51 protein-coding genes, 1 pseudogene and 1 riboswitch (1 of these 53 running past the window's edge) are annotated in these 57,671 nt (G+C 39.2%); of the genes and pseudogenes, 39 read left to right on the top strand and 13 right to left on the bottom strand.

Annotated features, from left to right (window positions below; all coding sequences use genetic code 11):
- From IPU53_RS01620 to IPU53_RS01590, 7 genes are all read left to right on the top strand, one after another.
- Positions 1 to 386: the 3' portion of an ABC transporter permease gene (locus tag IPU53_RS01620; RefSeq protein ID WP_374706778.1), read on the top strand. 574 nt of this gene lie to the left of the window's left edge; only the last 386 of its 960 coding nucleotides appear in the window; its start codon lies off the left edge, out of view; it ends in the stop codon at positions 384 to 386.
- Positions 387 to 401: 15 nt separating this feature from the next.
- Positions 402 to 1,286, top strand: a complete 885-nt coding sequence (locus tag IPU53_RS01615) for a carbohydrate ABC transporter permease (protein ID WP_207446770.1) — start codon at positions 402 to 404, stop codon at positions 1,284 to 1,286.
- Between the two features lie 37 nt (positions 1,287 to 1,323).
- Positions 1,324 to 2,937: an extracellular solute-binding protein gene (locus IPU53_RS01610; RefSeq protein WP_242697986.1), complete on the top strand. Its 1,614-nt coding sequence runs from the start codon at positions 1,324 to 1,326 to the stop codon at positions 2,935 to 2,937.
- Between the two features lie 203 nt (positions 2,938 to 3,140).
- Complete coding sequence (locus tag IPU53_RS01605) at positions 3,141 to 4,763, top strand: extracellular solute-binding protein (RefSeq protein ID WP_207446768.1); 1,623 nt, start codon at positions 3,141 to 3,143, stop codon at positions 4,761 to 4,763.
- A gap of 145 nt (positions 4,764 to 4,908) precedes the next feature.
- Positions 4,909 to 5,685 (top strand): endonuclease/exonuclease/phosphatase family protein, encoded by a 777-nt coding sequence (locus IPU53_RS01600; RefSeq protein WP_207446766.1) that lies wholly within the window; start codon positions 4,909 to 4,911, stop codon positions 5,683 to 5,685.
- Positions 5,686 to 5,819: 134 nt separating this feature from the next.
- Entirely contained in the window at positions 5,820 to 6,602 is a 783-nt protein-coding gene (locus tag IPU53_RS01595; RefSeq protein ID WP_207446764.1) for an HAD family hydrolase, read from the top strand.
- Between the two features lie 36 nt (positions 6,603 to 6,638).
- On the top strand, positions 6,639 to 9,134 hold the full coding sequence (locus IPU53_RS01590) for a phosphodiester glycosidase family protein (protein ID WP_207446762.1): 2,496 nt from the start codon (positions 6,639 to 6,641) through the stop codon (positions 9,132 to 9,134).
- Positions 9,135 to 9,266: 132 nt separating this feature from the next.
- Here IPU53_RS01590 and IPU53_RS01585 read toward each other — a convergent pair whose 3' ends face one another.
- Positions 9,267 to 9,893: a phosphatase PAP2 family protein gene (locus IPU53_RS01585; RefSeq protein WP_207446760.1), complete on the bottom strand. Its 627-nt coding sequence runs from the start codon at positions 9,891 to 9,893 to the stop codon at positions 9,267 to 9,269.
- 11 nt (positions 9,894 to 9,904) lie between these two features.
- The gene (locus IPU53_RS01580; RefSeq protein ID WP_207446757.1) at positions 9,905 to 10,924 is read right to left on the bottom strand and encodes an LLM class flavin-dependent oxidoreductase; all 1,020 of its coding nucleotides are present in this window, start codon (positions 10,922 to 10,924) and stop codon (positions 9,905 to 9,907) included.
- A gap of 202 nt (positions 10,925 to 11,126) precedes the next feature.
- On the opposite strand from IPU53_RS01580, the gene IPU53_RS01575 reads away from it, so the two are divergent.
- Both IPU53_RS01575 and IPU53_RS01570 read left to right on the top strand, forming a co-directional pair.
- A complete protein-coding gene (locus IPU53_RS01575; RefSeq protein ID WP_207446756.1) occupies positions 11,127 to 12,752 on the top strand; it encodes a Na/Pi cotransporter family protein in 1,626 nt (541 codons plus the stop codon).
- 433 nt (positions 12,753 to 13,185) lie between these two features.
- Entirely contained in the window at positions 13,186 to 13,500 is a 315-nt protein-coding gene (locus IPU53_RS01570; protein ID WP_207446755.1) for a hypothetical protein, read from the top strand.
- 39 nt (positions 13,501 to 13,539) lie between these two features.
- Here IPU53_RS01570 and IPU53_RS01565 read toward each other — a convergent pair whose 3' ends face one another.
- Both IPU53_RS01565 and IPU53_RS01560 read right to left on the bottom strand, forming a co-directional pair.
- Positions 13,540 to 14,196 carry a FadR/GntR family transcriptional regulator gene (locus IPU53_RS01565; RefSeq protein ID WP_207446754.1) on the bottom strand — a complete coding sequence of 219 codons (657 nt, stop codon included), beginning with the start codon at positions 14,194 to 14,196 and terminating at the stop codon, positions 13,540 to 13,542.
- Positions 14,197 to 14,362: 166 nt separating this feature from the next.
- Positions 14,363 to 15,037, bottom strand: coding sequence for a FadR/GntR family transcriptional regulator (locus IPU53_RS01560; RefSeq protein WP_207446751.1), 675 nt, complete (start codon positions 15,035 to 15,037; stop codon positions 14,363 to 14,365).
- A 253-nt stretch (positions 15,038 to 15,290) separates the two neighbouring features.
- Here IPU53_RS01560 and IPU53_RS01555 point away from each other — a divergent pair, with 253 nt between their 5' ends.
- The 7 genes from IPU53_RS01555 (at position 15,291) to IPU53_RS01525 (ending at position 23,556) form a co-directional block, all read left to right on the top strand.
- On the top strand, positions 15,291 to 16,229 hold the full coding sequence (locus IPU53_RS01555; RefSeq protein ID WP_207446749.1) for a dihydrodipicolinate synthase family protein: 939 nt from the start codon (positions 15,291 to 15,293) through the stop codon (positions 16,227 to 16,229).
- 3 nt (positions 16,230 to 16,232) lie between these two features.
- Positions 16,233 to 17,573: a sialidase family protein gene (locus tag IPU53_RS01550; RefSeq protein WP_207446747.1), complete on the top strand. Its 1,341-nt coding sequence runs from the start codon at positions 16,233 to 16,235 to the stop codon at positions 17,571 to 17,573.
- 345 nt (positions 17,574 to 17,918) lie between these two features.
- Entirely contained in the window at positions 17,919 to 18,869 is a 951-nt protein-coding gene (locus IPU53_RS01545; RefSeq protein ID WP_242697984.1) for an ABC transporter permease, read from the top strand.
- Between the two features lie 18 nt (positions 18,870 to 18,887).
- Positions 18,888 to 19,778 carry a carbohydrate ABC transporter permease gene (locus IPU53_RS01540; RefSeq protein ID WP_207446745.1) on the top strand — a complete coding sequence of 297 codons (891 nt, stop codon included), beginning with the start codon at positions 18,888 to 18,890 and terminating at the stop codon, positions 19,776 to 19,778.
- A 21-nt stretch (positions 19,779 to 19,799) separates the two neighbouring features.
- Complete coding sequence (locus IPU53_RS01535; protein WP_207446743.1) at positions 19,800 to 21,500, top strand: ABC transporter substrate-binding protein; 1,701 nt, start codon at positions 19,800 to 19,802, stop codon at positions 21,498 to 21,500.
- Positions 21,501 to 21,594: 94 nt separating this feature from the next.
- Positions 21,595 to 22,737, top strand: coding sequence for a sialidase family protein (locus IPU53_RS01530; RefSeq protein WP_207446741.1), 1,143 nt, complete (start codon positions 21,595 to 21,597; stop codon positions 22,735 to 22,737).
- 111 nt (positions 22,738 to 22,848) lie between these two features.
- Entirely contained in the window at positions 22,849 to 23,556 is a 708-nt protein-coding gene (locus IPU53_RS01525; protein WP_207446739.1) for an N-acetylmannosamine-6-phosphate 2-epimerase, read from the top strand.
- Between the two features lie 164 nt (positions 23,557 to 23,720).
- On the opposite strand, the gene IPU53_RS01520 is transcribed toward IPU53_RS01525, so the two are convergent.
- Positions 23,721 to 24,806: a LacI family DNA-binding transcriptional regulator gene (locus IPU53_RS01520; RefSeq protein WP_278253220.1), complete on the bottom strand. Its 1,086-nt coding sequence runs from the start codon at positions 24,804 to 24,806 to the stop codon at positions 23,721 to 23,723.
- Positions 24,807 to 24,990: 184 nt separating this feature from the next.
- On the opposite strand from IPU53_RS01520, the gene IPU53_RS01515 reads away from it, so the two are divergent.
- From IPU53_RS01515 to queE, 10 genes are all read left to right on the top strand, one after another.
- Positions 24,991 to 26,013, top strand: coding sequence for a Gfo/Idh/MocA family protein (locus IPU53_RS01515; protein WP_207446735.1), 1,023 nt, complete (start codon positions 24,991 to 24,993; stop codon positions 26,011 to 26,013).
- 136 nt (positions 26,014 to 26,149) lie between these two features.
- Positions 26,150 to 27,118: a sugar phosphate isomerase/epimerase family protein gene (locus IPU53_RS01510; RefSeq protein WP_207446733.1), complete on the top strand. Its 969-nt coding sequence runs from the start codon at positions 26,150 to 26,152 to the stop codon at positions 27,116 to 27,118.
- Between the two features lie 191 nt (positions 27,119 to 27,309).
- Positions 27,310 to 28,425: an NAD(P)/FAD-dependent oxidoreductase gene (locus IPU53_RS01505; RefSeq protein WP_207446731.1), complete on the top strand. Its 1,116-nt coding sequence runs from the start codon at positions 27,310 to 27,312 to the stop codon at positions 28,423 to 28,425.
- 174 nt (positions 28,426 to 28,599) lie between these two features.
- Positions 28,600 to 29,448, top strand: coding sequence for a glycerophosphodiester phosphodiesterase (locus IPU53_RS01500; protein ID WP_242698002.1), 849 nt, complete (start codon positions 28,600 to 28,602; stop codon positions 29,446 to 29,448).
- Positions 29,449 to 29,666: 218 nt separating this feature from the next.
- Complete coding sequence (katA, locus tag IPU53_RS01495) at positions 29,667 to 31,133, top strand: catalase KatA (protein WP_207446727.1); 1,467 nt, start codon at positions 29,667 to 29,669, stop codon at positions 31,131 to 31,133.
- A gap of 124 nt (positions 31,134 to 31,257) precedes the next feature.
- Positions 31,258 to 32,481, top strand: coding sequence for a dicarboxylate/amino acid:cation symporter (locus IPU53_RS01490; RefSeq protein WP_207446718.1), 1,224 nt, complete (start codon positions 31,258 to 31,260; stop codon positions 32,479 to 32,481).
- A 216-nt stretch (positions 32,482 to 32,697) separates the two neighbouring features.
- Positions 32,698 to 34,113 (top strand): NADP-dependent phosphogluconate dehydrogenase, encoded by a 1,416-nt coding sequence (gndA, locus tag IPU53_RS01485; RefSeq protein WP_207446716.1) that lies wholly within the window; start codon positions 32,698 to 32,700, stop codon positions 34,111 to 34,113.
- A 149-nt stretch (positions 34,114 to 34,262) separates the two neighbouring features.
- A riboswitch (PreQ1 riboswitch) is annotated at positions 34,263 to 34,309 on the top strand.
- A gap of 79 nt (positions 34,310 to 34,388) precedes the next feature.
- Positions 34,389 to 35,054, top strand: a complete 666-nt coding sequence (gene queC, locus IPU53_RS01480; protein WP_207446714.1) for a 7-cyano-7-deazaguanine synthase QueC — start codon at positions 34,389 to 34,391, stop codon at positions 35,052 to 35,054.
- Positions 35,051 to 35,485 (top strand): 6-carboxytetrahydropterin synthase QueD, encoded by a 435-nt coding sequence (queD, locus tag IPU53_RS01475; protein ID WP_207446706.1) that lies wholly within the window; start codon positions 35,051 to 35,053, stop codon positions 35,483 to 35,485. Before queC ends, queD begins: the two co-directional genes overlap by 4 nt.
- On the top strand, positions 35,485 to 36,207 hold the full coding sequence (gene queE / locus IPU53_RS01470; protein ID WP_207446704.1) for a 7-carboxy-7-deazaguanine synthase QueE: 723 nt from the start codon (positions 35,485 to 35,487) through the stop codon (positions 36,205 to 36,207). The genes queD and queE overlap by 1 nt, the downstream gene beginning before the upstream one ends.
- Positions 36,208 to 36,568: 361 nt before the next feature.
- Here queE and uraA read toward each other — a convergent pair whose 3' ends face one another.
- From uraA to IPU53_RS01455, 3 genes are all read right to left on the bottom strand, one after another.
- The gene (uraA, locus tag IPU53_RS01465) at positions 36,569 to 37,837 is read right to left on the bottom strand and encodes a uracil permease (protein ID WP_207446702.1); all 1,269 of its coding nucleotides are present in this window, start codon (positions 37,835 to 37,837) and stop codon (positions 36,569 to 36,571) included.
- A 419-nt stretch (positions 37,838 to 38,256) separates the two neighbouring features.
- Positions 38,257 to 39,486, bottom strand: a complete 1,230-nt coding sequence (pepT, locus tag IPU53_RS01460) for a peptidase T (protein ID WP_207446700.1) — start codon at positions 39,484 to 39,486, stop codon at positions 38,257 to 38,259.
- A 148-nt stretch (positions 39,487 to 39,634) separates the two neighbouring features.
- Positions 39,635 to 39,961: a winged helix-turn-helix transcriptional regulator gene (locus tag IPU53_RS01455; RefSeq protein WP_207446698.1), complete on the bottom strand. Its 327-nt coding sequence runs from the start codon at positions 39,959 to 39,961 to the stop codon at positions 39,635 to 39,637.
- A gap of 410 nt (positions 39,962 to 40,371) precedes the next feature.
- On the opposite strand from IPU53_RS01455, the gene IPU53_RS01450 reads away from it, so the two are divergent.
- From IPU53_RS01450 to IPU53_RS01425, 6 genes and pseudogenes are all read left to right on the top strand, one after another.
- The gene (locus tag IPU53_RS01450) at positions 40,372 to 40,980 is read left to right on the top strand and encodes a nitroreductase family protein (RefSeq protein WP_207446696.1); all 609 of its coding nucleotides are present in this window, start codon (positions 40,372 to 40,374) and stop codon (positions 40,978 to 40,980) included.
- A gap of 587 nt (positions 40,981 to 41,567) precedes the next feature.
- On the top strand, positions 41,568 to 42,392 hold the full coding sequence (locus IPU53_RS01445; RefSeq protein WP_242698001.1) for an ROK family transcriptional regulator: 825 nt from the start codon (positions 41,568 to 41,570) through the stop codon (positions 42,390 to 42,392).
- Positions 42,382 to 42,902: pseudogene (locus tag IPU53_RS01440) on the top strand (carbohydrate ABC transporter permease); the annotation flags it as partial. The gene IPU53_RS01445 and the pseudogene IPU53_RS01440, both read left to right, overlap by 11 nt.
- 72 nt (positions 42,903 to 42,974) lie before the next feature.
- Positions 42,975 to 43,808, top strand: a complete 834-nt coding sequence (locus IPU53_RS01435; protein WP_207446692.1) for a sugar phosphate isomerase/epimerase family protein — start codon at positions 42,975 to 42,977, stop codon at positions 43,806 to 43,808.
- An 80-nt stretch (positions 43,809 to 43,888) separates the two neighbouring features.
- Complete coding sequence (locus IPU53_RS01430) at positions 43,889 to 44,884, top strand: Gfo/Idh/MocA family protein (RefSeq protein ID WP_207446690.1); 996 nt, start codon at positions 43,889 to 43,891, stop codon at positions 44,882 to 44,884.
- A gap of 123 nt (positions 44,885 to 45,007) precedes the next feature.
- The gene (locus tag IPU53_RS01425) at positions 45,008 to 46,045 is read left to right on the top strand and encodes a lactonase family protein (RefSeq protein WP_207446688.1); all 1,038 of its coding nucleotides are present in this window, start codon (positions 45,008 to 45,010) and stop codon (positions 46,043 to 46,045) included.
- 247 nt (positions 46,046 to 46,292) lie between these two features.
- Here IPU53_RS01425 and IPU53_RS01420 read toward each other — a convergent pair whose 3' ends face one another.
- Genes IPU53_RS01420 through IPU53_RS01410 form a run of 3 tightly spaced genes read right to left on the bottom strand, consistent with a single transcriptional unit; the run spans position 46,293 to position 48,037 of the window.
- Positions 46,293 to 47,009 (bottom strand): YfjL-like protein, encoded by a 717-nt coding sequence (locus IPU53_RS01420; RefSeq protein WP_207446687.1) that lies wholly within the window; start codon positions 47,007 to 47,009, stop codon positions 46,293 to 46,295.
- Entirely contained in the window at positions 46,978 to 47,547 is a 570-nt protein-coding gene (locus IPU53_RS01415) for a zf-HC2 domain-containing protein (RefSeq protein WP_207446685.1), read from the bottom strand. Before IPU53_RS01415 ends, IPU53_RS01420 begins: the two co-directional genes overlap by 32 nt.
- Positions 47,540 to 48,037, bottom strand: a complete 498-nt coding sequence (locus IPU53_RS01410; protein WP_207446683.1) for an RNA polymerase sigma factor — start codon at positions 48,035 to 48,037, stop codon at positions 47,540 to 47,542. Before IPU53_RS01410 ends, IPU53_RS01415 begins: the two co-directional genes overlap by 8 nt.
- A 154-nt stretch (positions 48,038 to 48,191) precedes the next feature.
- Here IPU53_RS01410 and IPU53_RS01405 point away from each other — a divergent pair, with 154 nt between their 5' ends.
- Complete coding sequence (locus tag IPU53_RS01405; RefSeq protein WP_396019878.1) at positions 48,192 to 48,779, top strand: biotin transporter BioY; 588 nt, start codon at positions 48,192 to 48,194, stop codon at positions 48,777 to 48,779.
- A gap of 11 nt (positions 48,780 to 48,790) precedes the next feature.
- Entirely contained in the window at positions 48,791 to 49,783 is a 993-nt protein-coding gene (gene bioB / locus IPU53_RS01400; RefSeq protein ID WP_207446681.1) for a biotin synthase BioB, read from the top strand.
- Positions 49,784 to 49,859: 76 nt separating this feature from the next.
- On the opposite strand, the gene IPU53_RS01395 is transcribed toward bioB, so the two are convergent.
- Complete coding sequence (locus IPU53_RS01395) at positions 49,860 to 50,447, bottom strand: nitroreductase family protein (RefSeq protein ID WP_207446679.1); 588 nt, start codon at positions 50,445 to 50,447, stop codon at positions 49,860 to 49,862.
- Between the two features lie 759 nt (positions 50,448 to 51,206).
- Between IPU53_RS01395 and IPU53_RS01390 the strand changes: the two genes are divergently transcribed.
- Positions 51,207 to 51,758, top strand: coding sequence for a sugar O-acetyltransferase (locus IPU53_RS01390; RefSeq protein ID WP_207446677.1), 552 nt, complete (start codon positions 51,207 to 51,209; stop codon positions 51,756 to 51,758).
- A 269-nt stretch (positions 51,759 to 52,027) separates the two neighbouring features.
- Here the strand turns inward: IPU53_RS01390 and gdhA are convergent, their stop codons facing one another.
- Positions 52,028 to 53,398, bottom strand: coding sequence for an NADP-specific glutamate dehydrogenase (gdhA, locus tag IPU53_RS01385; protein WP_396019877.1), 1,371 nt, complete (start codon positions 53,396 to 53,398; stop codon positions 52,028 to 52,030).
- A 395-nt stretch (positions 53,399 to 53,793) separates the two neighbouring features.
- On the opposite strand from gdhA, the gene IPU53_RS01380 reads away from it, so the two are divergent.
- The 4 genes from IPU53_RS01380 (at position 53,794) to IPU53_RS01365 (ending at position 57,576) form a co-directional block, all read left to right on the top strand.
- The gene (locus IPU53_RS01380; RefSeq protein ID WP_207446675.1) at positions 53,794 to 54,696 is read left to right on the top strand and encodes a LysR family transcriptional regulator; all 903 of its coding nucleotides are present in this window, start codon (positions 53,794 to 53,796) and stop codon (positions 54,694 to 54,696) included.
- A 136-nt stretch (positions 54,697 to 54,832) separates the two neighbouring features.
- Positions 54,833 to 55,516, top strand: a complete 684-nt coding sequence (locus IPU53_RS01375) for a phosphoribosylaminoimidazolesuccinocarboxamide synthase (RefSeq protein ID WP_207446673.1) — start codon at positions 54,833 to 54,835, stop codon at positions 55,514 to 55,516.
- Between the two features lie 55 nt (positions 55,517 to 55,571).
- Entirely contained in the window at positions 55,572 to 56,609 is a 1,038-nt protein-coding gene (locus IPU53_RS01370) for a SepM family pheromone-processing serine protease (RefSeq protein ID WP_207446671.1), read from the top strand.
- A 55-nt stretch (positions 56,610 to 56,664) separates the two neighbouring features.
- Positions 56,665 to 57,576, top strand: a complete 912-nt coding sequence (locus IPU53_RS01365; protein ID WP_207446669.1) for a DUF1002 domain-containing protein — start codon at positions 56,665 to 56,667, stop codon at positions 57,574 to 57,576.
- Positions 57,577 to 57,671: the final 95 nt, after the last annotated feature.

Below are 57,671 nucleotides of genomic sequence, written 5' to 3'. Positions count from 1 at the left end.
TGGGATGGAGTTCAATCATTTATTTAGCAGCATTGGCGGGTGTACCTCCAGAATTACATGAAGCAGCAAGAATGGATGGAGCCAGTCGGCTTCAGCGAATTAGACATGTTAATATTCCGGCCATTGTTCCAGTCATTATCATACTTCTTATCCTAAATGTCGGAAATATTATTAGCGTAGGGTTTGAGAAGGTGTTCCTCATGCAAAACGCATTAAATGTAGAGGCTTCCGATGTTATTGCTACACATGTTTATAAAACGGGGATTATGGGTGCGCAGTATAGTTATTCGACTGCGGTTGGCTTGTTTAATTCAATCATTAGTTTTATTTTACTTGTTGTTGTAAATCAAATATCGCGTAAAGTCAGCGAAACAAGTCTGTGGTAAGGGGGGAATGAGAGAATGGAAAAACAATCAATTGGAGACCGCACCTTTGGGATTGTGAATTTTTTATTACTTTGTCTTATCTTAGTAATTGTCATTTATCCGTTAATTTTTGTCCTTAGCGCCTCCATTAGTAACCCAGAATTATTGCTTAAAGGGGAGATTCGCTTATTACCTAAGGAAATTACTTTTGACGGTTATGCCAAAGTGTTCAAAAACAATGATGTAATGCGTGGATACTTAAATACGTTTATTTATACAGGGGTAGGGACGGTTATCAATTTGATGATGACAACCGCCGGAGCATATGCTCTGTCAAGGAAAAACTTATTTGGACGGAATGTGATAACAGCCTTGCTGATCTTCACGATGTTTTTCAGCGGTGGGATGATCCCTACTTATTTAGTCATAAAAGATCTTCATATGTTAAATACAATTTGGGCTATGGTCATTCCTGGTGCTATCTCAGTATATAACTTGATTATTATGAGAACCTTTTTTCAGACAAGCATTCCCAATGAAATTGAAGAAGCCGCTCATATTGATGGGTGTTCGAATCTACAGACGCTGTTTAGAATTGTCTTGCCACTTTCGACCCCGATTATCGCCGTTATGACGTTGTTTTATGCAGTTACTCATTGGAATTCATTCTTTGATGGTTTGATCTACTTAACAGATCGCAGCAAATTCCCCTTGCAACTAATTTTACGGGAAATTTTGATTCAAGAGGATGTAGCAGATATGGATGCCACAATGGTAGAGTCGGTAGTTCAACAAGCGATGTCTGTAGAGGGAATGAAATATGCACTTGTTGTCGTAGCTAATATTCCCGTCTTGATTATGTATCCATTTGTTCAAAAGTACTTCGTTAAAGGGGTTATGATTGGTTCGCTTAAGGGCTAATCACCTTTATATAAAAATTTTTAGGAGGAGTTAAGTCTTGAAGATTAAAAAGGTTTCGCCCTTTGTGCTTGGATTGTTAATGATCTTTACCTTGTTAGCGGCTTGTAGTAATGACTCTGCAGGAAAGGAAGGAGAAAAGGAGAAAGATGAGAAAGCAAAGGCGAATTTTAATGAAGAGGACTTTCCGATTGTAAATGATCCAATTAAGCTGACGTTTGTTGCACCTTCATCGGATTCCCCTGATTGGAATGATATCCTGATATACAACAAATATGAAGAAATGACCAACGTAGATATCGAATGGGAAATGATTTCAAAAGAAGGCTTGAAAGAAAAAACCAATTTAATGCTTGCTGGTGGAGATTACCCTGATGCTTTTCATAGTGTTGGTTTGTCTACACAGGATTTAATCACCTATGGTGGGCAAGGGGTCCTGCTTCCACTCAATGATTTAATTGATAAGTATGCCCCTAATTTTAAGAAAATCTTGGATGAGAACCCGGATGTGAAGCGTGGAATCACGATGCCAGATGGAAATATCTACTCGTTTCCCAGACTTTATGACCCCGATTTTCACTCGGTTTTGGCTAACTGGAAACTTTGGATTAATGAAGATTTCCTAAAAGCATTGGATATGGAAGAGCCGACGACCTTAGACGAATTCTATGAATATCTTAAAGCAGCAAAAGAAGAGGATCCTAATGGGAACGGAGAGGCTGACGAAATTGGCATAAGCGCAAGTGGTGATGGCAACCTTATCAATATATTTAAAGGGTCATTTGGATTAGGTAACAAAGGAATAGCACATGAATATGTCGATATCGATCCTGAAACCAATGAGCTGAGATTTATTCCTATCGATGATCGGTATAAAGAAACGCTTCAATATTTAAATAAATTATATTCAGAAGGACTGATTATTGAAGATTTATATACGGTCAAATCAGAGGAAACTCATGCAAGGGGAGCAGATGGGTTGTTTGCGGCGACCATCACGACAAACCCTGGAACGGGATATGGCCGTGATGAATACATCGGTGCTCTGACGTTGGAAGGTCCCTATGGTGATAAGATCCATTCAAATTATGGCTCGCCACTTAACAATTTAGGCGGCTTTGTAATAACAGATAAAAATCAATATCCTGAAGAAACGGTGCGTTGGATCGATTATTTCTATAGTGATGAAGGAAGTAAGCTCTTTTTCATGGGGATTGAAGGAGAAACCTATGAAGAAAATGAAGACGGAATAGTTGAGTACACAGATATTATTGAGAAAAATCCCGATGGACTCACTCGAACTGAAGCGATATCTCAGTATTTGACTTGGCGAGCAGGTCCATATCCAGCATTTGTAAAGCAAGATTATTTTGGAGTAGAGACTTCCAACGAGGCAGCTGAAAAGTTTAAAGAAAATCAACCAGAAGAAATTTGGCCACCATTTAACTATACGAATGAAGAAAGTGAAATCATGTCTTCTGTTGGAACGGATATCGAAGATTATGTGACTGAATCCCAAGCTAAATTTATAACAGGGAAAGCTTCATTTGATGAATGGGATAAGTATGTAGAGACAGTGAAAAAGATTGGCTTGGAGCAATATATGGACATTTATCAGGAAGCCTATAATCGCTATCAAGAACAAGCTGAATAATTTTCTAAGAATATTTCGTTGGAGGGGTTATGGGGCTGAGACAAAATAGTTTTCACCAAAGAACGAACTACCATGGTGCATATAACGCACTTGGGAAATAGACTTCGCTAAGGTAATGCATTGTTCGGCTTTGGAGTTCAGCATTTTAGTTATGGCTCAGTCTCACCTTTATATAAATAATTAGCACTAGGAGGGGTTTTATCTTGAAGCTTAAAAAGTTTTCGATCTTTGCGGTTGGATTATTGTTGATCTTTACCTTGTTAGCAGCTTGTAGTAGCGACTCTGCAGGAGGAGAAAAAGAGAAAGATGATGAAGCAAAAGCTGATAATTTTAACGAAGAGGGCTTTCCGATCGTGAATGATACGATCGAGCTTACATTTGTTGCGCCAGCAGACGCAGCACCAGACTGGAATGATATCCTTGTGTATAACAAATATGAAGAAATGACGAACATGGATATTAAATGGGAAATGATCTCCAAAGATGGGTTGAAAGAAAAGACCAACTTAATGCTTGCGGGTGGAGACTATCCAGATGCTTTTCATAGTGTTGGTTTGTCTACACAAGATTTAATTACGTACGGAGGACAAGGAGTTCTGATTCCGTTAAATGATTTAATTGACAAGTATGCCCCAAATTTAACGAAAATCTTGGATGAAAACCCTGATATTAAACAAGGAATTACGATGCCGGACGGAAATATTTACTCATTTCCTCGGATATTTGACCCAGAGTTTACCTCTGTTATGGCGGGTTGGAAACTATGGATTAACGAAGATTTTCTAAAAGCATTGGATATGGAAGAGCCAGAGACCCTAGATGAATTCTATGAATATCTTAAAGCAGCAAAAGAACAGGACCCTAATGGTAACGGTGAGTCCGATGAAATTGGTTTAAGTGCAAGTGGGGATTCAAATCTAATTAATCACTTTAAAGGTTCATTTGGATTAGGAAATAGAGGAGTAGCGCATCAATATGTCGATGTCGATCCTGAGACCAATGAGTTAAGATTTATCCCAATTGATGACGGTTATAAAGAAATGCTCCAATATTTGAATAAACTTTATTCAGAAGGCTTAATTATTGAAGATTTATACACAGTTAAATCGGAACAAACGAATGCTCGTGGAACAGATGGTTTATTTGCGGCAACATTGACGACAAATCCGGAATCTGGATATGGCCGTGAAGAATATATTGGTGCGAATACTTTAGAAGGGCCGCACGGCGATAAGCTATATTCGAACTATCGTGCTCCGCTTGTTCATTCTGGTGCCTTCTCGATCACAGATAAAAATCAGTATCCAGAAGAAACAGTGCGTTGGTTAGATTATTTTTATGGAGATGAAGGGAGTAAATTCTATTTCATGGGTATCGAAGGTGAAACCTATGTTGAAAATGAAGATGGTTCTGTAGAATATTCAGATCTTATTAATGAAAACCCGGATGGTCTATCTTATGTAGAAGCGATCTCCAAGTATTTGACTTGGCGTGGTGTTACGTATCCGGGCATTGTAAAGGAAGCTTATTTTAAAGGATCAGAAGGTTTGGAATCCTCTAAAGCTGCCGCTGAGAAGTTTGTCGATGATCAGCCTGAGGAAATTTGGCCTCCATTTAACTATACTAATGAAGAAAGTGAGATCATGTCTTCTGTTGGAACAGATATTGAAGATTTTGTGATTGAAGCTCAAGCCAAATTTATTACCGGAAAAACATCATTTGATGAGTGGGATAAGTATGTTGAAACAGTGAAAAAGGTTGGATTGGAGCAATATATGGACATTTATCAACAAGCATATGATCGTTACCAAGAACAAGCTGAGTAATGTAAGGGAAGGGGGATGGGAGGCAGCTTCCATCCCTGGTTCTGTTATTGAAAGTTAATAGTTTTGAAGATGCACAGGAATGCTTTCGCGAATGCGTAAAACGGTAAAAATTTAGATTGTATAGAGATGGAAGGGGATGTGGATAGTGAAAATCGTACAATACAATGTCTTGGATGGTTGTCGAACAGATGAACGTTATGCCATGCTTTTTAACTGGTTGAAGCAGCAAGATTACGATATTGCTGGCTTCAATGAAATGAATGATTGGACAGAAGAGGAATTCCAGAAGGAAATGGAGAAACTAGGACTGCCTTACACACTACTTTATCGAATGGAATCCAGTCGTTTCTCCATCGGTATAGCTTCTAAATGGCCAATTGAAAACATATATATGACCGATGAAGCTCCGTTTCACCATGGACTTTTACATGTGAAAATCCAGGAGATTCATTTTCTCGTTACCCATCTTTCACCATTTGAATCTACGATTAGAGAGAAGGAAGCAACAGAAATTGCCGATTATATTCAATCCATTCATGAGCCTCTTATGCTGATGGGAGATTTAAATACATTATCACCACTTGATCAGGATTACTATATAAACAATCGTAGTAAAGAAAAGATGCTGCAAAGGAAATTCTCAAAACGCCAACATATCCTAGATGGAGAGATTAATTATCAACCGATGCAAACTTTACTGGATGCAGGATTACATGACATTGGGAAAGGTGAATCTTTGGACTACTCCTTGCCAACGAAAATCAAAGGAGAGTTACAAGATCCCATTTATGTAAGGATTGACTATATGCTGGCCAATCAGGCGATGTTAAAACTGAATCCGTCATCGATAGTAATCCGGGATGATCAGGGAGATAGGATTTCTGATCATTATCCTGTACAAGGCCAATTTGAGAATAAATAGATTTCAGATATTCGGATGATTGTTGGGGAATATAACATGACCGCTCATCTGCGCCATGGAAAAATGGTAGCTCGTACCAAACTGTACTTCGATTATCATAGATTTTAAAAGTGAATGGAAAGAAGGAAAAATCGATGAATAAATACATTACGTTCGATCTCGATGAAACACTTCTGCAAAATCCATTTAGTAAATGGGTTTTCCCTGAGATTGAAAGTTTAGTAGCCTCTCATCTCACACTAGAAGCTGGCATATTCCCAGAAATTAGAAAAGAGCATAAAAAACGATTAGCAGAGAAGAGGGCTGCGGCTGCCTATAACTGGGATGATATTTTAGAACAGATTCTCGTTGAGCAAAATATTCCACTAAAAATCAATATCGCTGAATTAGTGGAAAAGCATGCGGAGGATCCCAAGGTGTATTTACTAGAGAGTAATGCCTTAACGGTATTGGCTGCATTAAAGAAAAAGGGCTATTCACTGGGAGTGGTCACAAATGGCTATTACAAATACCAGTATCCGGTTATGAAAGCCATTCAGTTGGCTGAACATATCGATAGAGTTATCACACCTTGTAAGGTGGGATGCTCCAAGCCGGCAATAAGTATGGCAGATCCGTTATTAGCAGATGGAGAATTAATTGCCCATGTTGGTGATCGCTTAGACCATGATGTTTATTTTGCGAATCAGCTAGGCGCATTATCCATCTTAATCGACCATCGGATGCCAGATGCGTTGAAGCCACTTACTCCAGAGCAAAGAGCGCAACAACAAGACTATTTAACAGGAATTTTTCAGAGAAAGATTTATGAGGAGCTTATTCCGAGGGAGCATTATCAGCCTAAATTGATTATTCATTCCATTCAGGAATTGCTTGAAATAGAGTTGGAAAGACCAAATCTAACCACAAAGTTGTAATATTTTTTGTACCAATAATTCTAAAAGGGTGATCACATGCGAAAAGGATTGAAGCTATTTATAAGTATGTTGCTTTTAACTTCTATCATGATTGGACATCATGCTGTAACGATACACGCAGAAGAAGATACTGAAATTATCACGAAAGCAGAGTACCAAGTTTCCCCTGGTGTGTATCACGAAAGTGTTGAGTTGAAAGAAGGAGATTCCGTCAATTCTCTCCATATGATGGAAGTGGATCCGCAAGATTCATTTGTTCATTTCACACCGTACTCATCCAATGGAAACGTCTATGGTTTAGAAACAGTAGGCAATACGATTGATGAAATGCTAGAGCAAGGTGAGCAGGTTGTTGCGGGTGTAAATGGTGATTTCTTTAGCTCTGTTGGGATTCCATCAGGATTACAAATTGTAGACGGGGAAATTTATACATCCCCTCGTAGTATAAAAGCGCTTGTTGCTACTTTTCCCGATCATTCTATTAAAATGGAGCATTCTGTTGAAATGACTGCGGAATTGAGGGCAACGAACGGAGAGGTATTGGAGCTGGATATGCTCAATCGTTCTCGAGTGGCCACACATAATGATCGCGCCTTTTTATTCAATGATCGTTTTGGTGAATCTGTGAAAACTCCAGAAGGCGGAGTAGAAGTAGTGGTGGATACGGGAAAAGGGAATGATCGTTTTGTAGCAGGAAAAACGCTACAAGGGATTGTGTCGTCTATTGCAGAAACAGCGGATACACAATTAGAGGAAGGAAAGATTGTTGTATCAGCGGTAGGAGCAAAGGCAGATTGGATCACAAGTCATGTAGCCGTAGGTGATGAGATTCGTATCGATGTAAACTTCACAAAAAATATCAATCAAGCACAAGATGTTGTCTCAGGTAATTCCACTTTAGGGACGGTTTTATTAGAGGATGGAGAGATTTGGGAAGAATTATTGGAGGATGATAAAAAGAATACAGACAAGCATCCACGTACGATGCTTGCTATCAAAGCTGGAAAGTTATATCTACTCGCAGTTGATGGCAGACAGGAAGGACATTCGGATGGTATGACATTACCAGGCGCTGCCGCGTATTTACAATCACTAGGAATGGAAGATGCGATTAATATTGATGGAGGTGGATCTACCACCTATTATGTGAGACAGCCTGGTGATGAAAAGCCGACATTACAAAATCGCCCATCCGATGGGCCTGAAAGACCTGTTGGTAGTTCCTTATTAGTCATCTCTAAGGCACCACAACGATCAAAATTGGCAGGTATTCGTTTATCCCCTGCTGCTGATCTCAAAATCGTTTCAGGAAGCAAAGTGAGGATAGAAGCGAAAGGGTACGACGAATATAGTAATCCGCTAGCTGTAGAGCCTAAATCATTACAGTGGTCTGTTGATAGAGACATCGGAGAAATTGACCGTTCCGGTTTGTTTGTAGCAGGAGAAGGAAAGAAACAAGGACAAATCATTGTGAGTAAAGATGACGTTTCCGCCACGAAAGATGTGACGATCACGGATGAGGTTGCAGAGTTAAGGCTTTCACCGCCTTCTTTTGTCATAGAGTCCGGAAAGTCACAGTCGTTCTCTGTAAAAGCGTATGATGAAGCTGGTGAAAAAATAATGATTTCTCCAGATGTACTTGAATGGTCTGTAGAAGGAGACATTGGAGAGATCACGGAAGAGGGAGTATTGCTAACCGGCAACAATGTAACAACTGGGAAAGTTGTGGCAACATATCAAGATATCCGTGTTGAGACGGCTGTTGAAGTAGGACCGTCCCCGATCATAGAGGATTTTGAAGATGAATCTCATATTCGTTCGAATGAAGTACGGACCGTCCCTGGTTCAGTCAAGATGACGCTTGTCTCAGATCCTGAATATGTATTGTATGGAGAGAAAGCAGCACAATTAACCTATGATTATACAGGAACGGAAGGCACATCAGCCGCATATATTCAATTTTTAGATGATGAAGGCGAACTTGGACAAGAGGTGAGGGGAGAGCCGACACGATTTGGAGTTTGGGTCTATGGAGATCAACAATATCATCATCTGCGATTGGGAATTACAGATGGAAATGGTCAGGATGCCTTGTGGAATATGACAACTGTTGGCGGAGTGAACTGGACAGGTTGGAAATATGTCCAGGCAACTGTTCCAGAGGGGACCGTATTCCCACTGAAAGTACGCTACTTTGCTTTAGAAGAAAAGAATCAAAATAACAAAACAGCAGGACTGCTCTACTTCGATCAATTTGAAGCGATTTATGCGGATTCTGAGCAAAAGCCTAATATCGAGTTATTATTGCAAGATATGATGCAATCGGGTGATATTCAACACCCACTGGGGAAACAATTGACCAATAAATTAAGACAAACCACTCATCATTTAAATAACGGTTCACAGAAGCAAGCACAAAAGTTCATCGATGATTTTCTAGAACGTGTGAATGACCCTAAGAATAAGCAAATGATTACTAAAGAAGCAAAAAGAGATTTAAACCGAAAGACAGTGGAAGCATTCAACGGCTAATTGAAAGATGTTAATAGCTAATAAATGCGTGCAACGATTAATAGCAGGATGTTAATGGCTAATAGGTACTTGCAAAAGCTAATGAACACTTCCAATGGCTAATAGAAATTTTAAAGAAAGCTAGCGGACTCGCTAACGGCGGTCTGCTAGCCATTTTTTGCGTACGCTAGGGAAAAAATGGAGAAAAAATACGAGTAACAAATAACCTATGCATAATCCCGCAACGACATCTGTAAGATAATGCACTCCGAGATAAAGTCTACTGAGTACAATAAGCAAAATAATGATCCCGGTTATTAAAAACCAACTGCTTCGCCACGTCTTATTAATTACGAAATTGGTTGTCAGTAAATAACAAAGAAAGCCAATCACCACGATTGCATTCATAGAATGGCCACTCGGAAAACTATACTCTCCTATTTCGATTAATGGATGAAAAGCAGGGCGTTCCCGCTCAATCCATTTCTTCAGAATAAAATTGAGACCTCTTGAACTCCAGAACAAAATCCACAGACAGATGACTTCAGCATAGTACTTTTTGAAAACTAAATAAATGGACACACAGATACACAAAGGAAAGAGAACTTTAATCGAGCCAATTGTCGTTATTATCGTAAATAACCCATTAAGAAAGGGTGTACGCATGTCTTCAAAAAATAGTAGAATTTTTACATCAAAATAGGCTAGAAAAGGGGATTGATAAGTAAATACTAGGCCTAAGAAAATGACAAGACATAAGAAAACGAAAGTCCGTTTCATGATCAAGATTCCTATTCATCCATCATCCCGGCGATAATTTCATACGAACGGAGCCGCGCTGTCTGGTCAAAAATTTGTGAGTTAATAATGATCTCATCAGCTTTTGTTTCATCTATAAACACTTTGAGCTTTCGTTGCACCGTTTCTGGACTTCCGACAATCGTCGACCGGGAATCAAGTGTTTTTTCGATATGAGCCCTTTCAAGTGGTGACCAAATGTCTTCCATATTCTCAATAGGTGGCTTCAATTGTGTCGGTTCATTTCGAGATAAGCTTAAAAATTGCTGCTGCTGAGATGTTGATAACAATTGTGCTTGTTCATCTGTTTCAGCTGCAATAATATTCACGCCAAGCATAGCATAGGGTTTGTCCAATGCCTCTGAGGGTTGAAAGTTTTCTCTGTAGATTTGTAAAGCTGGCAAAGTATAGTCTGGAGAAAAATGGCTGGCAAAGGAAAAAGGTAATCCTTTTTGAGCGGCAAGTCGAGCACTAAAGCCGCTTGAACCAAGTAACCAAATGGGAATAGTCAATCCCTCTCCAGGAATAGCTCGAACTCGGGCATAAGGGCTACCCGAAAAATAGTCCTCCAACTCTTCTACTTGCATTGGAAACTCTTCCGCCCCACTTTGTAGTGTTCTTCTTAGAGCGTAGGCTGTTGCTTGATCACTTCCAGGGGCACGCCCAAGTCCTAGATCAATCCGCCCAGGGTATAAAGATTCCAAAGTACCAAATTGTTCGGCAATGACCAGAGTCGCGTGGTTTGGCAACATAATTCCACCAGCACCTACACGTATTTGCTTCGTTGCTCCAGCGATATGACCAATTAAGACAGATGTAGCGGAACTTGCAATCCCTGGCATATTATGATGCTCAGCCAACCAATACCGATGAAAACCAAGTCCTTCTGTAAGCTGAGCTAGCTGAACACTATTTTTGAAAGATTGCGTTGCATTGCTTCCTTCAGTAATAGGGGCAAGATCTAAAACAGATAAAGGAACACCTTGAAAATATTTTATGTAACCCATATGCATCCTCCTAATAAGAGATTAAATAAAGCATAAGGTGAATGGAAAAGTTCGTCCAATGATTGAACTTATATTCAATTGCTAAGCGTTTCCAAAAATATCTTTACAAAATCTTTACATTCCTTCATATTTACTTTTCCAAGGTTCTTCATTAAGATGAGGAAGGAATGAGCAAGCTCGAAAACACTACATAAATAGGAGAGAAGACATGGACTTGCAAACAGTGCTTTTTACGTTCTTTGGGGGACTAGGGATCTTCTTGTATGGAATCAAAACCATGGGAGATGGTCTCCAAAAGGCTGCAGGCGATGGATTAAGAGACCTACTGGATCGGTTTACGACAAAGCCGATTATGGGTGTTTTAACTGGGATCGTTGTGACAGTTTTAATCCAATCTAGCTCAGGTACCACTGTACTTACAGTAGGACTTGTAACAGCAGGTTTTATGACCTTAAGACAGGCGATTGGTGTCATAATGGGAGCCAATATTGGAACAACTGTAACAGCCTTTATTATTGGCATAGATATTGGAGCCTATGCGTTACCTATTCTTGCCTTGGGTGCATTTTTAATTTTCTTCTTTAAAAATCATAAAGTCAATAACTTCGGTCAAGTATTTTTTGGGTTTGGTGCCTTGTTTTTTGGACTTAATTTAATGGGAGATGCGATGAAACCATTACGAGAAGCGCAGACTTTCATTGATCTGATGGTAAATTTAGGCCATAATCCAATTCTAGGTGTTGGGGTGGGAGCTCTCTTTACTGTACTTGTTCAAAGCTCCTCAGCCTCTGTTGCGCTTTTACAGGCATTGTATGATCAAGGCGTGATTCAATTACAAACAGCCTTACCCATTCTTTTTGGAGAGAATATTGGAACGACCATTACGGCGATTTTGGCTGCTATTGGCGCTTCAGTCTCAGCAAGAAGAGCGGCATATACTCATGTCCTTTTTAACTTAATAGGAACGATTTTAGTGCTTATTTTCATGGGTCCGTTTACTCATTTAATTGAGTTTTTCCAGGGATCGTTAGATTTAAATAATAAAATGACGATCGCTTTTGCTCATGGAACATTTAACGTTACAAATACCATTATTCAGTTTCCATTCATCGCAGGGCTTGCTTGGATTGTAACTAAGCTTGTGCCGGGTGAAGATAAATCCATTGAACATAAAGCAATTCATTTAGGTGAGCAATTTATTCGTCAATCCCCATCGGTTGCATTGGGGCAAGGGAAAAAAGAAGTGTTACGAATGGCAGAATTAGCTGAAAAAGGGATGGTAGAAGTAGGGCACTACTTCAGAAAGCATGAAAAAAAGAAACGAGAGTTACTTCCACAAATTGAGGATGCTTTGAACAATTTGGACAAGACAATCACGGAGTATTTAATGCAAATATCCTATCATTCTTTATCAGATCAAAACTTAAAAACGCATCATGTTTTAATGGATACTGTCATCAATCTTGAACGAATTGGAGATCATATTGAAAATATTATGGAATTAGTGGACAACCAAATTCATAATAAGGTGAAATTTTCTGAATCAGCATTAAAGGATTTGGAGGAAATGTTTGAGCTGACGATCTCCACATTAAGACAAGCCATTCATGCATTGGAACATGATGATGTTGAGCAAGCAAGAGCTGTGCTAGAGAAAGAAATTCAAATTGATCAAATGGAAAGAGACCTGCGGAAACAACATATTCGTCGTCTAAACGAAAATCAATGTACCGGAACAGCCGGAATTGTGTATGTAGATATTGTCAGTAACCTAGAAAGAATCGGCGACCATGCCGTGAATATCGCGGATGGGGTCATTGGAGAAGAGGAATAAATAGATGAAATGGAGAGCTCCCTTTTGCAAGGGGGCTTTTTAAAAAATAAAAATGAGAAATTAGAGTAGTGTAACATTCAGATGTTATAATATAACGCCTATCCTCCCGATGTTAAGGAACGAATTTACCTTGATTATTTTTCCCGATTATCTTATTTGCCAACTGTAACTGCGAAAAAGATAACAGCAATAAGATTAAAAGGTTATTGGACAAGGCTTGACCTTTAAGTGATCCTAGTGTTCGAAGTAAATGAAGAAGAATCAGTTGTTTGGATTGATGGTATTAAGCATAAAAGGGAGAATGTTTATTGGAAGCGAAAGTAATTAAAAAAATTATAAAAATGAACGGCTCTCTTTTGAAAAGAGGGCTTTTATTATGAATATGGTTCTGTTATGGTAAATCTGAGGATCTACTGCTTGGGGGGGCTTAGAAGTGAATAAGAACAAGTGGATGGTTAGTTTCCTTACATTGTTTATTTTCTTTCTAAATATCCTAGTTCCACGGACACCAATAAGCCAACCTAATTCATCTTTTGATGTAAGTGAGTTTGGCCTTTTTGGTTCTGTTCTCACTTTGTATACAAAGGAACGAAGGGCTAATCTCTTTACTGCGATCAGTGAAGCAAATAATTATTTTGTTCCATTAGGAACGTTACTCATTTCACTTTTGTTATGCTTTTTAATCGCAACTTTAATCGTAAAAAAACTTATAGTACGTGTTCAAAAAGAGGGTCCTAGCGGGAAATGAATTTATATTTCCCACTAGGGCTGTTTACTTTCTTGGCCGCTACAAATGTTCCTCCAATGTGGTCAATGCCTGATCAAGCTTTCCTGTTTTTAAAGCTTGAAGGATTATGGCGTGTTCCTTTACAGTTACATTCTTTTCTTCTTGGGTAAAGGGGATAGCAGGAGCTTCTGCAAAATATTGCACAATGGTATCTGCTAATTGAATGAACAAACTGTTTTGAGTTGCCTCAATTAATCCAGTATGAAAGGCTGCATCGTATTGTTGAAATTCATCTGGATCATCGGTTTGCTCCATTTTTTGCATGAGCCTTTCTAATTGCTCGAATTGCTCAGCATTGGGATGCTGACAAATCTGTTCAATGGCTGCCTTTTCTAATAGAAAGCGAAGCTCAAGCAATTCATCTGTCTTTTCACTGTTCATTTTCCAAAAATGAAAGAGGTTTTGGAAAATAACCTGAGGATCGTCCGTATTAACAAAGGCTCCTTCACCTTGTTTAATTGTGACCAGACCAGTTGCTTCCAATGATCGTAATGCCTCACGTATAATGACACGGCTTACATCCATATTCGCTGCAAGCTCCCGCTCCGAAGGAAGGCGGTCTCCTGTAGTGAGCTTATTTTGAATGATATAGTCTTTAAGATCGTCGCTAATAATTTTGCTTAAAGTAAATCGTTCAGTATCTTGGATTGGTTTCATCTTTATCCTCGCTTACTTGAAAATGATATGACATAATGCTTTATGGTAATACCATATGATCTTTTAAAATATTATATCATATAGATGGAAAAGATAAAATCATAAAAAGGAAAGCGTCTTCTTTACCTTTATGGGTAGTGTCCCACTTGTCATAGGAGTATTTTGCTCATTGCAACAGATTATAAAGATGACTCAAATGGTTTCTCATCTCCTGTTGAGCTGTTTCTTTATCCTTTTGTCGAATCCCATTGATCACCTGTTTATGTTCTTCGTAGGAATGTTTGTATTCCTCCAAGTCAACAACTTCTTCTAATTGGTTGGCTTGGAAATATTCGTTGATAATGTAAGAAAGTTGAATATAGGTCTCATTGCCCGTGGCATTAAATAGTGTTTTATGAAATAGGCGATCCTCTTCTTTTGGCTTTTCTCCCTTTTTGGCTTTTTCTAAAATCAAGTTATTCCATTTCTCCATTTGATTGATCTCATCGATATGGTAATGGTTTATCGCGAGTTCGACAGCTCCCAATTCGAGGATAATTCGTGCATCAATCAGTTCTTTGAATTTGGTTTGATCAAAAGCTAAAAATGGAGAGATATTTTTTAAATAACTTTGCAGGTGGACTTTTGTGACAAAAATACCGACACCAGGTTTGATCTCGATGATTCCTTGCGATTGAAGTGATTTTAAAGCTTCTCTAACAGCCGTTCTACTCACGCCTAACATTTGAATGATTTCCTTCTCAGATGGTAGCTGGTCACCTGATTGGTATTGATGTTCCGCAATATGAGTTTTTATTCGTTCAATAACAATTTCTGATAACGTTTGTTTTCGTTGCGCCATGTTTTTCTTCCTCACTAAAAATATATTTATAATCGTAGTCTTGTCACCAGTATATAACTAAAAGGAATGTTTTTTCTATTTAAAAGACAATTAATACAATAACCAAATCATTCGGTCTGAAAAGATAAAGAAACAAAAAATGGAAGAATGCTAAAAACAGCTTGACATTTGATTTGAAAGCGTTTAGTTTTGAAGGAGAGTAAATGGTATGACCATATTATAACATCATAGATAAAGAAATGGGATGAAAAATATGACTTGGGATCTTGATCAATTTAAAGGTGTTTTTGTAGCCATGTATTCTGCTTATGATGCGGCAGGAGAAGTGGATAAAGAAAGAGTTAAGAAATTAGCTAACTATTATGCTGACTCAGGGATTAAAGGCCTGTATGTTGGCGGAAGTTCAGGAGAAGGAATTCTGCAAACAGTGGAGGAACGTAAAGAAGTTTTGGAGGCGGTGGTGAGCGCAGTTGGAGAGAAGCTAACGATCATTGCTCACATCGGCGCAAACTCAACAAGGGAAAGTGTTGAATTGGCTCGACATGCTGAAAAATGTAATGTAGCGGCAATTTCATCTGTTCCGGCTATTTATTACCGTTTACCAGAGGAATCAGTTGAAAGGCATTGGAAGGAAATGATTGAGGCCGCCTCTTTGCCATTTATCATTTACCATATTCCACAAACGACAGGATTTAATCTCACATCAGCACTTTATAAAAAAATGGTTGCTGAACAAAAGGTTATTGGCATTAAGATGTCAGCTGAAAGTGTATATGAACTCCAGCAATTAAAAGCCAACGCTGATAAAGAATTTTTGGTGCTGAATGGCCCGGATGAGCAATATATAGGTGGGCGAATTATGGGGGCAGATGGAGGCATCGGCGGAACCTATGGGGTCATGCCACAACTATATTGTGAATTGGAAACGAGTTTTTCGGAAGGGAAAATTAAAAAAGCTCAGTTTATCCAAACAGAAATCAACCGATTTATCTCTAAATTACTAACGTTTCCCTCTTTATACGGTGCTTGTAAAGCAATCCTGAGCTTAAGAGGAATAGAAACAGGGCAACCTCGTTTGCCACTTTTACCGATCGAAAAAAACGAGGATTGGCTTGAACTGGAGGCCCTTAATCGAGAAATCGAAGAAACGATTGAACTTGTAACGAAAAAGAAAGATGAGCTGGAGGTATAAAAATTGGCAAATATTGATACACAAGTAGTGTTTTATCCAGACTTGGCTGGTTCAAAGGCTTATCGAATCCCGTCTATGATTACAACGAAAAAAGGGACTGTCATTGCAGGGATTGATGCAAGAATTGCCGACCATACAGATAACCCAAATCAAATTGATGCGAGTATTAGACGGAGTGAAGACCATGGTAAGACTTGGGGACCGGTTCAAAAGTTAGTCAGTTTTGCAGGGGAAGGTTTAGACGGTGCAGCAGCAATTGACACCGCTTTACTAGAAGACGAAGAAACTGGCTCTATCTTTATGATCTATTGTCATACACCTGGTGGTATTGGATTGCGAAATAGTGTTCCTGGCATTGGATTTGATACAGAGGGACGAAGAAAACTATATGACTGTGATGGGAATCTATTTTTGCTTGAAACAGATGGGAAAGTTGTAAATGAAAAAGGGCAAGAAACAGATTATTCCGTTGATGAAGAAGGATATGTGTTCAAGGGGCAAGAGGCGATGGGCAATATGTATTTCAAACAGGGAATTGACCCAAATGAAAGTTTATTAGAAGCAAGAACATCCTTTTTACACATTATTCAAAGTGATGATGATGGTTTAACATGGTCGAAACCAAGAGAGTTAAATCTTAGTGTAAAGGAAGAATGGATGCGTTTTATCGGCTCAGGCCCAGGTTGTGGTATTCAGTTAAAGCATGGCACAAAGAAAGGTCGCTTGGTGTTTCCCATTTATTTTTCCAATGAAGCAGGCTGTTTGTCCTGTGCTTGTATTTATAGTGATGATCATGGCGCTACCTGGAAAAGGGGCGAATCTCCAAATGATGGAAGAGTATTAGATGGAGAGGAATTAACAGCAAAAACAATTTCGCATGAGAAACAATATTTAACAGAATCACAGGTGATTCAATTACCGACAGGCGAATTAAGATATTATTTACGGAATCATTATGGAAAGCAAAGAACGGCTGTCACGACAAGTACAGACGGGGGAGAAACTTGGGGAGAAGTCCAATTTGATAAGACATTACTTGATCCAATTTGTCAATCAAGTGTGACTCTTTACCCTGATCTCGGGGATGGCAAAGTTCGTGTTCTATTTTCAAATCCTGCTGATGAAGAGAAAAGGATTACAGGAACAGTTCGTTTAAGCGAAGACGGCGGAAAAACATGGCCCTACAGCAAGGTGATTGAAGAAGGGTACTTTGGGTATTCTTGTTTAACTGTTATGAAAAATGGAGAAATCGGCATATTATATGAGCGTCACTATGATTATCATGATTGGAATAAGATGGATATCCCGTTTGCTTCCTTTTCATTAGAGTGGTTAAAGGCATAACAGGGACTACCATAGGAGTAGCGTAGTGTGTTCTTATCTCATTTAATAAAGCAAGTGGTTAGACAATTGGCTCTAAACCGATGTCTAACCACAACCATCTCGAGGTCTCTACCTATAGTTCTTCTATAAGATTCGCGAATTTTGTAAAAATATGTTGACAGATGATGTGAAAGCGATTAATCTCTTGATAAGAGAATATGGTACTACCATACTACGGTATTGAATTCGATTTACTCTCATTGCAGATAATTAAAATGGTACTACCATAATATATTAGAAATAAATTGATTAATCTTCTGGTTTATACCAGAAAAAGATTATCTTAGCGGAAGGGAGTGGTTTAGTATGGCAAAGGTCGAAACAGCCAAAACATCTTTACAATTTAATAAAAAAGCCTCCACATGGACACAAATGAAAAAGATGAAGTTACTATATGCCATGCTATTATTTCCAGTAGTAATGTTGTTCATCTTTAATTATCTTCCGATGTATGGAGTCATCATTTCGTTTAAGGATTTTTCACCAGGTCTTGGAATTTGGGACAGTCCTTGGAACAATTTCGACCATTTTAAACGTTTATTTACAGATTTTATGTTTATAAGAGCATTAAAAAATACGATTATCATTAGTCTGCTAAAGATTCTTATTTCATTCCCGGCACCAATTATTTTTGCATTACTGTTAAATGAAATTCGCAATCAAAAGTTCTTAAAAGTGACACAATCAATCTCGTATTTACCACATTTTATGTCTTGGGTTATCTTATCAGCCATGATCATTGAAGTCTTTTCTCCACAGCGGGGAATAATTAATTATGTCATCACGATGTTTGGTGGCGATCCAATAAACTTCTTGTCTAGTAAGGTTTTCTTTGTGCCAGTTCTTCTTATCACGGATATTTGGAAAGAAATCGGATATGGAGCAATCATCTATATCGCTTCTATAGCCTCAATTGATCCGGCATTATATGAAGCGGCTGAAATGGATGGAGCTGGAAGATTCAAGAAAATGATTCATGTCACATTACCCTCTATTATGCCAATGGTAATTATTATGTTTATTCTTCGTTTAGGTGGGATTTTGAATGCAGGGTTTGACCAAATCTTGAATTTGTATAATCCACTCGTTTATGAAGTGGCAGATATTATTGATACATATGTTTACAGAAGTGGTTTAGAGCAATTTCAATTCGATTATGCTACTGCGGTGGGGTTATTCAAAAATGTGATAGGGGTTCTCTTTATTTTGGGAGCAAATGCTATTATCCGCAGAAAAAGTGAACATGGAATTTGGTAAAAAGGGAGTTGTGCACTTATGGGTATCAAAAAAAGGAAATTTTCCTTGTTCGAAATTTGTTTAGTCATTGGATTTTGCTTTTTTTCTTTTCTTGTTTTATATCCGTTCTGGCAAACATTTGTTTTATCCTTTTCAGATCCTAATCAAGCTTCAAGCTTGGGCGCAAATTTATGGCCAGAAAAATGGATTTCTGATGCTTACCAGTTCGTGTTTGGATATGGCCATATTATGAAAGCGTATATGAATACGATAGTTCGAACCGTAGCTGGTACTTTTTTAATCGTTGCTTTCACAACATTAGCGGCCTACCCACTTTCTAAAAGGGAATTACCATTTCGGAATACAATTACAATTTTTTTTCTAATTGCAATGTTTTTTTCCGGCGGGATTATTCCTGACTACTTACTAGTGAAAAACTTGGGCCTAATAGATACTAGATGGGCTTTGATCTTACCAACCGCTGTCAATGTTTTCTACATCATTATTATGAGAAATTACTTCATGACCATTGATAAAGGTATTGAAGAATCTGCAATGATGGATGGAGCAAGTTATTTTACGATTTTAACCAAAATTATCCTACCGCTTTCCAAGCCAGTTATAGCAACGATTGCTTTATGGGCGGCTGTCTTTCATTGGAATGAATGGTTCCATGCCTTGGTTTATATTCAAGATGATGCAAAATCAGTTTTACAAATTATTGTAAGAGATATGCTTACGGCGATGGATTTATCGCAATCTACTGATGCCGCAGCTCTTGGAGGAGGTGGGGGATCCAGCAGAAACCTTCTGTTAAGTAATGTCAGGGCTGCGACCGTTATCATTTCTATTGGACCAATTGTTTTAGTTTATCCATTTGTACAAAAATACTTCATTAAAGGTATTATGATTGGATCATTAAAAGGTTGATAGATACAAGGGGGAGAAACGATGAAAAGTTTAAAAGGCATATTTTTTGTTGTATTTTTGATTATGGTTCTTATCATATCTGGTTGTAGCTCAAATGTGAGTAAAGAAGCTGAGAAAGAAGTCGATATCTCGTCTCTACCTGAACCGGGGGATTTCAATGATGAGTTAACACTAGAGTTATCTGGTTCTATTACGAGAGGAAAAGTAGAAGAAGGAAACTATGTCCAAAAACGTTTAGAAGAGATGTTTAATATCAAGATTAAAAATGTGAAAATTGATACTTGGAACGAAGACCAAGTGAATCTATTAGTAGCATCGGGTGACTTGCCTGATACCTTTTCTTTTACGGCGGGAGGACAAACTCCACAGGAAATGTATGATTCTGGTCTAACGAGAACAATTCCGAAAGAAATGCTAGAAAAATATGCTCCACGATATATGAAGATGCTAGAGGAACATCAACCTGGACCGATTATGAATTTAAAAGATGGAACTGATAATGAATATTTATCCTTAATTGGCCAATATGCTCATGTAGAAGGTCTAGCTTGGGGGCCAACTCTTCGCTTGGACTGGTTAGAAAAGCTAGGATTTGAACCGCCAGGAGATTTAAAGCCTGTAGGCCCAGGTAAACGGGAAAACATCCTATATACAGAAGAAGCTTATACGATTAAGGAATTAGAGGAAATTTTACTAGCCTTCGTGAACGATGATCCTGATGGAAATGGGAAGAAAGATACGTACGGGATTTTACCTGCTAATAATAATCTGAATTGGGCGACCACTTTAATGGGGGCATTTGGAGTAGCAAACGGATATAATTTAATGGAAGATGGGGAATTAGTCGTAACAGAAATTTCTAACCAATATAAAGAGTGGTTGAAGCTCATGGCTAAGTGGTATGATATGGGAATCATTGATCCTGAGTTTACAACTTTAGATGAGCAAAAAGGGTGGGAAAAATATAAGCAAGGAAAGGTTGGTTATTATATTGCGCAACCTGCTTATCTTGCTATGGATGACTGGGCAAGGGGACGCGCCCCACAAAATGTTGTCGAAGATCCAGATTCCACTGCAAAAGTGTTAGCCCTTGCTCCTGAAATTGGACCAGATGGGTATCAAGGGGAAGGAGCTTATCTACCAGTTGTTGACCTAGCAGATAATTTTTATGTATCTAAAGATGTTACAGATGAAGAACTGGCTAGGATTTTACAAATTTTTGATTATATTAATCTGGATGATGATGCGAGATGGACTTTATATGGTGAAGTGGACGTGCACTCCGAATGGGAGGGAGAACCTGAAAAGTCGGCCTTGAAGGTAAAGCCAGAATGGGATTTGGAAGAAGGTAATTCTGGATTTTGGGCTTATAATTTTAGAACATATACTAAAGAGAGAGTAACTTGGTTTACTTCAGAGTATACATTAAAGTTAAAAGAAGATTTTTATGCTCGAGATGATATTCAGGAAAAAATGTTAATACGACCGTATAAATATGATCTTTTAAATGAAACAAATGGAAGAGAAATTGATAAACGCTATGGTGCTCAATTAACGACAATCGTTGATGAATTTAGAATGAAGTCGATCGTTGGAGAGGTCGATATTGATAAAGAGTGGGATAATTATGTGCAAAATTGGATGAACAACGGCGGGAAAGAGAAACTTGAGGAACTAGAAAAGGCGGCAACTGTGGATGACCTTCTTAATCCAGAAGATTAATAAGTAGAACAATGGTCCCGAGGTTATAAACTAAGGGGCTTTTTCTAGTAATAAGCATTGCGTATGATGAGTCGGTTAAAGGAGGAAGCGATCGATGTCTATTCAAAATACACTACCTATTCATAAAATAGATCCCCAACAACAAATTATTATTGATCGTGAACCAGGCCAATATTTAGGTCAACCGGATTCGATTTTACTTAATGATGAACAGACGATCTTTACTGTCTATCCGAAAGGACATGGAATCGGAGAGGCACTGCTCAATAAAAGTGTGGATGGTGGATTAACTTGGCAAGGGAGAATCGTTCCAAATGAAACATGGAGGGATTCCCGCGAAACGCCGACAATTTATCAACTCGATTGTAATCATGGTCAACAAAAGCTCATTTCTATTTCAGGTGGACCTGGTTGGGGAGAGGATCAATTTAAAGGATGGAAAACATCGATCTCGACCGATTTAGGGAAAACTTGGAGTGACTATAAGGAATGGTTTATAGGACACCAAACAATTGTGGCGATGTCTAGTCTCGTTCGTTTGAAGGGTGAAAAGGGTCAATGGTTGGATCGATGGATGGGGGTCTATCATGATTCCAAATTTATCAATTATAAAACGTACTTAACTTTTTCAGAGAATGGGGAAGAGCGGTGGAGTAAGCCTGAACCTTATTTACAGCCCTATCGCGAAATAGAACAGACTGTTCAATTATGTGAAGCGTGTATTTTTCGTTCCCCAGATGGTCATCAACTTGCCTTATTAGCGAGAAGCCAATCACATATGCATACATCAACGATTTCTTTTTCAAATGACGAAGGAGAGCACTGGACAACCCCCAGAGAAGTTCCGGGTTCTATAAATGGGGAACGACATAAAGCCGCCTATGATCCAATTAGTGGTCGACTTGTTATATCTTTTCGGGAAATTATATTGGATTATAATAATGATGGAGTGATTGAAGAGGATGATTGGATGGCAGGAGATTGGGTAGCTTGGGTTGGGACTTATGATGATTTAATAAATGGAGAAGAAGGGGAGTATCGTATTCTTTTAGGCCGAGACTTCACTCCATCGAAAAAATCGGGTGATTGTGGTTATGCTGGAAATGTTGTAATGAGAGACGGTACTTTTTTTCTGAACTCTTATGGGTATTTTGATAAAGAAGAAGTTATACAAAAGGGGAAGGAAGCTAGACCGTATGTCATAGGTGTCCGTTTTAAGTTAACTGATTTTTCCTAAGGTTATCAGTTAGAAAGCTTGTCGGTATATAAGGATAATACCTCCATAGATATAAGTTATCCAAAAGTACTGTTGTTTCAAGATAGATATCGAAGAAAATAAAAACAAGGAATGATAATATTGCGAAATAAAGAATTCTTTCAAACTATTCATAAAAATTTAATTGTCTCTTGTCAGGCATTGGAAGATGAGCCGTTACATGGTTCAGAATTGATGGCCAAAATGGCAATGGCTGTTAAACAAGGTGGAGCTGTTGCCATTCGGAGCAATTCAGCTATTGATGTGGAAGCGATCAAGAAGGCGACGAATCTCCCTGTTATTGGCTTAGTGAAACGAAATTATCCTGACAGTGAAGTATTTATTACAGCCACTTTAAAAGAGGTTAAGGAATTATTGGAGGTAAAACCAGATGTAATCGCCTTGGATGCGACTATTCGCCAACGGCCAAATGGAGTGAAATTGGTAGAGTTGGTTCAGTTTATTCATGATCATAGTGATACTTTGGTTATGGCCGATATTGCGACGATTGAGGATGCTACTTATGCAAGTGAATGTGGGGTGGATATGCTTTCAACCACCCTGTCTGGTTATACGGAAGATAGCCCAAAACAGAAAGGGCCTGACTTCGAACTTGTTCAGCAATTATGTGAACGAATGTCCATACCAGTAGTGGCTGAGGGAAGAATTCAAACTCCTGAGCAAGCGAAAAAAATGCAGGAACTTGGTGCGTGGTCAGTCGTGGTTGGCAGTGCTATTACGAGACCGCAATTGATTACGAAGGCTTTTGCTGAATGTCTAGGGGAAACCCTTAAGGTTTAAAGCGGATGAATAAGAGGCTGAGACATAACTAAAGTGCTAAGCTCCAATGATGAACAATGCATCACCTTAGAGAAGCATATTTCCAGGAGCATAGGATATATACCATAGTAGTTCGGTTTTTTATTTGGTGAAGACACTTTTGTCCCAGCCTCTGTATAAGATTTCTATTTGTTTGTTCTAACAGATTCTCGTTCTAATAAACAAACAGGTATGGTATGTGGCTGCGTTGTTTTTCCATTTAATAATTGAATTAATTGCTCTGCTGCCATCGATCCCCACTCATCTTTAGAATAATTAATCGTTGTAAGAGGGGGCTGGAGATATTGAGCAACCTCTGTATTATCAAAACCAATAATTTGTATATCTTGGCCGATTTTATACGAGGTTTTTTTAAATCCTTGATAGAGACCAACTGCCATCGTATCATTGAAAGAAAAGATGGCCGTTGGTGTCATCGATTTCTCGACAATCTCATTCACAATGTCTTTTCCAAATGATTGGCTAAAATCCCCAGAGTAGATTGTATAGTTGATCGAAGGGTGTTTTTGTAAAATAGCTACGGCGGCTTGAAGTCTTTGCTGTGAGTCGAAATTTCCACCAGGTCCTGTAAGTAGAATAAGATTTTGTTGTTTGTTCTCGATTAAGTAGTTTATTGCTAATTCAGTTCCGGTTTGATTGTCAAGGAGGACAAGTTCGATATTGGAATGATGTAACTCCCGGTCAAGTACGACAATTTTATTTCCTAATTCTGCATAGCGTAAAATTTCTTCATCTGGAAAATTCCAATCTAATATAACGGCTCCATCAATAATCCCTTCAGGAAGGAAACGATGAGATTCCTTTCCTGTACAGGCAATGAGATCGTAGCCATGTTGATTAAATGTTTTTCGCATACCTCTTAGTAAATCTCCGAAAAAAGGGCCACCATAATCAGGCATAAATGCGCCGATAATGTTGGATGCGCGGTTTTTTAAAGTTCGAGCAGCAGCATTAGGAACATAATTTAGTTCTTTGGCAATCTCAAGTATTTTTTTACTTGTCTTTTCTGTTACCTTCGGACTTCCATTTAAAGCATAGGAGACCGTTGAAATAGATACGCCAGCCTTTTTAGCGATATCTTTAATACTTACCATACCGTTTTTCCTCCAACTCCAATGTATTCCTTGATTATACTCTATAATTTGTTTGAATATTTTACAAGTAATTTTTCGAAACGTTTCTATTCCGAAATGGGAAAGGATATGGTACAATCCTATTAAAAGGTATAAATTATCCCGAATTAAATGATAGTAAGATGTAAGGGGATTCTTAGAGTTGGAGGAAAACGCTCTCTCGATTTCTTATTGCTAGTTAACTAGATTTAAATGCATGGGTTTTTACATGCGAAGACCTGTTCAAAGTGAATTTTATATTTCATAGAAAAGGAGAATATATATGAGTAAATTAAAAGTTGGAGTAGTGGGGTGTGGAAGTATCGCGAAATTCCGTCATCTACCAGAATACGCAATGAATGATCAAGTTGAGATTGTCGCTGTCTGTGATATCGTAGAAGAAAGAGCTAATAAGATGGCAGGGGAATATGGTGGTCAAGCTTTCACCAATTATGAGGAGATGCTTAGTGAGGTTGAACTAGATATTGTCTCTGTTTGTACGCCAAATTATTTGCATGCACCAATTAGTATTGCGGCATTAGAAGCAGGAAACCACGTCCTATGCGAAAAACCAATGGCTACTTCTGAGAAGGAAGCTTTAGATATGATTCAAGCAGCAGAAAAGAATGGCAAGAAGTTAATGATTGGTCATAATCAACGTTTTGTTGCTTCCCACGAAAAGGCGAGAGAACTCATAGCCAATGGTGAGGTAGGGAAAATTTATAGCTTCCGTACAGCTTTTGGCCATCCTGGACCAGAAGGATGGGGGATTGATGGAAAAGATAGTTGGTTTTTTAGAAAAGAAGAGGCCTTTATTGGCGCAATGGGAGATCTCGGTGTCCATAAAACAGACCTTATGCGTTATTTATTAGGAGAAGAGTTTGTAGAAGTAGGTTCTTTTGTGGAGTCAGGTGCGAAAGAAAATAGTACTGTTGATGATAATGCTGTTTGTATTTTAAAATCAGAGACCGGTATTATCGGGACGTTAGCCGCAAGCTGGGCTTACGGGAAAGAAGATAATGCGACGATTATTTATGGAGAAAAGGCCGTATTACGATTAGAGGATGATCCTGAACATTCGCTGATTGTTCATCATGTTGGTGGAGAAACAGAGAACTTTGATCTTGGAAAAATCCAATCCAATGAAGATGGTGGGCAATCCAGTACAAAGGTTATTGATCATTTTGTTGATAGTATTGTGAAGGATACGGAACCACCGATTAATGGAGAAGAAGGCATGAAATCCTTAAAGGTTGTATTAGCAGCATTAGAATCTAGTGAAACAAAGAAAATTGTGCAAATATAGAGAAGAAGCGTTAAAATGAGACTGTGTTCAAACAATTAATAAAGTGTTGTTCAAAGAAGAGGATAAAAAGGACCGAATGGCATTTTTACCGACCTTTTGAACAGCCTAATAACAGAAGGGATAGGTGACTGTAGGTATGAAACTTGGAGTGTTTACAGTACTTTTTGCAGAAAAATCTTTCGAAGAAATGCTTGATCATGTCAAGGCATCTGGTCTAGATGCGGTGGAAATTGGGACAGGTGGGTATCCTGGAAATGCACACTGTGACATGGATGCCTTACTTGAAAGTGAGGAAAAACGGAAAGATTACTTGCATCAGGTGGAATCACGTGGTTTAACGATCAGTGCGTTCAGCTGCCATAATAACCCAATTCATCCGGATAAAGAAGTTGCAAAAAAAGCAGATGAAACGTTGAGAAAAACGATTAAATTGGCATCATTAATGAATGTACCTGTTGTGAATACTTTTTCAGGAACAGCTGGTGATCATGAAGGGGCAAAACAACCGAATTGGCCTACAGTTGCATGGCCACCAGAACATTTGGATGTCTATAACTGGCAGTGGGAAGAAAAGCTTATTCCATATTGGAAAGAAATTGGTACTTATGCGGAAGAACATAACGTGAAAATCGGTATAGAGCTTCATGGCGGTTTCCTTGTTCACTCCCCATATACCTTATTGAAATTGAGAGAAAATACTTCCGACGCAATTGGCGCAAACCTTGACCCAAGTCATATGTGGTGGCAAGGGATTGATTCAGTGGCTGCCATCAAAATTCTTGGCGAGAAAAACGCCATTCATCATTTCCATGCAAAAGATACTTACATTGATCCAGATAATCTGAACATGCATGGTTATTTAGATATGCAACCCTATGACAAACTGCAAACAAGAGCATGGACATTCCGCTCGGTTGGCTGTGGTCATGATGTGAAAGAATGGTCTGACATGATGAGTGCTCTCCGTTTATATGGTTATGACTATGTTGTTTCAATTGAACACGAAGATCCACTTATGTCTATTGAAGAGGGATTCCAACGCGCAGTTAGCAATCTGCAATCCGTCTTAATTAGAGAACAACCTGCTGAGATGTGGTGGGCGTAATAGTAGTATAGAAAAGGGCGAGTAATCCCTTCTTAAAATGAAAAGCGGGCCAGACTCTTAATAAGAAAAGAGTCCGGCCCATTTTTTCGTTCGACAGTACCTGACAAAATTCGGGGTGTGCCAGGCACCTGTTATTATTGGTATTTCATTCAAAAATAACTTAAAATAAATCCGACAAAGGGGATGTTTTTATGGCAAGGTATATGGTCATCGGTGCTGGAATTCTGGGGGCCTCTACAGCGTACCATTTAGCTAAATCGGGAGCCGATGTAACAGTCATTGATCGGAACGACAAGGGACAAGCGACACAGGCAGCAGCTGGAATTGTATGCCCATGGTTATCTCAGCGTCGGAATCAAGCATGGTATCAGTTGGCTAAGTCTGGAGCGGCTTATTATCCTAAGCTAATGGCAGAACTCGAAAATGCTGGAGAAACGAATACGGGTTATGCTCGGGTTGGCGCTCTTAGTATACATAGAGATCAAAAAAAATTACAGGCAATGGAAATAAGGGCCATTGAGCGACGAAAGGATGCGCCAGAAATCGGAGATGTACAGCTCTTAACATCGGAAGACGCAAAAAAAATCTTTCCCCCGCTTGCTGATGGATATGGAGCTGTATATGTAAGTGGAGCAGCACGAGTCGATGGTGGGGCTATTCGCGATGCGTTATTGCGGGCGGCAGAGAGAAATGGCGCTACGATTGTACAAGGAGATGCCTGTTTACAGGTGAGTGGAAAAAAAGTAGTTGGTGTTCGTGTAGATGAAAGGGAATTTTCGTGTGATACAGCGTTGGTGACAAATGGTGCTTGGGCAAAGGAGTTATTTGAACCGCTAAACATTCGAATGAATGTTTACTTTCAAAAAGGCCAAATTATACATATGCAGGTAAAGGATCAAAGCACAAGGGATTGGCCTGTGATTATGCCTCCGGGCGTTCATTATATTGTTCCTTTCGCTGATGGTAGAATCGCTGTAGGGGTTACGCATGAAAACAATACAGGTTTTGATGTAGCTCCTACTGTATCGGGAATGTATGAAATTTTTGAAAAGGCTATGGACGTAGCGCCTGGTCTGTCTAAAACTGACTTTCTTGATGTGAAGGTTGGATTTCGCCCTTTCACGCCCGGATTTTTACCTATCATCGGAGCGCTTCCTGATTATGAAGGGATTTACCTTGCAAACGGTCTTGGCTCAAGCGGTTTAACAGTGGGACCATATCTTGGTGCTCAGCTAGCAAAACTGGTACTAAACGAAGAGATAGATATTTCATTAGAACATTATTCTGTGGTAAATGCACTAAACTAAGCGGGTCTTCCTTAGGCCCTTTTAAGACTAGCTCCAAGATATTGTCATAGAAAAATAGGCATTGTTTGTAAGGGAATTTATTGAAGAAGTGGAGCATTTTGGCGAAAAATGTGTTACAATATAATTAGTAAACGCTTACAATGAAGATGCAGAACAGGGGGAGTTTTATTGAGAATGACACCAAGAGCACTTAAGGCATATATGCTTGCAATCATCGGAATTGCAAGTCTTACTCTCCTAATCGGTTTTACAGAAAAGCCAAATACCAGTTTTGAATTGCAAGGAACGATAAGTGTTGCTCACCGTGGAGCTTCTGGTTATGCTCCTGAGAATACTATGGCGGCTTTTCAGAAGGCTGTTGATCATGGAATGGATTATATCGAGCTTGACATTCATTTATCAAAAGATGATCAGCTTGTCATTATTCATGATGATAAAGTAAATCGAACAACCAATGGTTCTGGATATGTTCGAAATTTTACATTAGAAGAATTAAAGGAACTAGACGCGGGAAGTAAATTCAATGCTTCTTTTAAAGGGGAAAGAATTATTACGCTTGAGGAGTTATTGGACACTATGCTTCATCAAATAGGGATTATTATTGAAATTAAGGAACCAGAGGCGAATACAGGAATTGAGCAAATTCTAGCTGATCTTATTGAACAATATAATAATACGAATAATGTTATCATTCAATCTGTGAATTTCGAATCAATGAAAAAAATGCATGAATTACTTCCAAAAATTCCAGTGGCTGTCCTTGTGTCAAGAACGGAACATCCACTTTCAAGTCAACAGTTAGATGACATTGCCGATTATGCAACCTATGTGAATTATAACATTCGCTACTTGCGACAAAGAGATGTGGAGGAAATCCATAAAAGAGATAAAAAGGTGATGGCTTGGACCATTCGTGATCCAAGGAAAATGCAGAAGGCCTTGAACCTGGGGGTAGATGGAATTATAACTGATTATACAAAATGGATCGTGGATTCCCGTACAGCGGGAGAGGAAATGAATTAATTATAATCATATAGAAAATAGAATGCACCTAAGGAGGTGCATTTTTTGAGTTTACTTCATTTTTTTTCTATCATTTTTCCAAAGGGACATACATATATTCCTAATTAGAAAGAGAAGGAATCTTAATTAAAATAATTATAAATAAGTATTGATTTTTACTTGGTATCTGTTATTATATTAAATATAGTCTAATGAAAATGAATTAAAGGCGGGATAATATGAGTAATGAACGTAAAAACTTAACGACTAGTTGGGGTTCTCCCGTAGGAGATAATCAGAATTCAATGACAGCTGGAGCACGCGGTCCAGTACTAATACAAGATGTTCACTTGTTAGAAAAACTAGCACATTTTAATCGGGAAAGAATCCCTGAACGAGTGGTTCATGCGAAAGGGGCAGGGGCTCATGGTTATTTTCAAGTAACCAATGATATTTCTCAATACACGAAGGCTGATTTTCTATCAGAAGTTGGAAAAAGAACACCGATGTTTATTCGCTTCTCAACTGTAGCGGGTGAGTTGGGATCAGCTGATACTGTTCGCGATCCACGAGGTTTCGCTGTAAAATTTTATACGGAAGAAGGAAATTATGATTTAGTTGGAAATAATACACCTGTTTTCTTCATCCGTGATGCGATTAAATTTCCTGATTTTATTCATACACAAAAAAGAGATCCACAAACACATTTGAAGAATCCAACAGCGGTTTGGGATTTCTGGTCATTATCGCCGGAGTCATTGCATCAAGTGTCAATACTTATGTCTGATCGTGGCATTCCTGCAACATTCCGCCATATGAATGGCTATGGCAGCCATACTTTTAAATGGGTCAACGCGCAAGGTGAAGCCGTTTGGGTGAAATACCACTTTAAAACAGAGCAAGGTGTTAAAAATCTTGATGTGAAGTTAGCTGAAAAGTTAGCAGGGGAAAATCCGGATTATCATACTGAAGATCTGTTCAATGCGATTGAAAAAGGTGATTTTCCAAAATGGAAGCTATATGTGCAAATCATGCCAATGGAGGATGCAAACACGTATCGCTTTGATCCGTTTGATGTGACAAAGGTTTGGTCGCAAAAGGATTATCCATTGATTGAAGTAGGAGAAATGGTATTAGACCGGAACCCTGAAAACTACTTTGCAGAAGTAGAGCAAGCCACCTTCTCACCAGGCACATTTGTTCCAGGAATTGAGGCATCACCTGATAAAATGCTGCAAGGACGCTTATTTGCCTATCATGATGCTCATCGTTATCGTGTCGGAACCAACCATCAGATGTTGCCGATTAATCGAGCGAAAAATGAAGTAAATAACTATCAACGTGATGGAGCTATGAGATTTGATGCAAATGGTGGAGGATCTGTCTATTATGAACCTAATAGTCAATCAGGACCTGCCGAAACAGCAGACAATAAACAATCTGGATTTGCCGTATCTGGTGTTGCAGAAAGTGTTGCTTATGACCACCATGATCATTACACGCAAGCTGGTGATCTCTATCGTTTGCTTACAGAGGAAGAGCGTACACGATTAGTAGATAATGTCGTGAATGCGATGAAACCAGTAGAAAAAGAGGAGATTAAACTTCGCCAGATCCGTCATTTCTACAAAGCTGACCCTGAATATGGTACACGTGTTGCAGAAGGACTTGGTTTAGAGGTTCCGAAAGAAGAAGCATTATCTTAATAAGAAACATAGAAAGAATGTTCCGATATAGATTTGGGGCATTCTTTTTTTGTCCCTTCATATATTGTACAAGAGGAGGTACATTGAAAGCGTTGCCGTTATATGGCGAGAGGGAGTGTATTTAATGAAAAAAGGGTTCATTCTGCAAATTCTGATCGCATTTGTCTTAGCTGTGATTGTAGGAGCTGTGTTTGGTGAGAAGGCTTCTGCCGTTCAGCCACTTGGAGATTTATTCTTACGTCTTATTAAGTTTATTATTGTGCCTTTGATTTTGTCGACGATTATTGTAGGGGTAACAGGAGCTGGAGGAATTAAAGAATTGGGCACGATCGGTGGAAAATCGATTCTTTATTTTCTTATGACTAGTTTGATCGCGATTTGCTTTGGTTTACTTGCGGGGTTTATTTTTTCTCCTGGGAAAGGGTCTGATGTCGTTTTAGAAGGTGGGACCGCTGAAGCCGCAACATCAGAAGGTGTGATCGATACCCTGTTGAACATCATTCCAACCAATCCAATTGAAGCCTTAACAACAGCAAATGTTTTGCAAATTATTTTCTTCGCTATTTTTGTGGGCATCGGAATTACATTAGTTGGAAAAAAGGCGAAACCTGTTCAAGATTTTTTTGAAGGGTTTGCTGAAATTATGTATAAGATTACTGGAATCATTATGAAACTTGTGCCGATTGGAGTGTTTGGTTTATTGGCGCCGATTGTTGGGGCTTATGGGATCTCTGTTCTCCTTCCACTTATTAAAGTCATAGTCGCGATGATTGTTGCTGTGATTGTCCATGTTGCTATTACCTATACCGTTGCGGTGAAGACATTGGGGAAAATGAGTCCATGGCATTTTTTAAAAGGGATCTTTCCAGCGGCATCAGTGGCTTTTGCGACTTGCAGTAGTTCGGGGACCTTGCCAGTTACAATGAAAAATACGCAAGAAAATTTAGGTGTTTCGAAAAAAACAAGTAGCTTCGTCTTACCACTTGGTGCGACGATCAATATGGATGGAACAGCGATTTATATAGGGATTACCGTGATGTTTATTGCGCAATATTTCAATGAGTCACTGTCCTTTACACAAATCTTAACAGTTATCTTAATGGGAACCTTAGCATCTATCGGGACAGCGGGAGTTCCGGGGGCAGGATTAGTGATGCTGTCCATGGTGCTGACAGCGATCAATTTACCCTTAGAAGGGATCGCTCTTGTTGCTGGAATTGACCGATTGCTAGATATGCTGCGGACATCTGTGAATATTGTTGGTGATTCTTCTGCATGTGTGGTTGTAGAAGGAACAAGTAAAGATCAAGATTTTAATAACGATCATCCTCCAGCAATTTCAACATAAGACCATTCTAATTAGCGGTAATCTCGCATCCAATTTTGGGTGCGAGATTATTTGCTTGAATGAAAGGTAAACGATAAAATAATGAAATGTACACGTAAGAGTCTTTCACCTTGCATGTTATAGCTGAAAAATTTCGGATTTCCCCGAAATCTATGATAAAATTAGGTTAAAGTTGTATGGAAGTATATTATACATAAGGCTTAGGAGGAAAATACATTGTCAAAACAGCAAATTGGTGTCATTGGTTTGGCCGTAATGGGCAAAAATTTAGCTCTGAATATTGAAAGTCGTGGTTATTCTGTGGCCGTTTTTAATCGTAGCCCGGAAAAGACAGAGGACTTTTTGAAAAAAGAGGCTGAAGGAAAAAATGTGGTGGGTACATTTTCGGTTGAGGAGTTTGTCAATTCTTTAGAAAAGCCGAGGAAAATTTTATTGATGGTCAAAGCGGGACCAGGAACAGACGCTACGATCGACTCATTAAAGCCTCATTTAGAAAAAGGCGATATTTTGATTGATGGCGGAAACACGAATTTTAAAGACACAATCCGTCGTAATAAAGAATTAAGTGAAGCGGGGCTGCATTTCATTGGTACAGGCGTTTCTGGAGGAGAAGAAGGAGCATTAACTGGGCCTTCAATTATGCCAGGTGGACAAAAAGAAGCATATGAGCTTGTGGCACCAATCCTAAAAGCCATTGCGGCGAAAGTAGATGGGGAGCCTTGTACAACCTATATTGGCGCTGACGGTGCAGGACATTATGTGAAAATGGTCCATAATGGAATCGAATATGGCGATATGCAATTAATTTGTGAAGCCTACTTTATGATGAAACATGTACTTGGTTTAACTGCTGAAGAACTTCATGAAGTATTTTCGGAATGGAATAAAGGTGAGCTAGATAGTTATTTAATTGAAATTACGGCCGATATTTTTACAAAGAAAGATGAAGAAACAGGAAAGCCGCTTGTCGATGTGATCTTGGATACAGCAGGGCAAAAGGGAACAGGAAAATGGACAAGCCAAGATGCTCTTGATTTAGGTGTACCTCTTCCACTGATCACCGAATCTGTCTTTGCTCGTTGTATTTCGGCGATGAAGGAAGAACGTGTAGCTGCAAGTAAAGTGCTATCTGGCCCAGAAGCCGTAGGATACGATGGGGATAAAGATGAACTAATTGAAGCGATTCGCAAAGCGCTTTATATGAGCAAAATCTGTTCTTATGCACAAGGATTTGCGCAAATGAGAGCAGCAGCAGAAGAATATGGCTGGGATCTGAAATATGGGGATATTGCGATGATCTTTAGAGGTGGATGCATTATTCGCGCGCAATTCCTGCAAAAAATTAAAGAAGCCTATGATCGTGATCCAGAACTTGCCAACCTGATGCTGGATCCATACTTCAAAGAGATTGTCGAAAACTATCAAGGGGCATTGAGAAAAGTGATCGCAGTTGCTGTTGAGCGTGGAATCGCGGTACCGACCTTCTCAAGTGCCATTGCCTATTATGATAGCTATCGCACAGAATCACTACCAGCTAACCTTCTACAAGCTCAACGTGATTATTTCGGTGCACACACATATCAGCGTATCGATAAAGAAGGCGTCTTCCATACAGAATGGATGAGCGAGTAACAACCAAAACCATAAACAAAAGCTTAGCGTAAGGGCTGAGCTTTTGTTTTTGTTTTTTGAGGTGCCAGGCACCCCTCGAAATTTGTCGAATAATCTTTAAAGATATAAAATATGATACACTAGAGATGTAAAATAATAACTGCATGGTTGCAGAAGAGGTTCGTAATTCCATCCCTCTATAAAAAACTAAGGAGACGAGACGATACGTTTACTTGGTGTTGTCTTTTTTTGATGGTAATATCCGAATCTCTTCTCTAATAGGGAGGAGAATGAAAATGGATAATCGTAAGGCAGTTGTTGTATTTAGTGGTGGACAAGACAGCACGACCTGTTTATTTTGGGCATTGAAAAAATTCGAACATGTCGAGGCTGTTACGTTTCACTATGGGCAACGCCATATTGCTGAGCTGGATTGTGCTAGGGAGATTTGTAAGAAACTCAATGTCCACCAACATGAACTAGATATGACGCTGTTGAATCAGTTAGCACCAAATGCATTAACAAGAGATGATATGGAAATTACGGAAGGAGACAATGAACTGCCTTCGACCTTTGTGCCTGGGAGAAATTTGCTTTTTCTTTCCTTTGCAGCCGTTTTGGCTAAGCAAATTAATGCAAAACATATTATTACAGGAGTAAGTGAGACAGATTTTAGTGGATATCCGGATTGTCGGGATGGATTTATTAAATCGCTAAATGTGACGCTTAATTTGTCAATGGACGAGACCTTCGTGATCCATACACCGCTCATGTGGAGAGATAAATCAGAGGTTTGGGAATTAAGTGACCAGTTAGAAGCTTTCGATTTTGTAAAGGAACATACGCTCACTTGTTACAATGGAATCAAAGCAAGTGGTTGTGGAGAGTGCCCTGCATGTCAGTTACGCAATCGAGGATTAGAGCAGTATGAAAAACGGCGACAAGGTGGTGCAACAACATGATGCAACAAATTTATCCAGTTGTCCCACATGCTTATGTCTATGAATTGAATAAGGATTTTCATTTTGCAGCAGCTCATTATATCCCACACGAGGACGCGGGCAAATGCCAACAGGTACACGGGCACACGTATTTTGCCAATATTACGATCGTAGGAGATGAATTAGATCATACAGGTTTTTTAGTAAACTTTAAGTCAATCAAGGATATTGTTCATAAACGATTTGATCATGAAACTCTTAATAAAGATCAGGCATTTTCCGATCAGAATGCCCTGCAATTTCCAACAACAGAAGTCGTGGCCCGCACGATCTATGAAATCGTGCAACAATATTTAGATTCACTTCCTAATCTTCCAATTTGTCTGCAAGTTTTTTTACGTGAAACGCCCACAAGTTATTGTATTTATCGTCCCAAAAGGGGGGAGAACTAATGAAGATACCTGTTCTCGAAATTTTTGGGCCGACGATTCAAGGGGAAGGAATGGTCATTGGACAAAAAACAATGTTTATTCGGACAGCAGGATGTGATTATTCGTGTTCATGGTGTGATTCAGCTTTTACATGGGATGGTTCTGAAAAGGAAAAGATTCAGATGATGGAGCCAGAAGAGATTTGGCAGGCCTTGAAAAAGCAGGGGAGTGATACCTTTAGCCATGTGACCATTTCTGGTGGAAATCCTGCATTACTGAAGCAAATGGACGAGGTAGTGGACTTACTACATGGACATGGGATGCGAATTGCCTTAGAAACGCAGGGGAGCAGGTGGCAATCATGGTTTACAAAGATTGATGAGCTCACTTTATCACCAAAACCGCCGAGTTCAGGAATGAAAACGAATTTCGAAACATTGGATCAAATTATTCATTCCCTGAAAAATGAGCAAAAAGGCAGTTTTAGTTTGAAAATTGTTGTGTTTGATCAACAAGATTTGGAATATGCCAGTGATCTGTATAAACGTTATCCAGATGTAAGCTTCTTTTTACAAGTTGGAAATAATGATCTTTCCAACCTTGATGATCGGCAATTACTTTCCTATTTATTAGAACGTTATGAATGGCTCATAGATGAAGTGATGAAAAGCAATGAATTAAAGAATGTGCGTGTTTTGCCTCAATTACATACGTATTTATGGGGAAATAAACGCGGGGTGTAGCTTATGCAGCATGTCAATGGCTAATAGTAAGGTTTTAACAGCTAATAAATTGGCCTCAACAGCTAATAGAGTGTGCACAACAGCTAATAGACTTCTTCTAACGGCTAATAGCAAAAAGAAGGCGTTAAATTAAGCAAAACAGCTATCTTAGGTGCGAAATCGCCTTTGAAAAAGGCAATGGCTAATAGACCGAGTGCAACGGCTAATAGACAGTCTTCAACGGCTAATAGGGTGCCGAGGGGCTAATAGAAAGCATATAATGACGAATAGAATAACTCTAATGGCTAATAAGAATCATTCACATATTTGTAAAACAAAAACCCAGAAAGAACCTAGATAGGTCCTTTCTGGGTTATCGGAGTTAATCATTTGAAAGCTTAAGCTTTTCAAGTATTTTAAAGAAGAGACTTAGGATGATGGCGACAACGGTAGCCAGCCCCATCCCCGCTAATTCCACTGACCCCATTTTAATGGCCGCTCCACTGATTCCAATAGCGAGAACGACACAAGTTAGAATGAGATTTTGTGAAATACTATAATCCACCTTTGATTCAACCAGCATTCTTAAGCCACTCACAGCAATGATTCCGAATAGTAGTAAGGAGATCCCTCCCATAACTGGTGTTGGGATCGACATGATTAAGGCTGCTAGTTTTCCACAGAAAGAGAGAATAACAGCCAGTACTGCTGCCCCACCAATGATCCAAGTAGAATACACTTTTGTGATGGCTAAGACCCCAATATTTTCTCCATACGTCGTATTAGGGGTAGCTCCGACAAAACTGGATATAATAGTGGAAATTCCGTTCCCCATAAAAGATCGATCAAGCCCTGGGTCTTTAATCATATCCTTTTTGACGATATTACCAGTTACAATCAGATGTCCAATATGCTCTGGTAGCAAAACTAAGGCAGCTGGTAAAATGATCAGCATATCCGCCCAATTTATTTTCATCGAGTAAACTTCTGGTAAGGCAAACCATTTGGCTTCCTTAACAAGGGAAAAATCGACTAATCCGAAGAAAGCTGCGATCACATATCCAGATACAATGCCGAGCAAGATCGGAATAATCTTTAGAAATCCTCTTAAGGTTACCCAGTAAATAACGGTTAAGCCTAATGTTAAGAGAGAGACAATAATCACTTTTGAATCAGGTGAGACATCTGGAGCTGTGATGAGTCCGGCCATATCAGCAGCCGTTGGAACAAGCTCCAATCCAATAACAGCAACAATTGCTCCCATTGCTGCAGGTGGGAAAATAATATCGATCCATGCTGTTCCAATAAATTTAACGATAATTCCAACAATCAACAACACGATCCCAACTAAGAGAAAGCCACCAAGGGCATGGGCATACCCGTCAAGCCCACTATAATTAGCGAGAACTATGGTAACAGGTGAGATAAAGGCAAAGCTTGATCCTAAGTATGCAGGAATCTTTCCTTTTGTTATAAAAATATAGATAAGCGTTCCGATTCCGTTCATTAATAAAATGATAGCTGGGTTGATCCCAAATAATAGTGGTACTAATACAGTGGAACCAAACATAGCGAATAAATGCTGGAAACTTAATGGCAAGCTTTGTAAAAGCGGTAAACGTTCATCTACTTGAATTTCTCGTTGTTTCATCCGACATCTCTCCTCTTTATTATCTTGATCAAATAGCTGATAAATTATCAGTTGTCTTTTGGTTTTAGTCAAAAGAATCCCTATTTTATGAATACAGACTTCGCCATTAGGCTGGGGGGCTTGTACAATAAAAAGCACCTCGCCTAATGACTGGCAAGGTGCATAATAGTCGGATGATCGTCCAGTTAAATATGCAAAAATCTACACTTATGGTAAGTGTGTTCACCTTGTCAGCCTCACAGGACTGTTTTAAAGGGTCTGATTCATTTGTCATACGTATTATTACAGGTGGGAAGGAAAAAGTCAATCATTATTCATCCCGAATGAACGGGCAGTAAGCTTCCCACTGAACGAATTTATTGAAAGTCTCCATAAGGTTTTACATTGCCCAATTCCTCATTCATAAGCAATAATATAATTTACTTCGCTCTTTGTTCATAAAGTCTAGCCATCTCGACAATCACATGAACGGCTTTTTCCATATTATCGACAGAAATAAATTCATACGGGCCATGGAAATTTTCACCACCTGTAAAGATATTAGGTGTAGGCAAGCCCATATAAGAAAGCTGAGAACCATCTGTGCCACCACGAATCGGCGCAATAATCGGTTCGATATCTAGATTTTTCATTGCATCTGAGGCAATTTCGACAATTTCAATTACAGGTTCAATTTTGTCTCTCATATTGTAATATTGATCGTTAATTTCATATTCGATCCGATCGTTCCCATATTTTTCAGTAAGCATGGTAACGATTTTTTCAATTCTGGACTTTTTTGCCTCAAATTGCTTTTTATCAAAGTCGCGAATAATATAATCCAATTTGGCTGATTCTACATCACCATTGAAAGAGAGGAGATGATAAAAGCCTTCATAGTCTTCTGTAAATTCCGGAGCCTGCCCAGCAGGTAATGCTTGGTGGAATTCCATGGCTATTTTACTTGCATTCACCATCGTCCCTTTTGCAGTTCCAGGATGGATATTAGTCCCTTTAAATGAAATTTTTAAGGCTGCGGCATTAAAACTCTCAAATTGTAATTCCCCGAGTGGGCCGCCATCCATCGTGTAGGCATAGTCAGCGCCAAATGCTTTTACATCAAACTTATGCGGACCACGGCCAATTTCTTCGTCAGGAGTAAAGGCCACACGAATTTTTCCATGTTTGATCTCAGGATGTTCGATTAAATAACACATGGCCGTCATAATTTCGGCAATCCCTGCCTTGTTATCAGCACCTAACAGCGTGCGCCCGTCTGTTGTCACCATCGTATGCCCGATATAATTCTTTAGAGCGGGGAAGTGGTCTGGTGATAGTACCATATTGTCATTTAGAGGGATATCTTTCCCATCATAATCAATAATCACTTGCGGGTTTACTCCAGCACCGGTAAAATCTGTTGCTGTATCAACATGGGCTAAGAATCCGATCACAGGGACGATTTTATCCGTATTTGCTGGAAGTGTGGCCATAACATATCCATTCGTATTCATGGTCACATCCTCCATCCCGATTTCCTTCAATTCCTCGACTAATAACTCGGCTAATTCAAGTTGTCCAGGAGTGGATGGGCAATTGCTGTTGTTTTCATTTGATTGTGTGTCTATTCTAACGTAGGTTGAAAAACGTTCAATGATCTTACTTTTCATCCATTTTCTCTCCTTTATTTGAAACTCATCATGTAAATGCTACCATGCTTCTTAGTTTACAGTAAATCTTCAAGAAAAAGAACAAAAGTGCAATGGGTCTGTTGTAAAAAATAAAAAAGCCGTCTGTTTTGCAATAAACAGCCGACTTTTAACAATTTTGATTTGGATCTATTTCTTGCCAATTCTCTGCCCAACGTTGGATCTCTGCCATTAATGGTTGCAGGGCTTTTCCTTTATCTGTCAAAGAATATTCGATTCTAACTGGGGTCTCAGGATAGACTTTTCTTTTCACAATTCCTTCGTGTTCTAAATCCTTTAGTCTCTCTGATAACACTCTGGCACTAATCGGCATAGAAGATTCAATTGTACAAAAACGTTGAGGACCATTTAATAGTTGGAAAATAATTAGACCTGTCCAGCGTTGTCCCAATAATCCCATTGCCTTTTCAAATCTAGGGCATAAATTATTATTCATTATGTTCACCTCACATCATTATTATATATCATGATCTGTCTTTCTGATATAATTTTCTTTTTTTGTAATGGGAGTCTCATCTTTGTCCTTATTATCCCGCATTAACGGGCAGTAATACCCCCACCTCGAGGCATTAAAGAATACGGAGAAGCATAGGTGGGGGATACACTGCCCGTAAAAGCCCGATTGGTTCAGGCCTGCAGGACGCAGGTCACAAAGGCGTTGCAACAGGATGTTGCGAATTTAGCCTTTGATCCTTAACAATCAGTGGGGGATGAAAGAAAACCCCCACTGATTGAAGGTTCACTTTATTGACATTATAACATATTTATTCTATAGTTACTTACGTAAAGTAACTAATGAGGTTTCATTAGTAAATTGTAGATAATGTTCAGTAAGGAGAGGTCAACATGATTGAAACAAAACAGGATTTTTTTAAAGCGGTAGAGGATAGACGCTCTGCATATAGCATTAGCAAGCAATCGCCTATTTCAGATGAGAGAATTGAAGAAATTGTCGCTTATGCTATCAAACATGCTCCGTCTGCGTTTAATTCACAAAGTGGAAGAGCTGTTGTACTTCTAGGTAAAAATCATGATAAACTTTGGAATTTAACAGAATCGGCACTAAAAGAAATCGTTCCAGCTGAAAATTTCCAACCAACAGCTGATAAAATGGCTTCCTTCCGTAATGGATATGGAACAGTTTTATTCTTTGAAGACCAATCAGTGGTCAAGGATTTACAAGAGAGATTTCCTTTGTATCAAGATAAAATGCCTGATTATTCCTTGCAATCTTCAGGAATGTTACAATATATTGTTTGGACTTCTTTACAAGTAGAAGGATTAGGTGCCTCTCTTCAACACTATAATCCAATTATTGACGATGCTGTGCAAAAAGTCTGGGATATCCCAAGCAACTGGAGCCTAGTGTCTCAAATGCCATTTGGACAACCAACAGCTGCAGCTGGAGAAAAGCAATTTAATAGTCTTGAAGAAAGAATGAAAGTTTTTAAATAAGAAATAATGTAGAGGGACGTCTTAATAGGCGTGCCTCTTTTCTGTGGAAAAGGGCGGAACTACACTAGAGAGTTTCTATTCATAACATAATAAGTAAGGTGATAGGAAGTAGACTTTAGGCCTGAAATCAAGTGGCTTCGCTCCCGCCTTATGTACAAGGGAGACTGCCTCAACCTTTTATGGGATTCCTCTCATGACTGTTTTTCTGTGAAGCAATTTAAATAGGAATAGTCGATTTATGCTAAATTTTGATGAGAAGTTTATATCCGAAAAATCAGAAAAAGTATTGCCAGATGATTTATAAAAATTGTATGATGAGAACAACTTACTAAAGTCACTGAAGAAAGCAATTTATGATGTGACATCTTAGAATTTTTCCACAAACACCTACAGGATTTTCTAGTTATACCTCAAATGACTATTTTAATAGGATCAAGTTACTTATCTCCCAGAATACACTCTAATATTTACTCAACCATGTGATGTATTTATAAGTTTAAGGCGCCAAAGTTAAAGTAAGCCTTTATGGAAGTGATCATTTGCGAAGAACAGGCCATTTAAAGCTTATTCAAGAATTGAATCAATTTATGGTGCTGAATACGATTAGAAAAGAGGGACCTATTTCCAAAAGCGAAATAGCAAAAAGGCATCATTTAAGCCTTACTACCGTAACATCAGCCGTAAATCATTTAATTCAGGATGGATTAGTTTATGAAGAACAACCGGGAGCATCAAGTGGTGGAAGAAAGCCGATCCTTCTACATTTTTCATCAAATCGTTATTTTATCGTTTGTCTATCTATCTCTAATACTGCCATTACAGTAGGAAAACTGGATTTAAACCCAAGGATTATCAATAAAGTTTCTTTTGACGCTGAAGAAAGAAAAGGAATAGAGTACATTGATTTTTTACTAAGTGTTGCGGATGCATTTTTTAATAAAATGGTAGATAAGGAAAAATGTATCGGCATATCGCTCGTTGCTCCTGGTATTGTTGACTACGGAAGCGGTATCATCCGTTACAATTCTAAATTAATGCTTAAGGATGTGCGCTTGAAACAAATATTTGAAGAAAAATTTAATATTAAAACCTGGCTTGATAATGATTCAAATGCAGCCGTTTTAGCTGAGAAAGAAATAGGAGATTACCAAGATTATAAAAATATTCTATACGTCATTCTTAGTGATGGCGTCGGGGCTGGGATTGTTCTAAATAATAGCCTATTTCGTGGACATAAGGGAGGGGCTGGTGAATTTGGCCATACCATTGTGGAAAGTAATGGAATTCGGTGTGAGTGCGGGAATAAAGGCTGCCTGGAAAGTTATGTAAGTTGGCCCGCTATTCATTCCAGAATTTATGCTTCTATTGGCAAAAGGGAGTATAGCAAAATGATTGAATTGGTTTCCGGGTAGAAATATTTTATTTCTTTTAATGTTATCTGTTTTAATGGTGCTAAACCAAGTCTTTTTATTACCACAGTATCTGATTATGTCCAAACTAGGTTGGTTGAATTCGATACAGGCGCTGATTGTACCAGGATTATTTAGCGCATTCGGGACCTTCCTCTTAAGACAATTTTTTATGATATTACCAAATGAGCTCGAAGAAGCGGCTAAGCTAGATGGAGGTAATCACTTTCAAGTCTATTGGCATATTATGCTGCCTTTAGTGAAACCAGGCTTATTAGCTTTAGCAATCTTTACCGCCCTTTGGTCGTGGAATGACTTAATGTGGCCATTAATAGTTCTCCTGATAAAATGACCCTTTCCGCCGGTCTTGCATCACTCCAGGGAGAACATACAACAGACTACTCTTTGTTAATGGCGGGGTCTGTATTAGCGATATGGCTGATGGTGGTGGTGTTTATCTTGCTACAGAAACAATTTATTGAGGGGATTGCCATTACAGGCTCAAAGGGGTAATCCCGTAGAAATAGTCATTTTCCATTCGTGTATATTCAACAGTTTATTTATATAAAAGAAAGAGGGGATTGGATGTTAAAAGGAATCAATCAGTGGTGCTATCCTGAAGGAACATCGCTAGACAAAGTATTTGAATATAGCCGAGCAGCAGGTTTCGATGCAGTTGAACTCAATGTGAATCCTGTGGGCAGTATCGGTTTAACGATGGAGACAACATCAGATGAGGCAGAACAAATTGCTAAGCAGGCACAAGATGCCGGGCTTCAACTGCGTAGTCTATCTACTTCGTTGTTATGGCAAACGCCGCTTTCTGCTGCGGATGAAAGTGTTAGGAGCCAAGGAAAACAAGTGGTGCAAAAACAATTAGAGTTAGCGTCTATCATGGGAGTAGACACGATTCTCGTTGTTCCAGGTGCTGTCACCCCAGATACAACGTATGAGGCTTGTTATGAGCGCAGTCAAGCGGCATTAGGGGAGCACTTACCAATTGCTGAACGATATGAAGTTAAAATTGGTGTTGAAAACGTTTGGAATAAATTTCTGCTATCCCCAATGGAAATGGTTCGTTATATAGACGAGTTGGATTCCAAGTATCTGGGTGCTTACTTTGATGTTGGGAATGTGCTCCGCTTTGGCTACCCGGAACACTGGATTCATAGTTTAGGAGAGCGGATCTTCAAAGTCCATGTAAAAGACTTTAGTGAAGCAAACGGCTTCGTGCCACTTTTGGCTGGGGCGGTTAATTGGAAGTCGGTAGCTGAGGCATTGGTGAAAATCGATTATCATGATACGATTACGGCCGAATTAACGCCGTATCCATTTAAGCCTGAACAACTTGCTCATGATACATCAAGCCAAATGGATGCGATCATTGGGAGTGCGGAAAAGAACAGAGTGATGATGTAAGGACTATAGCCAGTTTCAATCAGAACCTGGAGTAGGAAAAAGCTTTTGGAAGATGTTTTAAATTGGAGAGGAGAGATTGTATGGAAAAGGTAAAAGTGGGATTTATTGGTGTCGGTGGGATCGGTTCTGTTCATCTCAAAAGTGTAGCGGCTAACAAAGAAGCTGAAATTGTAGCGATTTGCGATGTGAACGCAGTTACAGCAGAAAGTCAAGCAAAGAAATTAGGGATCTCGACGTTTTATACGGATGCGGATACTTTACTAGAAAACGAGACGTTGGATGCATTGTTTGTTTGTGTGCCCCCTTTTGCTCATGGAGATATTGAGGAAAAGGCGGCCGCACGTGGAATCCACCTATTTATTGAAAAACCAGTTGCCCTTGATTTGAAGACTGCTCATGCAAAAGCAGATGCGATTGAAGCGGCAGGTATTATCAACGCATCAGGGTATTGTCTCCGGTATATTGATGTGTTACCAAAGGCAAATGAATATTTAAAAGATAAAAAGATTGCGATGGTCCGTGGACAATATTTAGGAGGCTTTGTTCCAACACCTTGGTTCCGCGAAAAGGATAAATCTGGAGGTCAATTGGTTGAACAATCGACACATGTGATGGATCTGATGCGTTATTTAGCGGGCGATATTGAACGGGTTTCTGCGGATATGTCTCTACAGGTCCTGAATGAGATTGAGAATATAGACATACCTGATGTTTCATCGATTAATTGTCGATTTGCCTCTGGTGCAGTAGGGCACTTGGATTGTACATTGACACAACCAGATTTTAGAACAGGTGTTGAAATTCTGGGGAAAGATTTTCGCGTAGAAGTTACTTTTAGCACTGTTACCATCATAGAAGATGGAAAACGAATAGAGTATCGGACAAATAAGGATTTTTATGTGGAACAGGATAATGCTTTTATCGAAGCAGTACGGACCGGTAATCCAGGGCTCATTCGCGCCACGTACACAGACGGATTAAAAACATTGGCGGTGACACTGGCAGCAAATCAATCAGCTGAGACGGGGGAGACTGTTTCCCTAGATAGTTACAGCCATTCTGCTCTGTCGATTTAATAGATGGGAGGCGTACTGAACGCCTCCTGTTTTTGGTTAGGGGAGAACGAGGGGCGATAGTTTCGTTTTCTCTATCCAATGATATAATGAGGACAGAAAGGAATAATTGGAGGAGATAGAGAGATGGGAAAACAATACATAGGCTATGTCGGTACATATACACGACAAAGCAGTAAAGGCATTTATCGTTTTACGCTTGACACCATTACTGGAAAAGTAAGTGAACCTGAAGTGGCGGCTGAAGTGGGAAGTCCTACTTATCTTGTTATCAGCGAAGACCGCAAATTTCTGTATTCGGTTGCTCAACAGGAGAAATTTGGTGGTGTAGCGGCTTTTGAAATTACGAACGATGCCGGAGAACTAAAGCCGTTAAACACCGAGGTAGAGGAAGGTGCTCCCCCTTGCCATTTAGATGTTTATGGTGATCACCTTCTTACTGGTAATTATCATGAGGGAAGAGTGAACCTCTATGATATTAACCATGAAGGGAGGGTAGAACCTGTATTGGATGTGTGCAACCATCAAGGAAACGGTCCTCATGAGCGTCAGGAAAAGCCACATGTTCATTTTACAGGGCTAACACCTGATCAAAAATATGTTGTTGTGGCCGATCTTGGGACGGATGAGGTCGTAACTTATAAGATAGAAAATAGCGTACTAAAAAGAGTTCAAACACTTCATGTAAAACCAGGAACTGGTCCGCGCCATATTACTTTCCATCCAAATGGTAGGTGGGCTTATCTTTTAACAGAGCTATCTACTGAAGTGATCGTCCTTGATTATGATCAACAAACAGGCAGTTTTACTGAAAAACAAACGATTTTGGCGAAGCCAGAAGACTTTGAAGGACAAAATGATGCGAGTGCCATTCATATTTCCCCGGACGGTCGTTTTGTGTACGCGGGAAATCGTGGTCACGATAGTATCGCTGTTTTCCGAGTGGATGAGACAAGTGGAAAGGTAACATTTATTGAATGCACACCGACTGGTGGAGAATGGCCACGCGATTTTTGCTTGGATCCAAGCGGTGCCTACCTTGTTGCAGCTAACCAGCATACGGACAATCTTGTCCTCTTTGCTCGTGATCAAGAGACAGGGAAATTGACCCAGCTTGATTCTGAAATAGAAGTTCCAGAAGCGGTTTGTGTGAAGTTTTTATAAGGGCATAATTAAGAGACCATCAGCGAATGTTGATGGTCTCTTGCTTGATGCTTATGAACTTATAAAAACTTAGCTTGTGAATAGGTCGCATGGTGTCGCGACATACAGGATATTGCTCAGAAAGGTGTTGCGACGTATAGGATGTACTAGTGCAGACGAAGCGACAGGACGTCGCGGTTTGAGTCTGCCGCCAGGACGTTGCAAATTTAGCCTTTCTTCCTAGATCAAGGCGCTTGCGCTATTGTTTTTACTGATCATATTCCTCGATATCCCGCAAAGAAATCTTTTGGTCCTCGGTAAAAGAGCTTGCGTATTTGACATAGCCCTGATCATCCTTTAAATCCTCATCGAACAGATTAGCATTGATATTGACTACATCGTATGTGTATCCTGCAGATTCTAAATCGCGTTGCATCTTTTTCATTTCTTCCACAAGCTCTGTTTTAGATAGCTGACCAGCATCCATTAAGACATGAATATACATAGGTTTTTCAAGCTGTAAATCCTTATCCCAGTCAGTTTGAAAAGCGTAGGAGTCCTTCAGAACTTCAAGTTGGACTTCGATGTAGACAATCGCTTGAATGTCCTTGAAGATGTCTTGTAACTCAACTGCTGCTTCCTCTTGCCATTTTTCAATTAATGGTTCATCTAAATTAGCATAATAGATTTCATCATAAGTGACGGTTGGTTGAAAGAATCCGGTCACATTAAACTCATAGTTCTCTTGGTCTTCGCCTCCAATTTTGTTTACATCGAAGGAATACCCACCAATTTTAAAATTGTAAAAGCCTTTATCTGTATTGAATTCTTGGTTTGGATAGGTTTCTTGTAAATATTTATTAAGAGTGGAAGCAGCGATCCATTTTGAAAGGGGATTGCCATTAAAAGCGTTATAAAGAATTAATATAGGGAGAACAAGAAGCAAAATCAAACTAATGTATATCCATTTTCTCTTCTTCATCATTTCCATCACCACTTTCTTTTAATTTTAAAGCGAGCAATCCAATTACGCCGCCAATGACCGCAAAAATTAAATGTAGACAGGCTAGAAAGAGAGAGCCAGCCACGGCGTGAAAAAAGGTGGATTCATTGGATAAACTATCAACCATCGACCAAATAAAATTGGGTAAAGAAGCAATCACCACGACGATTGTCATCCTTCTATAAAATAGATACGTTATCAATCCGAGAATCGTATAGGTTAAAATAAACCCGAAACTCTCATTTAGTAATGAAGTCTTCATTGCCAAGATAAAAGAAATAGCAATAAAAATAATCTGATAGAAGGATAGCCTAAGATTGATTTTTTTGAGCATTTTCTCATTATCAAGGGAAGAATGGATCGGTTCTTGTTCAATCGGTTCTTGTGAAAGGGAGGCAAGCTTTTGGCAATGCTCACAAGATTGTATATGTGATTCCAACCAACGCGCAGTTTCCTCATGTAACAAACCTTCGTTGTAAAGGGGGAGCAAATCCTCGACAATATAGCAATCTCTATCCATCAAATTCCCTCATTTCGTTTTTTAATTTAATTTTGGCTCGATGAAAGGCAAGGCGTACGTAATTTTCACTTTGACTCACTAACTCACCAATTTCTTTAAAAGATAATTCACCATATAATCGTAAAATCATAATTTCTCTTATGGCAGGAGATAATTCTTTCAAATAGGTTTGAAGACGCTGGTGCTCTTCTTTATGAATCATCCATTCTTCCGGAGAAGTCTGGTGCTGCACTGTCTGATTGGTGATTTTATCATTTAGAGAACGTGCATACTTTTTAGAACGGTAATAGGTTTTTAAACGATTATTGGCAATGGAGAAAATCCAGGTTTTTAGCGTTGATTTGCCAGAAAAAGAATGAAACCCTTTGACAGCCTGGTAAAATACATCTTGAGTTAATTCCTCTGCAATGGATTGATTCTGTACTTTTATATAAAAGAAGGCAAAAATCTTAGGCTGAATCTCTGTATATTGCTTTTCGAGCTCTTGCATAATGCCCCTCCCGATTTCCCTTTTCAATAGTGTAGTAGCATGAGTGAGGATTTCGTTTCAAAAAATATATGTTAACCAATTTAAATTATAGGTTGACATATAAACTCCATTTCCTTTATTCTTATCTTATATAAAGGAGAATGAGGTGGAAAGAGTGAATACGGTCACCACGAGGACTCATAATAAGTTAACCGCACTAGATATCACATATGTAGGGATGTTTGCTGCACTGATGATGATTGGTACAAATATTACCTCTTTTGTTCCATTTCTTGTGATAGGAGGAGTTCCTATTACGTTGCAACCTTTTTTTGCCGTATTAGCAGGTGCCTTTATAGGTAGTCGCCTTGGTGCTTTATCGATGGCAGTATATGCATTTATCGGCTTAATGGGAGCTCCAGTATTTGCTAAGTTTCAGGGAGGATTTGCACAAATTCTCAGTCCGACATTCGGTTTTATTTTAACTTTTATTTTAACGGCCTATATTACTGGGAAGATCATTGAAAAAAAGCCAAGTCTGGTTAGCTATATTCTAGCTCCCTTAATCGGTACACTGATCAGTTACATAATTGGAACGAACTGGATGTACATAGCTTATAAAGTATGGGCTCATGCGCCAGAGGCATTTTCCTATAAACTTGTTTGGGTGTGGATGGCCTTTCCACTCCCAAAAGATATTCTCTTAGCGGTTCTTGCCGGTATGTTCGCCCATAGAATGCAAAAGATTGTGAAAAGAAGGTAGGGAGAATGGAAATGGGAAGCTTTGAAAAAATGACTACGAGAGTTTTGAGTGGGGAAGAATTATCGGAAGCAGAGGCAATGGCAATATTGCAATGTTCTGATGAGGAACTCCTACCTTTATTACAAGCGGCATATCAAATTCGAAAGCATTATTTTGGAAAGAAAGTAAAATTAAATATGATTATGAATACGAAGTCTGGTTTATGTCCGGAGAATTGCGGCTATTGTGCTCAATCTATTGTATCGAAAGCGCCAGTAGAAAAATATTCGATGATGAAAAAAGAGGAAATCGTAGCAGGAGCAAGGAGAGCCTATGGATTAAAGGCAGGAACCTATTGTATTGTGGCAAGTGGGCGAGGACCGGCCAACAGAGAGTTGGATATCGTTGTGGAGGCAGTAAAGGAGATCAAGCAGACATACCATCAGATGACAGTTTGTGCATGTTTAGGGATTTTAAAGCCAGAACAAGCGAAAAGATTAAAAGAAGCCGGGGTTGATCGTTATAACCATAATATCAATACATCTAACTTTCATCATCCCAATATCACGACTTCCCATACATATGAAGATCGAGTAGATACAGTAGAAACCATTAAACAAGCGGACATTTCTCCGTGCTCAGGTGTTATTATTGGGATGAAAGAAACGCTGGAAGATATAATCGATATGGCACGTAGCTTAAAGCAACTTGATGCAGACTCTATTCCTGTTAATTTCTTACATGCGATAGAGGGCACTCCATTAGAAGGAACAGACGAATTGAATCCTCGTTTTTGTTTGAAGGTACTTTGTCTCTTTCGGTTTATCAATCCGCGTAAGGAAATTCGGATTTCCGGGGGGAGAGAAGTAAATTTAAGAAGCCTGCAGCCTCTTGGTCTGTATCCAGCTAATTCGATCTTCGTCGGCGATTATTTGACAACAACAGGCAATGCTGGGTTAACTGACCAGAAGATGTTGGAGGATATGGGCTTTGAGGTTGAGTTCGTTGAAATGGCTCAGATTTAACAATGATAAAAGGCAACTGAGCAAGCCGCTAAAATGGTTTGCACGGTTGCCTTTTTAATAGAATTGAAATTTCACTTTATAGTTTGAGGGAATTTCCAAAGGTTCCTTCAAACACTGTTTCTTTAAGAGGACGTCGATCAGATGGCTTTTCGCGTAGTTGGTGCTCTTCGGATAATTCGCTTATTTCTCCTAAATAACCAACAGCGACAACAGCGTGGAGCTGGTACTCAGCAGATATTCCTAGTTCTTCACGAGCTTTATCTCGGTTGAAGCCTCCCATGGCATGGGTGATGACTCCCTTTTTGGCTGCTTCTAATGAGAGGAAGCCCCAAGCCGTACCTGCATCAAAAGCATGGGAAACGCTTGGCCCGCGATCTGTTGAGGTTTTAGACATTACTAAAATAAGGACAGGCGCTTTTTTACACCAAGTGAGATTGCCTTCATTAATAAATGAGTAGAAGTGGTTGCGATCTTCATTTTTTCGTGCAATGATAAATCGCCATGGTTGTATATTAGCTGCAGAAGGTGCCCAGCTTGCTGCTTCTAGTATTCCATTCAGTAACTCTTCAGGAATTTCTTTCTGACTAAACGCCCGTGGTGACCAACGTTCTAAAAAAATCGGATCTATATTATAAATCGCTTTTCGATGATCCTTTGCATTCATACTTGTATATCCTCCTTTAATGTTTCTCAATGAAGTCATCTTCCATAAAGATGGAAGAAATAGGTTAACCGAACATGACTATTTCAAAAGGGAAATGTATATTTCATCCGAGCCATGTTTCCTTCGACAATCACAATGGAAGCCTGACCAATCAAAGACTATTTTATCATAAAGTGAAACTTCATTCAGTGGGGATTTTTCATCCCCCCACTGAATGTTAAGGATTAAAGGCTAAATTCGCAACATCCTGTTGGCAGACTCAAACGCGACGTCCTGTCGCTTCGTCTGCACTAGTATATCCTATACGTCGCTACGCCTTTGTGACCTGCGTCCTGCAGGCCTGAACCATGCCAGTTGTCCCCACCTTACAATTCTCGTTTACACCTCGAATTCTTGAAGTGGGGTCTTACTGCCAGTTAATTCGGGATAAAATTATGGATTATCTGCTGAACTCCTTGATATATATGCATTTTCAAGATTTTATCTTGAATTCACTACTATTTTACTACTTTAGAAGGAGCCTTGATATGCCTCTGAAGCCCCGTGAATTAGCAATGTCCTATACGAGTACAAAAAGATATTAAGATGGTGTGGCTGAACGTGCCAAGTAGTTGTTATAATGGACACGCAGTATGTATTTACTCTTACATATGTAGCAAGAGAGCCAACCTCGACCGATGCAGAAAAATGGGAGAAGTTAAATGTCGCAGTATAGTGAGAAACGAAGAAATAAATCAACTATTTTGTGAGGTGTAAAAAATGACAGAAAAAGAAAAATCACATGCAGGCATGTTATACCAACCGGGTGACCCCGAACTTGTCGCAGACCGTGATGTAACTGTGAAAAAGCTGTACGATTACAATAATATACACCCTTTGGATCACGATGCGCGGCAGGCAGCTATACGCGAATTGCTGGGCGAGACTGGAGACAACTGCGTTGTGGAGCAGCCACTATTCTGTACTTATGGGTATAATACCTCTGTGGGCGATAATTTTTTCCTGAACGTCAACTGTAAACTCATGGATAGCGGAAAAATTACGATCGGAGACAATGTATTTATTGCTCCTAACGTTTGTATCGTAACGGAAAAACACGCAATGGATGTAGAACAACGTCTGGCAGGATTGGAATATGCATCCCCTGTAACGATTGGCGATAATGTGTGGATTTGTACAGGGGCCATAATACTGCCGGGCGTGACGATCGGTGCGAACAGTGTGATTGGCGCGGGAAGTGTAGTTACAAAGGATATCCCGCCAAAAAGCTTAGCTGTTGGGAATCCCTGCAAAGTAATCCGCACACTATAATCTGATTATTTGCATTGCAGCATTTATTATACCGCGTAAGAATGTGTAGCATGATTTCTCTGTGCCAATTTCTCCGAATGTAATGTGGTAGACCAAACATAAAAATGACGTTTTTTCCACGTTGAGGGACAAGGACAAGGGCGAAGATGTCCTGTCCTTCTTTTTGTGCTGGATTCCTTATCATGTATGCCCATCTTGACCTGGAAAAGACAATTTAAAAGACTAAAAAAATCCCTATCAGGATCGATAGGGATCTTTTTAGTACAAGTTTAGATCACGCCTTGCATGATCATAGCATCTGCAACTTTTACAAAGCCTGCAATATTAGAACCAACAACTAGGTTACCAGAATAGCCATATTCTTCTGATGCGCGCATGCTGTTTTGGTAAATATCAACCATAATTTCCTTCAATTTTGTATCCACTTTTTCAAATGACCACGGAATACGAGAACTATTTTGAGCCATTTCAAGTGCAGAAACAGCAACACCACCAGCATTCGCAGCTTTTCCTGGAGCAAATAAAATCTTGTTTTCCAAAAATACATCAACGGCCCCAAGATCAGATGGCATATTCGCACCTTCTCCAACAGCTTTTACACCATTAGAGACAAGAATCTTTGCAGATTCCTCATTAATTTCATTTTGTGTTGCACATGGAAGAGCAATATCACAAGGAATAGTCCAGATATTTTCACTGCCTTCATGGTATTCCGCATGAGGATGTTCTTTCACATATTCACAAATTCGGCATCTTTCAACTTCTTTTAGTCTCTTTAAGGTATCAAGGCAGATTCCTTTTTCATCATAAATATACCCATTGGAATCACTGCATGCAACAACCTTTGCACCGTATTCTTGCGCTTTTTCAATCGCATAGATCGAAACATTCCCTGAGCCGGAAACAACAACCGTGCTGCCAGAAAAGCCTAGATCCTGATCGCGCAGCATTTCTTCAACAAAATAAACCGTACCATAGCCGGTTGCTTCGGTACGACCAAGGCTGCCACCATAATCTACACCTTTTCCTGTTAGTACCCCTGCATCAAAATGTCCGCGTAATCGTTTATACTGTCCGAACATGTAGCCAATCTCACGAGCGCCAACGCCGATATCACCAGCAGGAACATCTACATCAGAGCCGATGTATCGTGAAAGTTCTGTCATAAAGCTTTGCGTAAAGCGCATGACTTCCGCATCTGATTTTCCTTTAGGATCGAAGTCTGATCCGCCTTTTCCGCCTCCAATTGCTTGACCCGTTAATGCGTTTTTAAAGATTTGTTCAAAACCTAAAAATTTTATAATACTGGCATTAACAGATGGATGAAAACGTAAACCGCCTTTGTAAGGACCAATTGCGCTATTAAACTGAACACGAAAACCACGATTGACTTGCACCTTGCCTTGATCATCTACCCATGGCACCCGAAATGAAATTAATCTTTCGGGTTCCACTACTCTTTCTAGAATATTGTGCTCGATATATTTGGGATTTTTCGCAAACACTGGGGTTAGTGATTGAAAGATTTCCTTAACTGCTTGAAGAAACTCTTCTTCGTGAGGGCCGCGTTTAACTACTGTTTCGTATACGTTATCGATATAGCTTTTTGCCGATTGCATATTTTGATTTGTTTCATTCATATTTGTCACCATCGCCATTTTTTCCACTCCTTTACTACATTCACTAAATAGAGGCTGTTCAAAAAGTCCGGTAAAAATAACATTTCATGAAAGAGGGTCTGCTACTTAAGTAACGCCATGTTTGTGACAAAACGTCAAATTCACTACACACGTATAAGTTCGTTAGCTTTCTTTCCACTGCTTTGCCTCGAACTTTCGATGTGCAGGATATCAGTGCTTTTCATGACTTGATCCTTTTATCTGTCTTTCTGAACAAGAATTACTAACAAAAGCAAGCAAACTCGAACTAGATATGTTGTTAAGAGATATTTTATCTTTTATAATTAATCTAAACAATATGGATATTAGATAATATCTATATCATATTGATATTAATCGCAGAAAGGGGTGGCATTTTGGAATTAAGACAGATTCAGTATTTTATTGAAGTTGCTAAGCGCGAACATATGACTGATGCGGCTGATGCCTTACATGTCGCACAATCTGCAGTCAGTCGACAAATTGTAAACTTGGAGACTGAACTCGGTGTGAACCTTTTTATCCGAGAAGGTAGAAATATCCGTCTGACACATATTGGACAAATGTTTTTGAAAAAGATGGAACAGGCGATGGATGTAATCGAACAAGCAAAACGGGAAATTGAAGAAAATCTCGATCCTAAAAAGGGAACAGTCCGTATTGGCTTTCCGAGTAGCCTTTCTGCCTATCTATTGCCTTCTGTTGTTTCTGCTTTCAGAAAAGATTCTCCAGATGTTAATTTCCAACTTCACCAAGGTGCCTATTATAATTTAATCGACAGTGTGATCAAGGGTGACATTGACATGGCTCTTTTAGGTCCTGTTCCCAAGGAAGAGCCTCGTGTAAAAAGCGAAATTCTTTTTCTAGAAAATCTTGTCGCATTATTACCATCTAACCATCCTTTAGCGAAAAAAAAATCCATTTCCTTAGATGATTTAAGAAACGATGCTTTTATTTTATCACCTCAAGGCTATATTTTACGTGATTTGGTTGTAAATGCCTGTAAACAGCATGGATTTGAGCCTCAGGTCGGATTTGAAGGTATGGATATTGATGCCATTAAAGGACTTGTATCTGCTGGCCTAGGTGTAACATTACTTCCAGAAATTACATTAATTGATAGCTTGCCAAGAGCGACCGCCAAAGTAGAAATTGATGCACCAAGAGTGACCCGGACAGTCGGGGTTATTATTCCCAAGGACCGAGCGCTCATGCCTACGGAATTGCTTTTTTATCAATTTATTAGAGCTTTCTTTGATCGTTTAAGTGGTTATCAGTAACTGTATAACTATTCGTAATGAATTTTACCCTTTTACGGCAAAGTTAAACAAACCTTTTTTAATATGATTTAAAAAGACAAAGAATAATGCTTTTGCTATACTTAGGTCAAACTTTATATGGAAAGGAAAATGGGGAATGAACTTAAAATATCGTGGGAAAACAAAAGATGTGTATGAATTAGAAAATGGCCATTGTCTGTTGAAATTTAAGGACGATGTAACAGGGGAAGACGGTGTGTTTGATCCGGGAGCCAATACAGTAGGTCTGCAAATTGAGGGAGCCGGTAAAGCAGGTTTAAAGCTAACAAAGCACTTTTTTGAGATCCTTCGAGAGCAGGAAATTCCCACTCATTATGTGGATGCTCATCTTGATGAGGCGGAAATGATCGTAAAGCCCGCTACGATTTTTGGATCGGGGTTAGAAGTCATTTGTCGTTATAGAGCAACGGGAAGTTTTATGAAACGATATGGGAAATATGCGACGGAAGGCCAAGATCTTGGTGGTTTTGTCGAAGTTACATTAAAGGATGATGAACGTCAGGATCCACCGATTAGCGCGGATGCGCTTGAGTTATTAGGTATTCTGTCATTGAATGAATATGCTCAGTTAAAAGCACTCACAAGGCAAATTGGTGCTGTAGTGAAAAAAGAGCTTTTGAATAAAGGAATCGAATTGTATGATATTAAATTTGAGTTCGGTAAGACTGAAGCAGGCGAAATGATGTTAATTGACGAGATCTCTGGTGGCAACATGCGTGCCTATAAAGATGGAGTCTATATCGAACCATTAGCATTGGAAAAATTAATGAATGAAGCCTAATATTTGATTTGCTACTTTCTTCAATAGGTTATGAAGAAATGGGAAAGGAGCATGTATGAATTCAGCTTTTACAAAGCGGATAAAAAAGAGAAGTCTTACGATTATCTTAGTTTTGGTGATCATTTCACTCTTTATCCCGACTCCATATTATCTTTACCAACCTGGCTCAGTAGAAGAACTGAGGTCAAAAGTTACTGTTGAAGGTGGAGAGAAAGACCTCACAGGAAATTTGCACCTGACGACAGTATTATCCATGAGGGCGAGTAATATTTATTATTTAGCCTATGGATGGTTAGCCCCCAATACAGATATGCGGAAGGTGAAAGAAGTAAGAGGAGATATGACGGATGATGAATATAATCGTTTGTTAAAGCATATGATGGAAAGTTCGCAAAATCACGCTTTTGCGGCTGGTTTACGTGCTGCTGGAGAAAAGGTGGAAATAAAGCCAACAGGTGTGTTTGTACGGGATATTCGAGAGGATACCGATGCAAAAGGAAAACTCGAAATTGGTGATGTGATTCAGCAAATAGATGACCAAAAAGTAGAGGATGCACAAACCTTTCTTAATTATTTATCACATAAAAAGGCAGGGGAAATTGTTGAATTGCAATTTCACCGAGAAGGGACAATCAAAAAGGAAAAAATTAAGCTTGTGCCACTAACTAATAGTACAAATCAGGCCGGGCTTGGAATTGTTTCTGAGAATGAATTTAATATTACCCCATCAAGGCAAATTAGCATTGATGCTGGAGATATCGGGGGGCCATCTGCAGGACTGATGTTTTCCTTAGAGATTTATAATCAGATATCTCAAAAACATCTCACCAAAGGATATGAGATAGCTGGTACAGGCGAAATTGATATGGACGGGCATGTCGGGCAAATTGGCGGCATTCGTGAGAAAATTACAGCTGTTGAAAAAGCTGGTATGGATATTTTCTTCTGTCCAGCCGATATTCATCCCTATGACTCAAACGAAAAGGATGTATTGGATAAGGCAGAAAAAGAAGGATATAAAGTAAAGATCGTTCCGGTTAAAACCTTGCAAGAGGCGATTGATTATTTGGAAAAACTACCAGCTAAGAAATAAGTTCATCCCCAACTTCTAATGAAATCATGAATGGGAACGAAAGCGAGGGAATAAGATGAAATTCAAAATGAAAAAATTCCTTGTTTTATTATTAACATTTGGATGTTTGCTATATGCAGCAAGTCCAGCGCTAGCCGCCAATGACGATGATGATGTAATTGATGAGAAACTTGGACTTCCTATTGTTGTTTATGGTGAAACACTGACAGAATCTCAAAAAGAGGAAGTCAGAAAGATCTTGAAAGTGAAAAACCCTGATAATGTGGAGGAAATCATTGTGACAGCGGACGACTTGGCACGCCTAATTGATGGCAATCCGAATTCGAGAATGTATTCCTCTGCAAAAATTACTTTACAAGATAAAGGAAAAGGGCTCGTTATTAAAAGAGTTACACCAGAAAACATTACAGAAGTAACAGAAGAGATGTATGCTAATGCAATGCTTACAGCGGGTGTGGAAAATGCGGTTGTGGAAGTCGCCTCCCCTGTAGCCGTTACGGGGCACTCTGCACTAGTTGGGATTTATAAGGCTTATGAATCTCGCGGCCAAGAGTTAGACAAGGGAAGAATGGAAGTGGCCAATGAAGAGCTTGATATCGCCACTGAACTTGCGGATAAAGAAGGCCTAAATGATGAAAAAGTTGGCGAGCTTTTAACAGAAATTAAAAAACAAATTGCTGATCAAAACCCGGTCACAAGAGAAGAAGTAGAGCAAATTGTTGAAGAGCAATTAAGTAAAATGGAAATTCAATTAAGTGATAAAGATCGGCAATTACTTATTGATCTTTTCGAAAAAATGCGTTCCTTAGACATTGACTTCGACAATGTGAAACAACAACTAGAAGATATTTCAAAGGATATTAAGAACAAGCTTCAAGATGTTGTCGGAGACGAAGGTTTCTGGGATAGTGTCAGCAATTTCTTCAAAAATTTATTTGAATCTATTGCTAGTTTTTTTAAGGGATGATCTTTAAACAGTGAGAGTAGAGACAGAAAAAGAGGCTGGAACAAAAGTGTTTTCACTTAAGATAAAACCGAACTACTAGGTGCATATACCCCGCT

Source organism: Bacillus sp. SD088 (genome assembly GCF_017355205.1).
Taxonomy (GTDB): domain Bacteria; phylum Bacillota; class Bacilli; order Bacillales; family Bacillaceae_C; genus Lederbergia.
Note: the sequence above shows the minus strand (reverse complement) of the source record. Positions and strands in the feature narration are given on the sequence as shown.

Bases quoted from the DNA above. Each gene is read 5' to 3' on its own strand.
- IPU53_RS01615 (WP_207446770.1), top strand. From the start codon at position 402: ATGGAAAAACAATCAATTGGAGACCGCACCTTTGGGATTGTGAATTTT.
- IPU53_RS01595 (WP_207446764.1), top strand. From the start codon at position 5,820: ATGAATAAATACATTACGTTCGATCTCGATGAAACACTTCTGCAAAAT.
- IPU53_RS01590 (WP_207446762.1), top strand. From the start codon at position 6,639: ATGCGAAAAGGATTGAAGCTATTTATAAGTATGTTGCTTTTAACTTCT.
- IPU53_RS01585 (WP_207446760.1), bottom strand. From the start codon at position 9,893: ATGAAACGGACTTTCGTTTTCTTATGTCTTGTCATTTTCTTAGGCCTA.
- IPU53_RS01580 (WP_207446757.1), bottom strand. From the start codon at position 10,924: ATGCATATGGGTTACATAAAATATTTTCAAGGTGTTCCTTTATCTGTT.
- IPU53_RS01575 (WP_207446756.1), top strand. From the start codon at position 11,127: ATGGACTTGCAAACAGTGCTTTTTACGTTCTTTGGGGGACTAGGGATC.
- IPU53_RS01565 (WP_207446754.1), bottom strand. From the start codon at position 14,196: ATGAAACCAATCCAAGATACTGAACGATTTACTTTAAGCAAAATTATT.
- IPU53_RS01560 (WP_207446751.1), bottom strand. From the start codon at position 15,037: ATGGCGCAACGAAAACAAACGTTATCAGAAATTGTTATTGAACGAATA.
- IPU53_RS01555 (WP_207446749.1), top strand. From the start codon at position 15,291: ATGACTTGGGATCTTGATCAATTTAAAGGTGTTTTTGTAGCCATGTAT.
- IPU53_RS01545 (WP_242697984.1), top strand. From the start codon at position 17,919: ATGGCAAAGGTCGAAACAGCCAAAACATCTTTACAATTTAATAAAAAA.
- IPU53_RS01540 (WP_207446745.1), top strand. From the start codon at position 18,888: ATGGGTATCAAAAAAAGGAAATTTTCCTTGTTCGAAATTTGTTTAGTC.
- IPU53_RS01535 (WP_207446743.1), top strand. From the start codon at position 19,800: ATGAAAAGTTTAAAAGGCATATTTTTTGTTGTATTTTTGATTATGGTT.
- IPU53_RS01530 (WP_207446741.1), top strand. From the start codon at position 21,595: ATGTCTATTCAAAATACACTACCTATTCATAAAATAGATCCCCAACAA.
- IPU53_RS01525 (WP_207446739.1), top strand. From the start codon at position 22,849: ATGATAATATTGCGAAATAAAGAATTCTTTCAAACTATTCATAAAAAT.
- IPU53_RS01515 (WP_207446735.1), top strand. From the start codon at position 24,991: ATGAGTAAATTAAAAGTTGGAGTAGTGGGGTGTGGAAGTATCGCGAAA.
- IPU53_RS01510 (WP_207446733.1), top strand. From the start codon at position 26,150: ATGAAACTTGGAGTGTTTACAGTACTTTTTGCAGAAAAATCTTTCGAA.
- IPU53_RS01505 (WP_207446731.1), top strand. From the start codon at position 27,310: ATGGCAAGGTATATGGTCATCGGTGCTGGAATTCTGGGGGCCTCTACA.
- IPU53_RS01500 (WP_242698002.1), top strand. From the start codon at position 28,600: ATGACACCAAGAGCACTTAAGGCATATATGCTTGCAATCATCGGAATT.
- katA (WP_207446727.1), top strand. From the start codon at position 29,667: ATGAGTAATGAACGTAAAAACTTAACGACTAGTTGGGGTTCTCCCGTA.
- IPU53_RS01490 (WP_207446718.1), top strand. From the start codon at position 31,258: ATGAAAAAAGGGTTCATTCTGCAAATTCTGATCGCATTTGTCTTAGCT.
- queC (WP_207446714.1), top strand. From the start codon at position 34,389: ATGGATAATCGTAAGGCAGTTGTTGTATTTAGTGGTGGACAAGACAGC.
- queD (WP_207446706.1), top strand. From the start codon at position 35,051: ATGATGCAACAAATTTATCCAGTTGTCCCACATGCTTATGTCTATGAA.
- queE (WP_207446704.1), top strand. From the start codon at position 35,485: ATGAAGATACCTGTTCTCGAAATTTTTGGGCCGACGATTCAAGGGGAA.
- uraA (WP_207446702.1), bottom strand. From the start codon at position 37,837: ATGAAACAACGAGAAATTCAAGTAGATGAACGTTTACCGCTTTTACAA.
- pepT (WP_207446700.1), bottom strand. From the start codon at position 39,486: ATGAAAAGTAAGATCATTGAACGTTTTTCAACCTACGTTAGAATAGAC.
- IPU53_RS01455 (WP_207446698.1), bottom strand. From the start codon at position 39,961: ATGAATAATAATTTATGCCCTAGATTTGAAAAGGCAATGGGATTATTG.
- IPU53_RS01450 (WP_207446696.1), top strand. From the start codon at position 40,372: ATGATTGAAACAAAACAGGATTTTTTTAAAGCGGTAGAGGATAGACGC.
- IPU53_RS01445 (WP_242698001.1), top strand. From the start codon at position 41,568: ATGGTGCTGAATACGATTAGAAAAGAGGGACCTATTTCCAAAAGCGAA.
- IPU53_RS01435 (WP_207446692.1), top strand. From the start codon at position 42,975: ATGTTAAAAGGAATCAATCAGTGGTGCTATCCTGAAGGAACATCGCTA.
- IPU53_RS01430 (WP_207446690.1), top strand. From the start codon at position 43,889: ATGGAAAAGGTAAAAGTGGGATTTATTGGTGTCGGTGGGATCGGTTCT.
- IPU53_RS01425 (WP_207446688.1), top strand. From the start codon at position 45,008: ATGGGAAAACAATACATAGGCTATGTCGGTACATATACACGACAAAGC.
- IPU53_RS01420 (WP_207446687.1), bottom strand. From the start codon at position 47,009: ATGATGAAGAAGAGAAAATGGATATACATTAGTTTGATTTTGCTTCTT.
- IPU53_RS01415 (WP_207446685.1), bottom strand. From the start codon at position 47,547: ATGGATAGAGATTGCTATATTGTCGAGGATTTGCTCCCCCTTTACAAC.
- IPU53_RS01410 (WP_207446683.1), bottom strand. From the start codon at position 48,037: ATGCAAGAGCTCGAAAAGCAATATACAGAGATTCAGCCTAAGATTTTT.
- bioB (WP_207446681.1), top strand. From the start codon at position 48,791: ATGGGAAGCTTTGAAAAAATGACTACGAGAGTTTTGAGTGGGGAAGAA.
- IPU53_RS01395 (WP_207446679.1), bottom strand. From the start codon at position 50,447: ATGAATGCAAAGGATCATCGAAAAGCGATTTATAATATAGATCCGATT.
- IPU53_RS01390 (WP_207446677.1), top strand. From the start codon at position 51,207: ATGACAGAAAAAGAAAAATCACATGCAGGCATGTTATACCAACCGGGT.
- gdhA (WP_396019877.1), bottom strand. From the start codon at position 53,398: ATGAATGAAACAAATCAAAATATGCAATCGGCAAAAAGCTATATCGAT.
- IPU53_RS01375 (WP_207446673.1), top strand. From the start codon at position 54,833: ATGAACTTAAAATATCGTGGGAAAACAAAAGATGTGTATGAATTAGAA.
- IPU53_RS01370 (WP_207446671.1), top strand. From the start codon at position 55,572: ATGAATTCAGCTTTTACAAAGCGGATAAAAAAGAGAAGTCTTACGATT.
- IPU53_RS01365 (WP_207446669.1), top strand. From the start codon at position 56,665: ATGAAATTCAAAATGAAAAAATTCCTTGTTTTATTATTAACATTTGGA.